This is a genomic window from Streptomyces sp. NPDC050085, assembly GCF_044460595.1.
Taxonomy (GTDB): domain Bacteria; phylum Actinomycetota; class Actinomycetes; order Streptomycetales; family Streptomycetaceae; genus Streptomyces.
The window spans coordinates 414004-470865 of the sequence record NZ_JBITJZ010000005.1 but is presented as its reverse complement, the minus strand read 5'-3'; the positions used below and the strand labels follow the sequence as shown (position 1 = coordinate 470865).

The following is a 56862-nucleotide window of genomic DNA, read 5'->3' as shown; positions in this document are numbered from 1 at the left end:
GACACGGCACGGCTCGTCGCCGACTCCGCGAAGGGCATCCGGCACAACCTCGACGACCTCGTGAAGCTCGCCCCCACCGCGCGCAAGGGTGCCCACGCGGGATCCGACATCCTGGCCGCGATCTACGAGAGGCGCTGCGAGAAGGCGCTCCTCGACGACCCGGCCTGCACGGACCTGAAGAAGGCGGCCACGGCGGCCGCGGACGTCGCCACTGTCTCCGACGACCTGAACACGCTCATCCAGGACGAGCACGGCGACCTGAACCTCATGGACAGCCATCTGAAGACGCTGCAGCAGCAGTCGGAGGCGCTCGCCGAGCGCGCCCCGACGCTCGACAAGGACGTCGAGAACGCGGTCGCGCAGATCAACAAGCTCAACAGGGGCGCGGGCCAGGTCGCGGCGGGCGCCCAGAAGCTGCACACAGGGCTCGGCACGGCGTCGACCGGCTCCACCGAACTCGACTCCGGTGTGGGCAAGTTGAAGACAGGCGCGAACGACCTCAATGGCGGCATGTTCAAGCTGGCCGACGGCTCGGGGAAGCTGGCGGGCGGGCTGCACGACGGCGTCGCCAAGATCCCCGACTACGACAAGAACGACCGCGATCAGCGCACCGAGGTGATGGCGGACCCGGTACGGCTCGCCTCCCAGTCGCTCCACAAGGCGCCCAACTACGGGACGGGCTTCGCCCCGTACTTCATTCCGCTGTCCCTGTGGGTGGGCGCGATGGTCGCCTACATGTTGATCCAGCCGCTGAACCGCCGCGCCCTCGCGGTCGGCGCCTCGTCCTGGCGGGTGGCCCTCGCGGGCTGGCTGCCGGTCGCCGCCCTCGGCCTGCTCCAGGTGGCGGCCCTGATGTCCGTACTGCACTGGGCACTTGGGCTGCAGATGCTGCACGCGGCCGGAACCGTCGGCTTCCTGTGCCTGGTCACGGCGTGCTTCGCGGCCATCGTGCAGTGGCTGAACGCCCGCTTCGGGGCGGCGGGCCGCATCCTCGTGCTCGCCTTCCTGATGCTGCAGCTGACGTCGGCGGGCGGCACGTATCCGGTGCAGACGAGCCCGGGCTTCTTCAACGCGATCCACCCGTACCTGCCGATGAGCTACGTCGTCGAGGCCCTGCGGCGGCTGATCTCCGGCGGCGGTCTCGGTCCCGTGTGGCAGGCGTGCGCGGTGCTCGCGGCGTTCACGGCGGGCGCCCTGGCGCTGACCGCCCTGACGGCCCGGCGCAAGCAGGTGTGGACCCTGGACCGGCTGCACCCCGAGCTGAGCCTGTGAGCGCCCCCGTGAGGCGGCCTGTGAGAATCGGGGGCATGGAAAGCAGCACACGGCGCCAGGCCACCCGGCAGAAGCTCTACGAGGCCGCTGTCACGCTCATCGCGGAGCAGGGCTTCTCCGCGACGACGGTCGACGAGATCGCCGAGCGCGCCGGGGTCGCGAAGGGCACGGTCTACTACAACTTCGCCAGCAAGTCGGTCCTCTTCGAGGAGCTGCTGCGGCACGGCGTCGGGCTTCTCACCGCCTCCCTCCGGGAGGCGGCACAAAAGGCGGACGAGAACGGCGGCAGCAAGGTCGACGCCCTGGACGCGATGATCCGCGCCGGGCTCGTCTTCATCGACCGGTACCCGGCCTTCACGCAGCTCTACGTAGCGGAACTGTGGCGCACCAACCGCGCCTGGCAGTCGACGTTGGCGGTGGTCCGCCAGGAGGCGGTGGCCGTCGTCGAGGGCGTGCTGCGCGGCGCCGTGGACAGCGGTGAGCTGAGCGAGGAGATCGACGTGCCGCTGACGGCCGCGGCGCTGGTGGGCATGGTCCTCGTGGCCGCCCTGGACTGGCAGGCGTTCCAGCCGGAGCGGTCCCTGGACGACGTGCACGGCGCGCTGTCGCTGCTCCTTCAGGGGCGGGTCGGCGGCGGTCAGCCCCTGACCGGCAGGGCCTGACCGGCAAGCCCTCCCCCGGAAAACGGAGCGCCGGTCCGGCAAGGCCTGTGGTCGTACTCAGGCCTCACCGGACCGGCGCATCCCCCGTGTTCCCCCGTGCCTCGCTCTCACCCTGCTGGGTGAGAGGAGCGGCCAAGGGCGCCGCGCAGCCGTTCCGCCGCCCCGTGTCGGCGGTACCGGAGCCGCGCCCCTCTCCGTGGACTCCACTCTTCCGTCTTTGCAGGTCGGGCCCCATCCGCGTACCTACTCATCTCACCATCTAGGTACGGATACTCAGACGTGCGTGCTCATCCCCAGGCACGGAGAGTTCCCTACTGGTTACGATCTTGTCCGTGTCCGTACTTCCCCTGGTGTTCACCAGTGGCTGGGCGAGTGGCATCAACGCGTACGCGGTGGTCCTGCTGCTCGGCGTCTTCGGCGCGACCGGGCTGACCGACGAGGTCCCCGAGTCGCTGCAGCGTCCGGACGTCCTGATCGTGGCCGCCGTGCTCTTCCTGTGCGAGGCCGTCGCCGACAAGATCCCGTACGTGGACTCGGTGTGGGACACGGTGCACACGGTGATCAGGCCGGTGTCGGGTGCCGTCGTCGGGGCCCTGCTCGCGGGACAGAGCGGGTCCATGTCCGATCTGGCGGCCGGCGCGCTCGGCGGTTCCACCGCCCTGGCCAGTCACACCGTGAAGGCCGGAACCCGGATGGCGGTCAACACCTCGCCCGAGCCGGTGTCGAACTTCGTGATGAGCACCGCAGAGGACCTCGGCGTCGGCGGCATCATGGCCTTCGCGATGTACTACCCGAAGGCGGCCGCGATCATCGCCGCGGTGCTGCTCGTCCTCGGCCTGCTGCTGCTGTTCTTCCTGATCCGGCGCATCCGCCGGTTCCTGCGCAGACGGGCCCAGCGACGCGAGGAGAAGCGGCTGGCCCGCGAGGCGCCACCGCCCTCATGACCTGCGAGCGGCGTTGTCAGTGGCGGCCGATACAGTCCCTGGCATGGCACGAATTGCGGTGATCGGCGCGGGGATGGGCGCCATGGCGGCCGCCGCTCGGCTGGCCGTCGCGGGCCACCGACCGGTGGTCTTCGAGCGCGCGTCGGCGTACGGCGGGGCGGTGGGCCGCATCGAGCGCGACGGCTTCGCGTTCGACACGGGCCCGGGCCTGCTCCACCTGCCCGCGGTCTACCGGGACCTGTTCGTCAAGACGGGCAAGGAGTCCCTGGAGGACCTGGTCGGCCTCACCCAGGTCGAGCCCGCCGTGCGGCACGTCTTCGCGGACGGCACGACGACGGACCTGCCGAACGCGCGGCGTGCGGGTGTCGCCGAGGCGCTGGACACGGCCGTCGGCGCGGGCGCGGGCGCGCGCTGGTCGGCGTTCATGGACCGGGCGAGGGAAGCCTGGGACCGCTCCCGCCGTCCCCTCCTCGAAGAGCCTCTGTGGCCGAACTGGCAGGTGCTGGCCGAGCGCGAGCCGTACCCGGCCGTGGCGCACAAGCGCCTGCTGCGCAAGGAGCGCGTGGCGACGACCCTGGCCGAGATCGGCACGCTCGAGCTGGGCGGGGACCCGCGCCTCGTGGCGCTCCTGGAGCAGTACGCGGTGGCGGCCGGGCTCGATCCCCGTACGGCACCGGCGAGCGCGGCCGTGCTGCCGTACATGGAGCAGACCTTCGGGACGTGGGCGGTCGGCGGCGGCCTGCGGGCGCTCGCGGACGCCGTGTACGCGCGCTGCCTGGAGCGGAAGGTCGAGTTCAGGTTCGGTGCGGCCGTGACCCGGATCGTGGAGAAGGACGGCCGTGCGGCGGGCGTCGAGTTGATGGATGGGAGTGTCGAGGACGCCGAGTTCGTGGTGGCGGGAGTCGCGCCGAGCGTGCTCGACGGGCTGCTTGCCGGGCGGGCCGTACGCGGTGAGGTGCCGGCCCAGTCAGAAGCTGCGGTGCCCAGTCGGCTCACCGTGCATCTGGCGCTGCGCGGGGCCAGACCCGAGGGCACGCCGCATCGGACGGTGGTGCACGGGGCGGACCGGGACGCCGAGTTGGCGTGGCTGTTCGGCGACGGCCCGCGGCCCGCGAGACCGACGGCCGCGGTGCTGCGGACCGGCGATCCGTCGCAGGTGCCCGACGCCGACCACGAGGCGGTGACCGTCACGGTGACCGTGCCGCCTCACGCGCGCGTGGCCGAGGCCGACGTCGAGGCGGTGCTCTCGGCGGCCGAGCGTGCCGTCCCCGGCCTCCGTGACCGCCTCCTGTGGCACGAGGTGCGCACGCCCCAGGACATCGCCGAGGCGACCGGGGCCGCGGGCGGAGCCGTGCCCGCGCCCGCGCTGGCCGCCGCGCGGGGAAGACTGCTGCACCCGGCGAACGCGACGGAGCTGCCCGGCCTGTTCGCGGTCGGCGGCTGGTCGCATCCGGGCGGCGGGCTCCCGCACGCGGGCATGTCGGGTGCGCTGGTGGCCGGCCTGATCGTGGAGGGCCCGGAGTTCCGCGGCTCGCAGTGAGCCGCGGAGCGGGGGCGGTTCAGTACCGGTACTGCTGCTCGTTGTAGCCCGTGTCGTACCCGGTGTTCGGGTCGTGCTGCGGATACGCCGGGTAGGCCTGCTCGGGCGGCAGTTCACCGCCGTAGTTCTGCTGGTGCTGCTCGTCGCCGTTGCGCTGCTGCGGCACCCAGACGCCGCCGGGCGGGGTGTCCGTGCCGTAGCCCTCGGCGCCGTTGGCGTACGGGTCGGCGTATTGCTGCTGCTGGCCGGTGGCGTACGGGTCGCCGTACTGGGGCTGCGCCGGGTACGTCTGGGTCCCGATGTACGGGTCCGAGTAGGGCGCGGCGTACGGCTGCTGACCGGTGTCGTAGCCATAGTTCTGCTGGTCGTAGCCGTAGGACCCGGTGGCCCCTGTGTCATAGCCGTAGCCCTGCGCGCCCTGGCCCGCCTGGGCGTACGCCGACTCGCTGTAGATGCCGTACTGGCCGGTGTCGTCGGGCATCGGCTCGGGCGCGTACACCGCGGTGGACTCGGCCGCCGACTCCGGGACCTGCGCGAACTGCTGGGTCCCCTGCTCGTACGCGTCCGGGGACGCCTGTGCGTACTCCAGGTCCGAGACCTCGAGGGTCGGGTCCCGGTGGACCGGCTCCGCCTTCTTGCGCCGCTTGCTGCCTGCGCCGCTGCTGCCTTCGGCGTCCTCGCCGGGGCCGCCCTTGAGCGCCCAGCCCTCCGCGAAGCCACGGCGGAACGACAGCGTGACGTACGTCTGGCCGATCGCGAAGGCGATGGCGCCGAGCCCGATGACGTACACCGAGGGCATCAGGACGCCGAGGACCACGCCCAGGAAGCCGACGAAGGCGAGCAGTCGCCAGCGCAGCCGCGCCTTGTACTGCAGCAGCACCTCACCGAGGAGCCACAGTGCCACCAGTCCGAACGCGACATAGAGGACCGCCCAGCCCATGTACGCCCCTCTCGTACGGCCGTAGCCCCTTGCGGGTACGGCCCATCAGGCCCGCACGTCGTGCAGGCCCAGGTTTTCGTAGATTTCCAGCGTCGCCGTGGAGTTGTTGAGCGTAATGAAGTGCAGACCCGGGACACCTTCGTCAAGCAGCTTCGCGCAGAACTCCGTCGCGAACTCGATGCCAATGGAGCGTACAGCGGCCGGATCGTCTTTGGCTGTGAGGATCCGCTCTTTCAGCGCCGGGGGGAAGTCGGCGTTGCTGAGTTTGGGCAGGCGTTCGAGCATGCGCACACTCGTCACCGGCATGCATTCCGGAAGAATCGGGGTGTCGCAGCCCGCCGCGGCGACCTTGTCGCGCAGTCGCAGGTACTCCTCCGGGTCGAAGAACATCTGCGTGATCGCGTAGTCCGCGCCCGCCCGGCACTTGTCGACGAAGTGCCGTACGTCGGAATCCCAGTCCGCGGACCGCGGGTGCATCGAGGGGAAGGCCGCGACGCCGACGCAGAAGTCGCCCGATTCCTTGATCAGTTCGACGAGTTCGGCCGCGTACGTCAGGCCCTGCGGGTGCGCGATCCAGTCGCCCATCGGGTCGCCGGGCGGGTCACCGCGGACCGCGAGCATGTTCCGGATCCCGGCGTCGGCGTACTGCCCGATGATGTTGCGCAGTTCGGCGACCGAGTGCTCGACGGCGGTGATGTGGGCGACCGGCGTCAGCGTCGTGTCCGCGACGATCTGCTGGGTCTCCTTCACGGTGCCGGCGCGCGTGGAGCCGCCGGCGCCGTACGTCACGGAGACGAAGTCGGGGGCCACCGCCTCGACCCTGCGCAGCGCGTTCCACAGGTTGCGCTCGCCCTTCGGGGTCTTCGGCGCGGAGAACTCGAACGAGTACGTCGTCTTGCCGGTCGCGAGCATGTCGCGCACCGTGCGGGCGCGATCAGTCCTGGTGGAAGCGGTGCCAAGGGCCATACGGGCAGGTTACTGACGGAATCCGGTAGCCCCTAATCCCCGTCCACCTTGCGGACAGACGAGCGAACAGCACGCGCCACAGGGGTCACAGGGACCGCAGGCGCTTGGCGAATTCGGCTGCCGCGGCGGCCGGATCGTCGGCCTCCGTGAGGGCGCGGACGACGACGACACGGCGGGCGCCCGCGTCCAGCACCTCGTCCAGGTTCCCCAGATCGATGCCGCCGATGGCGAACCAGGGGCGGTCGGTGCCGAGGGCCGCGGTGTGGCGCACCAGGTCGAGTCCGGGGGCGTGCCGCCCGGGCTTGGTGGGGGTGGGCCAGCACGGGCCGGTGCAGAAGTAGTCCACGCCCTCCTGGACGGCGGCGGCCGAGGCCTCCGCGTCGGCGTGCGTGGAGCGGCCTATGAGGACGTCCTCGCCGAGGACGGCGCGGGCCGCGGGGACGGGCAGGTCGCCCTGGCCCAGGTGCAGCACGTCGGCGCCGGCCGCGTGGGCGACGTCCGCCCGGTCGTTGACCGCGAAGAGCTTGCCGTGGCGGCGGGCCGCGTCGGCGAACACCGCGAGGTGCTCCAGCTCCTCGCCCGCCTCCATGCCCTTGTCGCGCAGCTGCACGATGTCCACGCCGCCGGCGAGCACGGCGTGGAGGAACTCCGGCAGGTCGCCCTGGCGCTTGCGTGCGTCGGTGCACAGGTAGAGCCGGGCATCGGCGAGCTGCGCGCGCTTCGGGTCGGCCATGGGAATCCCCCCGTTGGTGGTGCGGTGACGTGCGCACCACGGGGTCCGTGGACTCCGTGGTGCGCACACCGGACAGTGTCAGGTCAGACGGCGAGCGCCTGGGCGCGGCGCTTCACCTCCGTGCCGCGATTCTCGCTCAGGGCCTGCGCGGGCGTGCCCGGCAGGGTGGCGTCGGGGGTGAAGAGCCACTCCAGCATCTCTTCGTCGCTGAAGCCGTCGTCCCTCAGGACCGTCAGGAGGCCGACGAGCCCCTTGACGATCTTGTCGCCGTCGATGAAGGCGGCGGGCACGGCCAGTGCCCTGTTCTCACCGCGGCGCACGGCGATCAGCTGGCCTTCCTTCACCAGCTGCCGTACGCGCGTCACCTCGACGTCGAGCATCTCGGCGATGTCGGGGAGGTTCAGCCACTCGGGGACGAGAGCATCGATCTTTGCGTCAATCTCGGTCACACGACAAGCGTGCCATCCCGGACTGACAGTCGGAAGTCGGCCCCTCCTGACCAGGCACTTCATTGACGCGGCTGACGGCACGAGGACTGCTCGTCCACGGTCACCCAGCCGTGGGCCGTGGTGAGGTCGCGGGCGTAGCAGGCTCCGGTGTCGGTGGTGCCACGGTAGGTCTCGTGAGACGTGCCGTCCGCATGCTGGACCGCACCGTCCTTGCGGGCGAGGTCGCCGGTGGCGTCGAGCCGGTCGTCGGTGAAGGCGTCGAGGTGCCAGCGCCCGTAACCGCTGCGGTGGCTGTCCTTGAGGACGCGGCCCTGGGTGACGGCGGCCTGGAGCTCGTAGTTGTTGTAGTCGCCGTACAGCGGGATGCTCATGTCCACGTCGATGGGGTACGACCAGGCGTGCCGCTGCGCGGTTTCGTGGCCCCACGCGCGCGTGGTGACGGTCGTGGTGCCGTGGTCGCGCTGGTGGACGACCTGGTCCTGGCCGGTCTTCGAGACGGTGCCGGTGCTGCTGTAGCCGAAGTCCTGCTCGACCGTGGTGGTCACGCGGCCGTGCGAGGTGTTCACGTAGCCGGAGATCTTCCAGGAGCGGCCCGTCGTCACGGAGACGTCGGTGCCGCCGTCGGTGCGCGCGGTCTGCTTCGTGGTCACGTCCGGGGCGAGACCGAGCGTGTTCGCGGTGACCTCGCCGGTGGTGCGGGCGGCGTGCGCGTCGGTGTCCAGGAAGAGCGAACCGTCCACGATCCAGCCGTCGTTGGCCCCGTACGGGGTGATGCTCACCTGGTGCGGCCTGCCGTCCGAGAGCCGGCCGGCGAAGGGCGTGAGGTCGATGTCGTACGCCTCGGTCCTGAACTGGTCGATCGCCGGGACGGGGCGCCACAGCGTGGGCACGATGCCGCCGGAGTAGACGACCGGGTAAGGCTGTGCGAGGCCCGCGGGGACGCCGTCGACCGCGATCTGGACCTCCCGGTAGGGGCCGCCGCCGCACAGGTAGTCGGGGGCGGTGGCCGCGAGGTCGCTGGGCACGGCGTCGAACCACTGCTCGTCGCAGCCGCCGCCGCGCGCGTACACCTGGAGGCGGGCGTTCGTGATGTTGCGCGGCAGGGTCACTTCGCGGGTGGCGGTGCCGCCCTTGTCGACGTTCAGCCAGGGGGCGCTGCCGGTGCTGTCGCTGCCAAGTGGCACTACTTGGTCGGCGGTCGAGGCGGCGGGGTGCTTCTTGTCGGCCATGTAGTAGGTGACCTGAAGCTTCATCTTGTAGGTGCCGGTGTACGTCTCGTTGACAACGTTGCCCAGCTCGATCTGGAGCTTGTGCGGGTCCTTCAGGAGCGGTGCGAACTCCGTGATGTCCTTGGCGACCGACCACGTGATGCCGTCGTCGTCGGGCTCGGGCGTGGAGGTGCGGAAGATCTCCGCGCCGCCCAGGAAGACGCCCGCGAGACGGTCGTACTGGCGGCCCTTGACGCTGCCCGACCAGTCCAGGACGACCTTGTTCCAGGGGCCACGGCAGTCGGCGGGCGCGGCGAGCGTGGTCTCGTACGGGGGCTGCCCGAGGGTGTTGCCGAAGTCCTGCTGGATCGTGGTGGTGCAGGACTTGGTGTCCGGGCGCGAGACGGGCGGGAGCACGTCGACGGGGTCCTGGTACGAGACGGCCGGGTTCGAGCCGGGCTGCGGCGCGTCCGCCGCCTGGGCGGGGGCGGCGGCGAACAGGCCGCCGACGAGCGCTGCGGCACCGCACAGGGCGGTGCCGAGTCTGCGGGAGTGCACGGATGTCCTCCGGTTGAGCGGTGGGGTGTTGGACGCACTGAAGGGTGCACAGTGCATCCACTACGCCCCGCCCCACAAGAGGAGGTCCGCAATCCGGACCGCGCGATCCGGACCGTGCGATCCGGACTGCGCAGTCCGGACTTCGGTTACGCGACGGCGGACTTCAAGGGCCGGGCGGGGTCGGCCAGTTGGCCCTCGTCCAGTACGGTTCCGGCCTCGATGAGGCGGCGCCCCTGCGCGAGGTCGCGGGGCTTGCCGACCGCGAGGACCGCCACCAGGGCGCCGTCCTTCAGCCAGCACACCGACCAGGACGCACCGGACGGATCACCGCGCCACACCGTCGCGTCGGCGGCGTCGTGGTGGCCGACGTACTGCACGAAACGGCCGAACTGCTCGGACCAGAAGTAGGGCACCGGGTCGTACACCACCGGTGTCTCACCCACGATGTTCGCGGCGACCGCGCGCGGCCCCTGCAGCGCGTTGTCCCAGTGGTGGACCATCAGGCGCTGTCCGTAGCGGGCCGAGGGGAACGACGAGCAGTCGCCCACGGCGTACACGTCGGGCAGGGACGTCCGCAGCCACTCGTCCGCCAGCACTTCGCGGTGGGCGCCCAGTTCGATGCCCGAACCGGCCAGCCAGCCGGTGGCGGGGCGGGCGCCGATGCCCACGACGACGGCTCCTGCGGGCAGCCGCGTGCCGTCGTCCAGGACCACGACGCCCGGCTCGACCCGCTCCACGCGCGCGTGGGTGCGCAGTTGGGCCCCGGCGTCCGCGTACCAGGCGGCCATGGGAGCGGCGATCTCGGCGGGCAGCGCCCCGGCCAGCGGCCGCTCGGCCGCCTCCACGACGGTGACCCGGCAGCCGGCGTCGCGGGCGGCGGTGGTGAACTCGGCGCCGATCCAGCCGGCCCCCACGATCACCACGTCGTGCTGTTCGGCGAGGACGGGCCGCAGCCGCTCGGCGTCGTCGAGAGTGCGCAGCAGATGCACTCCGGGCACGCCCTGGGCGCCCGGCAACTGGATGGGTTCGGCTCCGGTGGCCACGACCAGGACGTCGTACGGGACCGCCCCCGCCGCGGTGTCCAGCTCGTGGTCGCCGGGGCGCAGGCCGGTCACCTCGCGGCCCAGCTCCAGCGTGACGCCGAGTGCCTCGAAGTCGATGTCGAAGGCGGATCCCTCGGCCTTGCCGAGCAGCACGGCCTTGGACAGCGGGGGCCGGTCGTAGGGCTGATGGGGTTCCGCGCCGATCAGCGTGACGGTGCCGGTGAAGCCCTGTTCGCGCAGGGCCACGGCCGTCTGCACGCCGGCCATTCCCGCGCCGACGATGACGACGCGCCGCTGCCCCACTGGTGTCCCGTTCCCGCTCCGCTGCTCGCTCACGGGATCACCATAGGCACCTGATCTTGCGTCAGTCAGCGGTGCGGACCACTCCGGCGCCGTGACGTCCTGCACAGGGAGCGCCGGTTTATCGATCATGACGGTCAAGCGGGCAGGTGATCTCCTCGACCACGCTGGTTCCGCTGCCCGTCTGCGACTCCCACTCCCACGTCTCGTCGAGCCGCACCCGGCCGTCACTCGACTCGGACACGACCGAGACGCAGTGCCCGGACGACGTGGTCCCGTCGGTCTTCAGCTGCACGTAGCGGAAGTCGAGCCGGTCGCCGAAGCGCGTGCCTACTAGGTGCCCCTGTACGACATCGCCGCCTTCATAGGTGGCCCAGATCCTGCCGTTCTCCTCGTGGTAGGCGAATCGGGTACGCGTGCCCACCTGACCGGGAGCCTGGTCGGCGACAGGGGCGAGAACGAGACCGTCGAGCGATCGGGCCACGGGCGGAGGCTCCCTACTGAGGGTCGGGGCGAAGAGCTAGGGTGGCCAACGTAAAGCACTCGCGGGAGCCCGTACGCAGCGGGCTGAGAGGGAGGCTGGAGCGGCCTCCGACCGTACGAACCTGATCCGGGTCATGCCGGCGAAGGGAGGGCCTTGACACCCATGTCCTACGCACAAAAAGGTGAGCCCCGTACCGACGTACTGGTCGTCGGGGGCGGCATCATCGGTCTCGTCACCGCATGGCGTGCCGCGCAGCGCGGTCTGTCCGTGGCGGTCGTGGATCCCGAGCCGGGCGGCGGGGCCGCCCAGGTGGCGGCCGGCATGCTGGCCGCCGTCACCGAACTGCACTACGGCGAGCAGACATTGCTCGGCCTGAACGTCGAGTCCGCGCGCCGCTATCCGCAGTTCGCGGCCGAGCTGACGGAGGCCACAGGCCAGGACCTCGGCTACCGCGCGTGCGGCACGCTGGCGGTCGCGCTCGACGCGGACGACCGGGCGCACCTGCGTGAACTGCACGCGCTGCAAAGGAAGTCGGGCCTCGAGTCCGAGTGGCTGTCGGGCCGTGAGTGCCGCCGCCTGGAGCCGATGCTCGCACCGGGCGTGCGCGGGGGCCTGCGGGTCGACGGTGACCACCAGATCGACCCGAGAAGGCTCGCGAGCGCCCTCGTGACGGCCTGCGAGCGCGCGGGCGTGGTCTTCCGCCGGACGCGGGCCGAGCGGCTCCGTGTCGTACGGGACCGGGCGTGCGGTGTCGTCCTCGCGGGGGGCACCGAACTCGCGGCCGGCCAGGTGGTGCTCGCGGCGGGCAGCCTCAGCGGCCGGCTGGCCGGGGTCCCGGACGAGGTCCTGCCTCCCGTGCGCCCGGTCAAGGGCCAGGTCCTGCGCCTGAGCGTGCCGGAGCGGTACGCGCCGTTCCTCAGCCGCACCGTCCGCGCGGTGGTCCGCGGCAGCCACCTCTACCTGGTGCCGCGCGTCAACGGCGAGCTCGTCGTGGGCGCCACCAGCGAGGAGCTCGGCTGGGACACCACGGTCACGGCGGGCGGCGTCTACGAACTCCTGCGGGACGCGCACGAACTCGTGCCCGGCATCACGGAACTGCCGCTGACCGAGACCCGCGCGGGCCTGCGCCCCGGCTCCCCCGACAACGCCCCGATGCTCGGCCCGACGACCCTGCCCGGCCTCCTCCTGGCCACCGGCCACTACCGCAACGGCGTGCTGCTCACACCGGTCACCGGCGACGTGCTGGCCCACGCGCTGACCACGGGTGAACTGCCGGAAGAGGCACGCCCGTTCACCCCGAAACGATTCTCTGCCGCCTCCTTGGAGCAGCTCGCATGAACGTGTCCCTCAACGGTGAGCCGCGCACGGTGACGTCCGAGACCACACTCGAGTCCCTCGTCACCACGCTCACGACCGCGCACTCCGGCGTCGCCGCCGCCCTCAACGAGACCGTCGTCCCGCGCACCCAGTGGCCGCTCACCGCGCTCTCCGAAGGAGACCGCGTCGAGGTCCTCACCGCAGTACAAGGAGGCTGACTCATCCATGGCTGACGACGCTTTCGTCCTCGGCGGCACCACGTACTCCTCGCGCCTGATCATGGGCACGGGAGGCGCCCCGAGCCTCGACATCCTGGAACGCTCCCTGACCGCCTCCGGCACCGAACTCACCACAGTGGCGATGCGCCGCGTGAACGCGTCGGTACACGGCTCGGTCCTGTCCGTGCTGGAAAAACTGGGCATCCAGGTACTGCCGAACACGGCGGGCTGCTTCACCGCGGGCGAAGCGGTGCTCACCGCCCGTCTCGCGCGCGAGGCGCTCGGCACCGACCTGGTCAAGCTCGAGGTCATCGCGGACGAGCGCACACTGCTGCCCGACCCGATCGAACTCCTGGACGCCGCCGAGACCCTGGTCGACGACGGTTTCACGGTGCTTCCTTATACGAACGACGACCCGGTCCTGGCCCGCAAGCTGGAGGACGTGGGCTGCGCGGCGATCATGCCGCTCGGCTCCCCCATCGGCTCGGGGCTCGGCATCCGCAACCCGCACAACTTCCAGCTGATCGTCGAGCACGCGCGCGTGCCGGTGATCCTGGACGCGGGCGCGGGCACCGCCTCCGACGTGGCGCTCGCGATGGAGCTGGGGTGTGCGGGTGTGATGCTCGCCTCGGCGGTGACCCGGGCGCAGGAGCCGGTGCTCATGGCCGAGGGCATGCGGCACGCGGTGGAGGCCGGCCGGCTCGCGTTCCGCGCGGGCCGCATCCCCAAGCGCCACTTCGCCGAGGCCTCCTCGCCGACGGACGGACGGGCCCACCTCGACCCGGAGCGACCGGCCTTCTGACACGGTCACAGCTCTGCTGCAGTACGGGTCCGGTCCCGCAGCAGGGACCGGGCCTGTCAGTCGCTCCTCGTACACTCGCCTGCGTGGACACGACCCTTCAGGACCCGTTGCTCGGGCACGTGCTCGACGGCCGGTACCGCATCGACGCACGCATCGCGGTCGGCGGGATGGCCACGGTCTACCGGGCCGTGGACACCCGCCTCGACCGCGTGCTCGCGCTCAAGGTGATGCACCCCTCGCTGGCGGCCGACGCCACGTTCGTCGACCGCTTCATCCGCGAGGCCAAGTCGGTCGCCCGCCTCTCGCATCCGAACGTGGTGGCGGTCTACGACCAGGGCGCCGAGGGCGCGTACGTCTATCTGGCGATGGAGTACATCGCCGGCTGCACCCTGCGCGACGTCCTGCGCGACCGGGGTGCGCTGCGGCCGCGCGCGGCACTCGACATCCTGGAGCCGGTGCTCGCCGCGCTCGGCGCCGCGCACCGCGCGGGCTTCGTGCACCGCGACATGAAGCCGGAGAACGTGCTGATAGGGGACGACGGCCGGGTGAAGGTCGCCGACTTCGGTCTCGTCCGCGCGGTGGGCTCCGTCACGAACACCACCGGATCGGTCCTCGGCACGGTCTCGTACCTGGCGCCCGAGCAGGTCGAGGACGGCACGGCGACGCCCGCCGTGGACGTGTACGCGTGCGGTGTCGTGCTCTTCGAGATGCTGACCGGCGGCAAGCCGCACTCCGGCGACACCCCGGCCCAGATCCTCTACAAGCACCTCAACGAGGACGTGCCGCCGCCGTCCGCCGCCGTCCCCGGACTGCCCTTCGAGCTCGACGAGCTGGTCGCGTCGGCGACCGCGCGGACCCCGCAGGTCCGCCCGCACGACGCCGTGGCGCTGCTCGCCCAGACCCGCGAGGCCCGCGCCGCGCTGACCGACGCGCAGTTGGACGCGGTGCCGCCGCAGGCGCGGGACACGGAGCACGCGGGCGCCGACGACCGTACGAGCGTGATCCCGCGCGCGGTGCAGATGCCGCTGCCCACGGACGAGCCGCTCTTCGGCCGCGAGAGCCGGGCGAACCAAGTGAACCAGGCGAACCCCGTGGGTCAGGCGAACCGGGCGGACCAGGAGGACCGGTTCAACCGCACGAGTCGCCTCGAGACCCCGCCGCCGCTCCCGCCCGCACCGCCCCGCACCGGCCCCGGCGGCCGTCCGCGGCGCCGCCTGTTCGTGATCATCGCGGCGATCCTGCTGGTCCTCGGTGTCGGCACGGGCGTCTGGTACATCAACTCGGGCCAGTTCACGAAGGTCCCGTCCCTGCTCAACAAGACGGAGAAGCAGGCCGAGCAGCGCCTCCACGAAGCAGGTCTGCAGGCAGGCAGAACGACGTACAAGTACAGCGACGCCTTCGACCGCGGCACGGTCATGGACAGCGACCCGGAGGCGAACAGCCGCATCCGGGACAACGGCACGGTGAACCTCACGGTGTCCAAGGGCCCCAAGACCGTCAAGGTGCCCGACCTCAAGGGCACTCCCCTGGCCACGGCGAAGAGCAACCTCAAGAACCGCGGGCTCGAACCGGGCATGGTCACCAAGGCGTTCAGCGAGGACATCCCCAAGGACTCGGTGATCAGCACGGACCCGGATCCGGGCACGACCCGCGCCTCCGGTTCCGCGGTCGCGCTCGTCGTCTCCAAGGGCACCCCGATCGACGTTCCGGACGTGACGGGCGAGTCCGAGCAGGACGCCGTCGCCGAGCTCGAGGAGGCGGGCCTCAAGCCGGAGATCGCCACGACGCGGGTCAACTCCGAGGAGGACCAGGGCAATGTCGCCGAGCAGTCCCCCAGCGACGGACAGCTCGCCGAGGGCGACACGGTGACCCTGACGATCTCCAAGGGCCCCGAGATGATCGAGGTCCCGGACGTCACGGGGCTGAAGGTCGACGAGGCGAAGTCCAAGCTGGAGGACGCCGGTTTCGAGGTCGACGAGGACCGGGGCCTGCTGGGCCTGTTCGGCGACACGGTCAAGAGCCAGTCGGTGGACGGCGGCGACACGGCCCCCAAGGGCTCGACGATCAAGATCACCATTCGCTAGCACCTGCCGTCCGGACTGCGGGTACGCCCATGACACCCTGGACCGGGTGAACAGCAGCACGCGCACCCGTACCCGCAACCCGATCGGCGGCCACGTCCCCGTCGCCGGCGGCCTGGCCTCCGTAGGACTCTCCTACGCCGAAGAGCTCCGGGCCGAGACCGTCCAGGTCTTCGTGGCCAACCCCCGCGGCTGGGCGACACCCGTCGGCAACCTCGCGCAGGACGAGGAGTTCCGCGCCCGGTGCGCCGCGGACGGCATCCCGGCCTACGTCCACGCCCCGTACCTGATCAACTTCGGCTCGCACACCGAGGCCACCGTCGAGAAGAGCGTCACGTCCCTGCGGCACTCGCTGCGCCGGGCCCGTGCCATCGGAGCGCTCGGCGTCGTCGTGCACACCGGCTCCGCGACCGGCGGCCGGGAGCGCTCCGTGGCGCTCGCCCAGGTCCGTGAGCACATGCTGCCGCTGCTCGACGAACTGACCCACGACGACGACCCGTTCCTCCTCCTGGAGTCGACCGCGGGGCAGGGCTCCTCGCTGTGCTCGCGCACCTGGGACTTCGGTCCGTACTTCGACGCCCTCGACCGCCATCCCAAGCTGGGCGTCTGTCTCGACACCTGCCACATCTTCGCGGCGGGCCACGACCTCGCGGGCCCCGGCGGCATGAAGCAGACCCTGGACCTCCTCGTGGACACGGTCGGCGAGGGCCGCCTCAAGCTGATCCACGCCAATGACTCCAAGGACGTCGTCGGCGCCCACAAGGACCGCCACGAGAACATCGGCACCGGCCACATCGGCGCGGCCCCGTTCCAGGAGCTGATGGCGCACCCGGCCACCGAGAACGTTCCGCTGATCATCGAGACGCCCGGCGGCAAGGAGGGCCACGCCGCGGACGTGGCCCGGCTCAAGGAGCTCCGCCCCATGATCTGAAAACTGTTGAGGAATACCCCCGGGGGGTATACGGTTCTTGTCAGCGACAGGAACCGCTACTGACGTTGGGGGAAAGCCATGCAGCACGAAGCGCACGAGACGCACGCCGGACACGAGCACCACGCCGAGCCCGTCCAGCACCACGAGCACGACGAGCACCATGGACACCAGGAGCACCACGGCCACCACGAGCACCACGCCGGAGGCCACGGCAAGGTCTCCTGGTCGATGGCCGCCCAAGCCACGCTGCACTGCCTCACCGGCTGCGCCATCGGCGAGATCCTCGGCATGGTGATCGGCACCGCCCTCGGCTGGGGCAACATGCCGACGATGATCCTGGCGATCGTGCTCGCGTTCTTCTTCGGCTACTCGCTCACGCTGCGCGGCGTCCTCAAGGCGGGCGTCGACTTCAAGACGGCGTTCCGGGTCGCACTCGCCGCGGACACCCTGTCCATCGCCGTCATGGAGCTGATCGACAACGGCGTGATCGCCCTGTGGCCGAGCGCCATGGACGCCCACCTCGACGACGTCCTGTTCTGGGGAGCGCTGGCCGTGTCACTCGCGATCGCCTTCGTCGTCACGACGCCGGTGAACCGCTGGATGATCGGCCGCGGCAAGGGCCACGCGGTGGTGCACCAGTACCACCACTGACAGGCCACAGCAGGGGCCGCCAGGACTAGAGCTCGGGGCCTTCCCCGGGCTCTTCCTGGTACGAGTAGCGCTGCTCGCGCCACGGGTCCCCCACGTTGTGGTACCCGCGCTCCTCCCAGAACCCGCGCCGGTCCGCGGTCATGTACTCGACGCCGCGCACCCACTTCGGCCCCTTCCAGGCGTACAGGTGCGGCACGACGAGGCGCAGCGGGAAGCCGTGCTCGGCGGTGAGCAGTTCATCGCCCTTGTGGGTGGCGAGGATCGTGCTGTCGGAGGCGAAGTCCGACAGACGCAGGTTGGAGCTGAAGCCGTACTCGGCCCAGACCATCACGTGCGTGACCGCGGGGTCCGGCGGTGCGAGCTCCAGGATGGTGGAGGCACGCACGCCGCCCCATTCGGCGCCGAGCATGCTGAATTTCGTGACGCAGTGCAGATCGCCCACGACAGTCGCGTACGGAAGGGCCGAGAACTCCTCGTGGTTCCAGGTGTGCTTCTCGCCGTCGGCGGTGGACCCGAAAACCCTGAACTCCCAGCGCTCGGGCCGGAACTTGGGCACCGGACCGTAGTGCGTGACGGGCCAGCCGCGCTGCAGACGCTGCCCCGGGGGAAGCTCCGGCTGCACTGCTCCCCCAGACTCGCGACCCACCGGATGACCCATGCCTCCATCCTGACAGACCGGAAGCAGTGGGCGTGACCACGTACGTCCCGGTCGGCGCCGATTCGGGCAACTCCTACTAAGCGTGCACTTACTGGACGCGTTTCGGCGCCGGTGCAAGGATGCGCGGACCTGCCGAGTCCACCACGTGGAAGGAGCCTCTGCGATGCAGGGCGACCCCGAGGTCATCGAATTCCTCAACGAGCAGCTCACGGGCGAGTTGACGGCCATCAACCAGTACTGGCTCCACTACCGGATCCAGGACAACAATGGCTGGACCAAGCTCGCGAAGTACACCCGTGCCGAGTCCATCGACGAGATGAAGCACGCGGACCGGCTGACGGAGCGGATCCTCTTTCTCGATGCCCTGCCGAACTACCAGCGGCTCTTCCACGTACGCGTCGGGCAGACCGTCACCGAGATGTTCCAGGCCGACCGTCAGGTGGAGGTCGAGGCGATCGACCGCCTCAAGCGCGGCATCGACATCATGCGGGGCAAGGGCGATGTGACGTCGGCCCGGATCTTCGAGGACATCCTGGAGGACGAGGAGCACCACATCGACTATCTCGACACCCAGCTGGAGCTGATCGAGAAGCTCGGTGAGCCGCTGTACCTGGCCCAGCAGATCGAGCAGCCGGACAGTTAAGCGGCCGGACGGTCAGGCGGCTTCGGGAAGTTCCACCTGCGGCGCGAGCGCGATGGCGGCCTCGCCCTGCTCGACCAGTTCCCGGCGGGGGCACGCGCCCCGGCCGAGCAGCGCCTGGATCCGGCGGACGCAGGAACCGCAGTCGGTGCCGGCCTTGCAGGCCGACGCTATCTGGCGGGGGGTGCAGGCACCGTCCTCCGCGTGCTTCTTCACCTGCGCCTCGGTGACTCCGAAGCAGTTGCAGACGTACACGCGGTTCACCTCCCCGGGGAACGAGATCGGAATCGATAGCTGGCGCCGTCCCGATGAATCGGTGAGGCTAACCTAACCTTACCCGGCGGACCTGAAGCACAAAAGTGCCGTGGGGCGCGGATCCCTGTGATCCGCGCCCCACGGCGTTCACGTACAGCGAGCGACGCTCACTGGTCGCGGTACATCTCCGCCACCAGGAACGCCAGGTCGAGCGACTGGCTGCGGTTCAGGCGCGGGTCGCAGGCCGTCTCGTAGCGCTGGTGCAGGTCGTCGACGAAGATCTCGTCGCCGCCGCCCACGCACTCGGTGACGTCGTCACCGGTGAGCTCGACGTGGATGCCGCCCGGGTGCGTGCCGAGCGCCTTGTGGACCTCGAAGAAGCCCTTGACCTCGTCGAGCACGTCGTCGAAGCGGCGCGTCTTGTGGCCCGAGGCCGCCTCGTACGTGTTGCCGTGCATCGGGTCGGTGATCCAGGCGACGGTCGCGCCGGACGCGGTGACCTTCTCGACCAGCTCGGGCAGCTTGTCGCGGACCTTGTCGGCGCCCATGCGGACGATGAAGGTCAGGCGGCCCGGCTCGCGGTCGGGGTCGAGGCGCTCGATGTACTGCAGCGCCTCCTCGGCCGTCGTGGTCGGGCCGAGCTTGATCCCGATCGGGTTGCGGATCTTCGAGGCGAACTCGATGTGCGCGCCGTCCAGCTGACGGGTGCGCTCACCGATCCAGACCATGTGGCCGGAGACGTCGTACAGATTGCCCGTACGCGAGTCGACGCGGGTCAGCGCCGACTCGTAGTCGAGCAGCAGCGCCTCGTGCGAGGCGTAGAACTCGACCGTCTGGAACTCGGCCGGGTCGGTGCCGCAGGCGCGCATGAAGTTCAGCGCGTTGTCGATCTCGCGCGCCAGCTGCTCGTAGCGCTGGCCCGACGGGGACGACTTCACGAAGTCCTGGTTCCAGGCGTGCACCTGGCGCAGGTCCGCGTAACCGCCCGTGGTGAAGGCGCGCACCAGGTTGAGCGTCGAGGCGGACGCGTTGTACATCCGCTTCAGGCGCTCGGGGTCCGGGATGCGGGCGGCCTCGGTGAAGTCGAAGCCGTTGACGGAGTCGCCGCGGTAGGTCGGCAGCGTCACGCCGTCGCGGGTCTCGGTCGGCTTGGAGCGCGGCTTGGAGTACTGGCCGGCGATACGGCCGACCTTCACCACCGGCACCGAGGCGGCGTACGTGAGCACGGCGCCCATCTGGAGCAGGGTCTTCAGCTTGTTCCGGATGTGATCTGCGGAGACGGCGTCGAAGGCCTCGGCGCAGTCGCCCCCCTGGAGGAGGAACGCCTCTCCCTTGGCGACGGCCGCCAGGCGGGTACGCAGCTGATCGCACTCGCCCGCGAAGACGAGCGGCGGATACGACTCGAGGTCCGCGATCACATCGCGCAGAGCCTCGGCATCGGGGTACTCGGGCTGCTGCGCCGCGGGCAGGTTTCGCCAGGTGTTGCCAGCGCTCGCGCTGGTCTTAGCGTTCACGGTCACGCCCTCAACACTACGGGGTCGGGTCAGGTGGTCTTCCCATGGCTCGACAGGTGAGACGCGGTGCCCCTCGTGCATGGACGTCACCCCTGTAACGTCTGGCACTTCCGCAACGCTGGATCACACGTAGCCGAGTCGGCTGTGACCCGGCACAGAACTTCATAACAACCATGGGGTGGGGACTTGAGCGCGGGGCATCGAAGAGACCGCAAGAAGAAGAGGCTGCTCGCCTACAGCATCGCGTCGGTCGTGGCCGTCGCCGCGACGGCGGGCGCCATCGCCCTGGCCGCGCCCGGGGACTCGGGCGGCACGCAGACCGCGGGCTCCCCGGGGGCCCGGCTGCAGAGCGACTTCGCGCAGGCGGCGGACGAGTTCGGCGTCCCGCAGAGCGTGCTGATGGCGGTCTCGTACCGGCAGACCCGGTGGGAGGACCACGACGGGCTGCCGAGCACCACGGGCGCGTACAACGTCATGGGGCTCACCGATGTCGACTCCGGTGACCTCGACGCGTCCGCCGAGCGCGAGGCGCTGCTCGACCACATGAACCTCAGCGGTGAGCCCGCGGTGGAGAAGCACTTCGACCCGGACAAGGCGCTCAAGGGCCTGCGCGTGAAGCAGGTCGACACCAGCGACCCGCGGCTGCACACCCTGGACAAGGCGGCCGGTCTCATCGACGCGTCCGCGCAGTCGGTGCAGAGCGACGCCGCGCAGAGCATCCGGGCGGGCGCCGCGCTCCTCGCGCAGTACCAGAAGGACGCCACGGGATCGCTTTCGGACGACCCGGGCGCCTGGTACCCGGCGGTCGCCCGCGCGAGCGAGGCCACCGACCGCAAGGGCGCGGACCTGTTCGCCAAGCGCGTGTACGAGTCGATCAAGACCGGTGAGAGCCGGGTCACCACGGACGGGCAGAGCGTCACGCTGGCCGCGGACCCGGATGTGCAGCCGCAGAAGTCGTCGGACTTCGAGCTCGCCGCCGCCTCCGCCGCGCCGGCGCCCGAGTGCCCTTCGGGCCTCAACTGCGACTTCCGTCCCGCCGCGTACAAGCTGAACAGCAGCGACCCGACGGACTGGGGCAACTACAACGTCGCGAGCCGCCCCACGACCGGGCACGAGATCCAGTACATCGTGCTGCACGACACCGAGGGCAGCTACGACGGTTCGCTGGCGGTGTTCCAGAACCCCGCCTCGTACGCGAGCGCGCACTACATGGTCCGTGCCTCCGACGGCCTCGTCACGCAGCTCGTCCAGAACAAGGACGAGGCGTGGCACGCGGGCAACAAGAGCCTCAACATGCACTCGATCGGCATCGAGCACGAGGGCTACGCGATCAAGGACGGCTCCTGGTACACCGAGCCGCAGTACGAGTCCTCGGCCGCGCTCGTGAAGTTCCTGGCGGCCAAGTACGGCATCCCGCTGGACCGCGAGCACATCATCGGCCACGACGAGGTGCCAGGACCGCTGGACGCCAACGTCAAGACCCAGCACTGGGACCCGGGCCCCTTCTGGGACTGGAACCACTACATGCAGCTCCTCGGCGCCCCGACCGGGGCCGGCGGTGCGGGCGGCATCTACAAGGCCGGGCAGCTGATCCGCGTCACCCCGCCGTTCACCTCGGCGAACCAGCCGGCGCTCACGTACGGCGGCGCCGCGGTCAAGGCCCAGCCCGCCAACTTCACGTACCTGTACTCGTCGCCGTCGACGAGCTCGGCCGCGCTGACCGACGCCTACCTCGGCACCCAGACCGCCACCGAGGGCCCGAACTGGGCGAACAAGGTCGTCGCGGGCGGCGAGTACGTCGTCGCCGAGACCAGCGGCGACTGGACCGCCATCTGGTACGGCGGCAAGAAGGCCTGGTTCCTCAACAAGGGCGGCCAGTTCGCCAGCGCCGTCGGCACGCAGGACCTGGTCACGCCCAAGGCGGGCGTCGCCTCGATCCCGGTGTACGGGCGCACGTACCCGGAGGACGCGGCGTACACCGGCACCGACGTCCCGGTGCAGGCCTCGAACTCGGCGGCGCTGACCAAGTACACGCTGCCCAGCGGCCAGAAGTACACGCTGGCCGGGCCCGCGGTGAAGGGCTCGTACTTCAACAGCGGCACCTTCGACGGCACCGGCGCGGGCAGCCGCAAGGTGGTCGTCGGCACCGACACCTTCTACCCGATCCGCTACAACCACCGGATCGCCTGGGTGAACACCGCCGACGTCGACGTGGTCAAGAGCACGGCGCCGGACGCGGGCACCGACCGGCACAACGTCCTCGGCCGGGACTCCTCCGGCGGGCTTTGGCAGTACCAGGGCAGCGGCAGCGCCTCCGCGCCGCTCCTGGCCCGCTACCGCGTCGGCACCGGCTGGGGCATCTACAACGCGGTCACGCCGCTGACGACGCTCGGCGCGGACGCGACCGGCGACATGGTGGCCCGCGACAGCAGCGGGGTGCTCTGGTACTACCAGGCCAGCGGCAAGCCGTCGGCGCCGTTCAAGCCGCGCGTCAAGATCGGCAGCGGCTGGGGCCAGTTCAACCTGATCACCGGCGTCCGCGGCGATGTCTCGGGCGACGGCAAGGCGGACCTGATCGCGCGCGACGCGGCCGGGGTGCTCTACCTCTACGAGGGCACCGGCACCACGACGGCACCGTTCAAGCCGCGCGTGAAGATAGGCACCGGCTGGGGCCAGTTCACCTCCGTGACGGGCACCGGCGACCTCACCGGTGACGGCAAGGCCGACCTGCTCACCCGCGACAAGAACGGCGTGCTCTCCCTGTACCAGGGCACCGGCTCGGCGACCGCCCCGTTCAAGCCCCGCGTCCAGATCGGCACCGGCTGGGGCGGCTACGACGCCCTGGTCGGCCCCGGCGACCTGGACCGCGACGGCAAGGCGGACCTGATCGCCCGCGCCTCCGACGGCACGCTGTACTTCTACAAGGGCACCGGCAGCGCCACCGCCCCGTACGCGGCCCGCACCAAGATCGGCACCGGCTGGAACACGTACAACATGATCCTCTGACGCCGATGATCCCGTGACATGAGAGGCACCCTGACGCACGCGCGTGCGCTAGGGTGCGTCTCATGTACGCACCGATGCACCAGACCTGGTGGTGGACCGCTCATCCGGCGGCCCGCTGACTGCGCGTACGAAAAACTTCGCGAAGGCCGCCCGAGGGGCGGCCTTCGGTGTTTCCGGGCCCGTTCCTCCTTCATGGCACACGACTCATGACAAGGAACCGGACCCATGCAGCTGCTCCAACTCCTCGACGATCCCCGCCCGTTCGCGCTGCTGCGCCGCCGCACGCCCGGCCGCGACCACGACACGGTCGAGGTCCTGCTCGGCCCGGTCGCGGCGTACGAGCGGCTGGCCGACATCCCCGAGGGCCTGGCCCTCGTCCCGTTCCGGCAGATCAGGGAGCGCGGCTTCGACGTCCGTGACGACGGCACGCCGCTGACCGTGCTGACGCCCGAGGAGTCCTACGAGCTCCCGCTCGCCGAGGCACTCGAGCAACTGCCGCTCCACGACGTGCGGGTCCGCGACGGCGGTTTCGACGTCGACGACGAGACGTACGCCGGGATCGTCGGCCGGGTCCTCGACGAGGAGATCGGGCAGGGCGAGGGCGCAAACTTCGTGATCCGCCGTACGTACGAGGGGGAGATCCCGGGGTTCTCACGGGCGGACGCCCTCGCCCTCTTCCGGCGGCTGCTCGACGGTGAGCGGGGCGCGTACTGGACGTTCGTCGTGCACACCGGAGACAGGACGCTGGTCGGCGCCAGCCCCGAGGTCCACGTCCGGATGTCCGGCGGCACCGTCGTCATGAACCCCATCAGCGGCACGTACCGCTACCCCGCCGCCGGGCCCACCCCCGACGACCTGTTGCGCTTCCTCTCCGACGCCAAGGAGATCGAGGAGCTGTCGATGGTCGTCGACGAGGAGCTGAAGATGATGTGCACCGTCGGCGACAGGGGCGGTGTCGTCATCGGGCCGCGGCTGAAGGAGATGGCCCATCTCGCGCACACGGAATACGAGTTGAGAGGGAAGTCGACCCTCGATGTGCGCGAGGTCCTGAAGGAGACGATGTTCGCGGCGACCGTCACCGGCTCCCCCGTGCAGAACGCCTGCCGGGTCATCGAGCGCCACGAGGTCGGCGGCCGCGGCTACTACGCCGGTGCCCTCGCGCTCATCGGGCGGGACACGGGCGGCGCGCAGACCCTGGACTCCCCGATCCTCATCCGCACCGCCGACATCGACGCGGCCGGGCGCCTGCGGGTGCCGGTCGGCGCGACGCTGGTGCGCGGCTCGGACCCGGCGGGCGAGGTCGCCGAGACGCATGCGAAGGCCGCCGGTGTGCTTGCCGCGCTCGGCGTACGTCCGTCACGTCCGCGCGCGGAGAGCACGCGGCCCGCGCTCGCCGACGACCCGCGGGTGCGGGCGGCGCTCGACGGGCGCCGCGCCTGTCTCGCCCCGTTCTGGCTGCGGATGCAGGAGCGCGGCGCCGAACTGTCCGGGCACGCGCTGGTGGTCGACGGCGAGGACACGTTCACCGCGATGCTGGCGCACGTCCTGCGCTCGTCCGGCCTCGACGTGACGGTGCGGCGCTACGACGAGGAGGGCCTGCGCGATGCGGTGCTCGCACACGAGGGCCCGATCGTGCTCGGCCCGGGGCCCGGCGACCCGTCCGACCTCACCGACCCGAAGATGCGGTTCCTGCGCGCGCTCGCGGCGGACGTGGTCCGCGGCCACCGGCACGGCGTGCTCGGCGTCTGCCTCGGGCACGAGCTGATCGCGGCGGAGCTGGGCCTGGAGATCGTACGGAAGCAGGTGCCGTACCAGGGGGCGCAGGTCGGCATCGAGCTGTTCGGGCGGACCGAGACCGTCGGGTTCTACAACAGCTTCGTGGCGCGCTGCGACGACGAGGCGGCCGTCGAGCTGGCCGCTCACGGCGTCGACGTCAGCCGGGACACGGCGAACGGCGAGGTGCACGCGGTGCGCGGGCCCGGCTTCGCCGGGGTGCAGTTCCACCCCGAGTCGGTGCTGTCGCTGCGCGGCGCCGGGATCGTCCGGGAGCTGCTCGGTCAGCTGGTGGGCTCGGCCGGGACCAGGACGTTCTCGGAGCGGCGGCCCGCCCGGTAGTCCAGGACGTTCTGCACCGTGGTGTCGATGATCTGGCCGACGGCGTCCACGGTGTAGTACGCCTGGTGCGAGGTGACCAGCACGTTCGGGAAGGTGACGAGGCGGGCCAGAGTGTCGTCCTCGACCACGTCGAGGGACTTGTCGAGGAAGAACAGGCCCGCCTCGGCCTCGTACACGTCGAGGCCGACGCCGGAGAAGCGGCCCTCGCGCAACTCCGCGACCAGCGCCTTGGTGTCGACGAGGGCGCCGCGGCTGGAGTTCACGAGGATCGCGTCGTCCTTCATCGTGCGCAGCGCGGCGGCGTCGACGATGTGCTCGGTGGAGGGCAGTAGCGGGACGTGCAGGCTGATCAGGTCGGCCTCGGCGAAGAGCTGCTCCTTGTCGACGTACTTCATGCCGAGCTCGACGCAGTTCGGGTTCTCGGCGACGTCCCAGCCCAGCAGGTTCATGCCGAAGCCGTGGGCGATGCGGGTGAACGCCTCGCCGATCTTGCCGGTGCCGAGGACGCCGACGGTGCGGCCGCGCATGTCGCGGCCCATCAGTCCGTCGAGGCGGAAGTCGAAGTCGCGGGTGCGGGTGCTGGCCCTGACGATGCGGCGGTTGACGGCCATCGCCAGGGTCCAGGCGAACTCGGCGACCGAGTACGGCGAGTAGTACGAGACCCGGGCCACGGTCAGGCCGAGGCGCTCGGCGACCTCCAGGTCGATGTTGTTGAAGCCCGTGGAGCGCTGGGCGATCATCTGCGTGCCGCCGGCCGCGAGGGTCTGCAGCACGCGGTTGTTCAGGGTCGCGTTGACACTGGTGGAGATGATCTCGTAGCCGGCCGCGATCGGGGCGGTGTCCTCGTTCAGGAACACGTCCAGGCAGCGGACGTCGTGGTGGCCCGCGAAGGCCTTCTCGATCAGGGGCTTCTCGTCGGACTGCACGCCGAACGCGAGGATCTCCATGGCTGGAGTCTATGTACGCCCGGCCCGCACGGCACCCGCAGCAGTGTCGGCCGCGGTCAGCCGAAGAAGACTCCCACCTCCCGGTACAGCGCGGCGTCCACCGTCTTCAGGCGGGCGGTCGCCTCCGCGATGGGGACGCGGACGATGTTCGTCCCCTGGAGCGCCACCATCTTCCCGAAGTCCCCGTCCCGCACCGCCTCGATCGCGTGCAGCCCGAACCGGGTGGCCAGCCAGCGGTCGAAGGCCGAGGGGGTGCCGCCGCGCTGGATGTGGCCGAGGACGGTGGTGCGGGCCTCCTTCCCGGTCCGCTTCTCGATCTGCTTCGCGAGCCATTCGCCGACGCCGGACAGGCGCACGTGCCCGAAGGAGTCCAGGGACTCGTCCTTGAGGACCATGTCGCCGTCGCGGGGCATCGCGCCCTCGGCGACCACGACGATCGGGGCGTACGACGCCTTGAAGCGGGAGGTGACCCAGGCGCAGACCTGCTCGAGGTCGAAGCGCTGCTCGGGGATGAGGATCACGTTGGCCCCGCCGGCCAGGCCCGAGTGGAGGGCGATCCAGCCCGCGTGGCGGCCCATGACCTCGACGACGAGGACCCGCATGTGGGACTCGGCGGTGGTGTGCAGCCGGTCGATGGCCTCGGTGGCGATGCCGACGGCGGTGTCGAAGCCGAAGGTGTAGTCGGTGGCGGACAGGTCGTTGTCGATGGTCTTCGGTACGCCGACGACGTTGATCCCGTACTCGTCGGAGAGCCGTGTCGCGACGCCGAGGGTGTCCTCGCCGCCGATCACGATGAGGGCCTCGACCTCCTGCTTGGCGAGGTTCTCCTTGACGCGGCGGATGCCGTCCTCCGCCTCCAGGGGGTTGGTGCGCGAGGAGCCGAGGATCGTGCCGCCGCGGGGCAGGATGCCGCGCACGGCGGGGATGTCGAGCCGCACGGTGTCGTTCTCCAGGGGGCCCCGCCAGCCGTCCCGGAAGCCGACGAAGCCGTAGTCGTACTCCTGGACGCCCTTGCGTACGATGCCCCGGATGACGGCGTTGAGCCCGGGGCAGTCACCGCCTCCGGTCAGTACTCCGACCTTCATCGCGTAACTCCCTTGTCACGGTGGGCAGTTCAGGCAACTGTCCCGCGCGGGGTCACTCGTCGTCCAGACCCCGTTCGATCGCGTACCGCACGAGCTCCACGCGGTTGTGCAGCTGGAGCTTGCCGAGGGTGTTCTGTACGTGGTTCTGCACGGTGCGGTGCGAGATGACGAGGCGCTCGGCGATCTGCCGGTAGCTCAGGCCCTTGGCGACCAGGCGCAGGACCTCCGTCTCGCGGTCGGTGAGCTGCGGGGCCTTCGGCTCGTCGGTGCCGGCGGCCTGCGCGGGCTCGGAGGCCAGGCGGCGGTACTCGCCGAGCACGAGACCGGCGAGTCCCGGCGTGAACACGGGGTCGCCGACGGCCGTGCGGCGCACCGCGTCGATCAGCTCGTCCGTGGACGCGGACTTCAGCAGATAGCCGGTGGCGCCGGACTTGACCGCCTCCAGGACGTCGGCGTGCTCGCCGCTCGCGGAGAGGACCAGGACGCGCAGCGCCGGGTTGGCGCCGACGAGCTCCTTGCAGACCTGGACGCCGGGCTTGGCCGGCAGGTTCAGGTCGAGGACGAGGACGTCGGGGCCCGCCGCCTGGGCGCGGCGCACGGCCTGCTCGCCGTCGCCCGCGGTGGCGACGACGTCGAAGCCCGCCGCGGCCAGGTCGCGGGCGACGGCGTCGCGCCACATCGGGTGGTCGTCGACGACCATGACCTTGATCGGCGCGCTCGCATCGCCGGGCGTGCTCGGGTCGCGTGGTGCGTTCATCGGTCCTGTCCTGCCTTCCCCCGTGCCGTGCATGACGGTCACTTCTTCGGTACGTGCAATTCGACCTCGGTGCCCTGTCCGGGGACCGAGACCAGCTCCGCGGTGCCGCCGATGTCGCGCAGCCTGCCCCGGATCGACTGGGCGACGCCGAGCCGGCCCTCGCCCTCGGCCTGGGCGAGACGGCCCTGCGGGATGCCGGGCCCGTCGTCCCGCACGGTCACGATCACCGCGTCCGGCTCGTCCTCGACCAGGATCCAGGCGTGCGCGCTCTCGCCCGCGTGCCGCCACACATTGTCCAGGGCGGCACTGACAGCGGCGGCCAGTTCGCGGGCGGCGGCACCCGGCATCAGGACCGGGGTGCCCGGCTCGGAGAAGGTGACCTGGGCGCCCGCGTGGCCGGCCAGCAGGGGGCGCAGGTCGCGGGGTGCACCGGTGTCACCGGCGTCGCGGGGCTCGTCGACGGCGCGGACGACGGCTCCCTGCGCGGCGTCCTCGGAGGCCCTGGACGCGGGCATCAGGCCCCCGGCGACCAGAGTGCGCAGCGCGATCTCCTGCTCCCCCGCCATCCGGCCGAGCTCGGCGGCCTCGCCGCCCAGGGCGGTGCCGCGGCGCTGCACCATGGCGAGGACCTGCAGCACGCTGTCGTGGATGTCGCGGGCCAGGCGCTCGCGCTCCCGCGTCGTGGCCTCGATCTCCAGGGCGCGGGCGAGGGTGCGCTCGGAGGCGCGGGCCACCTCGACGACGTAGCCGATGGCGATGGAGGCGATGCAGACCAGCAGCACGTTGTGGAGGGTGCCGCGGCTGATGGCGCCGCGCTGGACCACGTTGGCCACGCCGATCAGCAGGGACGCGCCGGCCGCCCAGCGCCAGCCGCCCTTGAGCGCCCAGGCGAGGACGGCGCCCGCGGTCCATATCGACGGCAGGGTGGAGCCACCGGTGACGGCCCGCTCGTGGCCCGCGACCGGCGACAGGAGGATGCCGGCGACGGCGACCGCCAGGTCGGCGGTGAGGAACCGCTTGGTGCAGCGCCGGGCGCCCGAGACCTGGGGCAGGGTCGCCGCGGTCCATCCGATCACCACGGCGAGGTAGCCGATGCCGACCCAGGGGCGCTCGTAGACCTCGTACGCGGAGGCGAAGAGCCCGACGGCGTACAGCGCGGTGAGCACGCGGTATGCCATCAGGGCACGCCACAGCGGCTGCTCGACCGACATCCTGACGACGCGCTCGCGCCGGACCGTGTTCCCCATGTCCCCCACCTGTCCCGATCCGCCCCGATCCGCCCCGACGCCCGACCCCCCGGGCAGCGGCTAGGCGGCGCCCTGCTCCTTGTCGAGCGCCTTCTGCGCTTCCTTCTCGGCCTTGGCCAGGGCGTCCTTCTCGGCCTTCGCCGCCTTCTCCGCCTCGGCGATCTGTCGCTTCGCGGCCGTCGCGTACATGTCGACGTACTCCTGGCCGGAGAGCTTCATGATTTCGTACATGACCTCGTCGGTCACGGCCCGCAGCACGAACCGGTCGCTCTCCATGCCTTGGTAGCGGCTGAAGTCGAGCGGCTTGCCGATGCGGATGCCGGGGCGCATCAGCTTCGGCACCACCTTGCCGGGCGGCTGGATCTTCTCCGTGTCGATCATGGCGACGGGGATGACCGGCGCACCGGTGGCGAGCGCCACGCGCGCGAGGCCGCCGGGCTTGCCCCGGTAGAGACGCCCGTCGGGAGAGCGCGTCCCCTCCGGGTAGATGCCGAACAGCTCGCCGCGCTCCAGGACCTCGATGCCGCTCTTGATGGCGGCCTCACCGGCGCCGCGCGAGCCGGAGCGGTCCACGGGCAGCTGGCCGACGCCCTTGAAGAAGGCGGCCGTCAGCTTCCCCTTCACACCGGGCGTGGTGAAGTACTCGGCCTTCGCGATGAAGGTGACCTTGCGGTCGAGCACGGCCGGCAGGAAGAAGGAGTCGGAGAACGACAGGTGGTTGCTGGCCAGGATCGCGGGGCCCTCGGCGGGGATGTTCTCCATGCCTTCCACCCACGGCCGGAACCCGAGCTTCAGCGGCCCTCCGATGGCCACCTTCATTGCGCCGTAGATCAACCCACTGCCTTCCCTGCTCGCTCGGCGGTACGTGGACCCCGTACACGGACTCGTACGCGGATCGATCCGAGGATCAGACCTTAACCCGCGGGGCCGCCCGGGGGCCCGACGACCCTGGTCGGTGTCAGTCCGGTCGCGTACGGTGAAGTTCTCGTCCCGCTCCCCGTCATCCCTATGAACAGGAGACCGAAGGTGCCGGTCCTTCCTGGAGCCGAGCCGTACCGCCATGAAGGCGGCGAGGTCGGCGTCCTCCTCTGTCACGGCTTCACCGGATCCCCCCAGTCGCTGCGGCCCTGGGCGGAGCATCTGGCCGAGCGCGGCCTGACGGTCTCGCTGCCGCTGCTGCCCGGGCACGGCACCCGGTGGGAGGACCTGTCGGTCACGGCCTGGCAGGACTGGTACGCGGAGGTGGACCGCGCCCTGCGCGAGCTGACCGAGCGCTGCACGCAGGTGTTCGTGTTCGGCCTGTCGATGGGCGGCGCGCTCGCGCTGCGCCTCGCGGCCCGGCACGGCGACAAGGTGACGGGCCTGGTCCTGGTGAACCCGGGGAACAAGGTGCACGGGCTGGCCGCGCACGCCCTTCCCGTCGCCCGGCACTTCGTGCGCACGGTCCCGGGGATCGCCAGCGACATCGCCAAGGAGGGCTCGGAAGAGGTCGGGTACGACCGGGTGCCGCTGCACGCCGCGCACCAGCTGCGCCGTTTCTTCCGGGTCGTGGACCGTGAACTGCCGCAGGTGACACAGCCGTTGGTGGTGCTGCACAGCACGCAGGACCACGTGGTGCCGCCGGTCGACTCGGCCCGTGTGCTCAGCCGCGTCTCCTCCACGGACGTCACGGAGATCCTGCTGGAACAGAGCTACCACGTCGCGACGTTGGACCATGACGCGGACCGGATCTTCGACGAGAGCTACGCGTTCATCGGCCGGCTCGCACCCAGTGTCGGCAAGATCCCCAGCGAGGGCGTGACGAGCCCCGGCGAGGGCGCGGAAGGGACGGCCAGCGGTGGCTGAGCAGGACCGGCGGGAGCCCGAGAGCCCCGACAGCCCGGACGACGGCGGGCAGCCGCAGCAGGAGGAGCAGCGCGCCGCGCCCGATCCTCAGCTGCCGGTGGACGAGGACGCGGCGTGGGCGCAGATCGTCGCCGGGTACGGGGCGGAGCCGCCGGACCCGCCGGGCGTGAAGCCCTTCAAGTCGGTGGAGGACCTGGCCCGCCTGGAGTCGCAGACGAACGAGAAGCCGCGCACGGCCAGGGACGCCGAGGGCGGCACGGCCGACGGGGCCGACGGGGCCGACGGGGCCGACGGGGACACGGAGTCCGGGGACGGCGCCAAGGGCGCGCTCGGCTCCTCGATCTCCTTCGCCCCGGGCGTCGCGGCGAGCCCGGGACCGCGTGACTTCAGCCCGGCCGAGCCCTCCGACAGCGACTTCGACGGCGACGAGGAGGGCCACTTCGTCCCGCCGGAGCCGCCGCCGCTCCCGGAGGCGGACGTCACGGCCAAGTTCGCCTGGCTCGCGGTGATCGGCGGCCCGGTCCTGCTCCTCGTCTCGGTGCTGCTCGGCTGGGACATGACGTGGTGGCTGGCGACGGTCTGCGTCGGCGGCTTCCTCGGCGGCTTCGCCACGCTGGTCGCGCGGATGCACCCGGGGGACGACGACGAGGACGACCCGGGCCGCGGCGCCGTCGTCTAGGAGCTAGGCAGGAATTCTGAGGGCGGCCAGGACCGGCAGATGGTCCGTGGCCGCCTTCAGTTCGTCCGGGTCGAGGCCGTCGGGGACGCCGCAGCCGAGCACCTCGATGCCCTTCGTCGCGAAGATCGCGTCGATGCGCTGATGGGGATCGTCCGGGGTGGAGGTGTACTCGCCGCCCCAGGGGCGGGTGGCCCAGGCGTCGTTCAGGGCGGTGGCGAGACGGCGGAAGGTGGGACCGTCGGGCCGCTCGTTGAGGTCGCCGCCCGCGACGGCGTGCGGGACGCCCATCGCCTCGATGCGGTCGAGGAGCATCCCGCCCTGGGCGTACCGCTCGTCCTTCTGCAGGCTCAGGTGGCAGCTGACGACACCGAGCCTGACACCCCCGAACCGTACGACGGCGGTGGCGAAGCCGCGCCGGTGCAGCCCCGGCGTGAGCGGAAGCAGCACGTCCTCGGTCCGCTCGACGGTGGCCCGCAGCGAGCAGAGCAGCGCCGGGCCGGCGGCCGAGCCGCCGCCGGACAGGATCACGAGGTCGGCGGCGCGGGCGAGCCGGGCGAGCTGCTTGCGCCAGCGGAAGAACCGCGGCGCCTCCTGGATCAGGACCAGGTCGGGGGCGCAGGCCTTCATGACGCGGGCGAGGGCGACGACGTCGTCCCGCATGGAGCGGATGTTGTAACTGAGGACGCGGATGACGGCCGAACCGTCGGATTCCGTAAGGGAGTTGGGCAGTTCGGAGCGTGCGGGGAGCGTACCGGAGTCCATGCCGATCAAGATACGCCGATGCCCGCCGCTCCCCGGGGGAACGACGGGCACCGTGCCGTGGTGAAAGGGCGTCACATGACGGGGTCGGGCTCCCGCGCCAGGTCGGCGGCGCCGACCATGCCCGCCTTGTTGCCCAGCTGGGCGGCGATGACGTCGGCGACCGGCCGCCAGTTCCCCCCGACCAGCCAGCGCTTGTACGACTTGCGGATCGGGTCGAGCACCAGCTCGCCCTCGTCCGAGAGGCCGCCGCCGACGATGAACGCCGAGGGGTCGAAGAGCGAGGCGAGGTCGGCCAGACCGGCGCCGGCCCAGCGGGCCAGCTCGCGGTAGGAGTCGACGGCCACCAGATCGCCCTGCCGGGCGGCCATGGAGATGTGCTTGCCCTCGATGCCCTCGGGGGTGCCGTCACCCAGCGACAGCAGGTACTCCGCGTTCTCCGGCGTCGCGTTGGCGCGCTGCTTGGCGTACCGCACGAGCGCACGCCCGGAGGCGTACTGCTCCCAGCAGCCCTGCGAACCGCAGCCGCACAGCAGACCGTCCGGCACCATGCGGATGTGGCCGAACTCGGCGGCGACGCCGAAGTGACCGCGGCGCAGCTTGTTGCCGATGATGATGCCGCCGCCGAGGCCGGTGCCCAGCGTGATGACGATGACGTTGCGATGGCCCTTGCCCGCGCCGAACTTGTACTCGCCCCAGGCCGCGGCGTTGGCGTCGTTCTCGATGACGACCGGCAGTCCGACGCGCTGCTCGACCTTCTCCTTCAGCGGTTCCTGACGCCAGTCGATGTTCGGCGCGAAGTACACGGTGGAGCGCTGCCGGTTGACGTAACCGGCGGCACCGATCCCGACACCGACGATCTCGTGCCCGGCCCTGGCGCCTTCCACGGCCGAGGCGATCGCGTCCACGATCCCGTCAGGCGTGGAAGGAGTCGGCACCTTGAACGTCGAGAGGATGTTGCCTTCCTCGTCGACCACGCCGGCCGCGATCTTCGTGCCGCCGATATCGACGCCGATGGTGAGTCCCATGAATCCCTCAGTTCGGTCGAGCCCCGCTATGGCCCACCGTACCCGAGCACGCTTCAGTCCAGGTCGATGCGCTCTCCACCGGGGCCTTCGTCCTCGGGGCCGTGGGGCCCGGCGGAGTCCTGGGAGCGCTGGGTCCAGCGGCGCTCCTGGTTCTCCACGGCGGAGCGGTAGGCGGCGAACAGCTCGGAGCCGGCGGCGGCCAGGTGGTCGAAGACGTCCGCGTTGCGCTCGATGACGGGCTCGACGACATTGCGGACCTGTCGGACGACCTGCTTGGCGGCCTGCTCGGCGGTGCCCTGCGCGACCGCGCCCAGGAACGGGGATCCCGGTCCCGAAAGACCGGAGAGCTTGTCGGCGACCGCGTCGACGAGCTTCTTCAGCTCCTCGGCGGCCGATCCGGGCGGTGCCCCGTGCTCGGCCCGGCGGCGGGCCTTCTCCGCCGCCAGGTCCTCGGCGCACGCCGTCTCCCACGCGTCGGCGTCTACGGGCTTCTCGGTGGCGTCGCTCATGGCGGCTGACTCCTGCGGAGAGCTGAAGAGGTGCTGAAGAGGTGCTGAAGAAACAACGACTTCGACGTTACCCGAACGGGTGCAGAACGTTCAGCGGGTCTGCGGCCACAGATCCGGGTCCGGTGTGAACCGCACCCGCAGTTCGCCGTCGACGAGACCGGCCCCCGCCACGGTGCAGCGCCGGGGCGCGGAGGGCAGCGGGACGATGCGGCGCAGCGCCCCCGCGCCGAGGACGATCTCGTCACCACGCCTGATCAGCGTGAGTTCCTCGCGCACGGCGCCGGGCAGCGGGATCCGCCAGACCAGGACGCCGTCCTGCGCGAGCCGGTCCTCGACGGGCCACTCGGCGCGGGGCCCCGGGACGCCGGGCAGCGGCACGTCGAGGTCCTCGGGCCGTGCGTCGTGGCCGAGGTGGGATATCTCGTACGCACCCGGCCACTCGGTGACGACCTTGCGCTGGCGGCCCGCGGCGTCGGCCAGCCACGGGTCGGTGGAGCCCTCGGGCAGCACCCGGTTGGCGATGACGGCCTCGGTGCGCAGGCCGTGCAGGGCGAGCCCGGTGCCGATGGTGCGCAGCAGGTCGGCGGCGGCCCGGGTGGGCTCGGCGACGAGGCGTACCAGGGTGGTGTCGGCGTCGATCACGGCCTGCGCGGCGGCGAGTTCGGCGTCCCAGCGGGCGGCGGCCTCGTACAGCCACTCGGCGGGCATCGGCACCCCGGCGAGCCTGCCCAGTACGGGTCGCAGGGCGCGGGCCGCCTGGCGCTCGGCGGGGAGCAACCGGCGCAGGTAGCGGCGCAGCTGCTCGGGCAGGGCGAGCAGGGCGACGGCCTGCCGGGCGGGCGGCAGGTCGACGACGACCAGGTCGTAAGAGCCGTCGGCACTGTTCCGCAGAGCGCGCAGCAGGGCGAGTTCCTCGGCTCCCGGCAGCGGGGTCAGCTCGTCGCCGTCGAGCCGGGCGGCCCCCAGCAGATCCAGTGCGGAACCGGCCCGCTCCTGCAGGGCGAGCAGGTCGTCGCGGAAGTCGTCGGCGGGCGCGAGCCGGTCGACGGTGACCCCGGGCAGGCGATCGGTGGCGTCCCGGGTGATCAGCAGGACGCGCAGCCCTTCGTGGGCGGCCTTCAGGGCGGTGGCCGAGGCGACCGTGGTCTTGCCGGAGCCACCGGGGCCGGTGACGAGAAGGGTGCGCATGAATCTTGAGGCTACCTGGGGCGCGGCCTCGCGATCCCCGGGGTCGTGAGCGGCGCTACTTGCCCGCCTCGACCCGCTTCTTCAGGCCCGCGAGCGCGCGGTCGATGATGACCTTCTCGGCCTTGCGCTTGATCATCCCGAGCATCGGGATCTTCACGTCGACGGTCAGCGAGTACGTGACCTCCGTGCCCGAACCGGCGGGCTTGAGCACGTACGACCCGTCGAGCGAGCGCAGCATCTGCGACTTCACGAGGGTCCACGCCACCTCGTTCTCACCGGTCCACGTGTACTTCAGCGTCTGGTCGTCCTTGATCGCACCGGCGTCCATGACGAGGCGGACCTGCTCGGCGCGGCCGGCGTCGTCGGTGCCGAGCACCTCTGCCTCCTTCACCTCGCCCGTCCAGTCCGGGTAGCGGGCGAAGTCGGCGATCACGCCCATGACATCGGCCGGTGCCGCCTCGATCGTGATGCTCGAGCTGGTGTGTTCCGCCATCGCCGTGGCTCCTCCGGATAACGGACGGGGATCCGCCATGGATACGTGTGTGTCGCGTGCAGGCTATCGCGCGCGGACCGGCACGCCGTCACCACTCCAGGGCCCACGGCCTGCCCGCGCTCGCGAAGTGGCCGACGTTCACGCACTCGGTGGCGCCGATCCGCATGCGCCGGGCGAGCGGCTGGTGGACATGGCCGAAGAGCGAATAGCGCGGCCGGGTACGGCGGATCGCCTCCAGGAGGGCCCGGCTGCCGCGCTCGAAGCGGCGCGCGACGGTGTCGTAGACGAGGTCGGGCACCTCTGGCGGGATATGGGTGCACAGCACGTCCACCTCGCCCACGGCCTCGATCTTGGCGGCGTACTCCTCGTCGTCGATCTCGTACGGGGTCCGCATCGGCGTGCGCAGGCCGCCGCCGACGAAGCCGAAGACCCAGCCGCCGATCTCGACGCGCTCCCCGTCGAGCACCCGGGTGCCCGGTCCCGCGTACTCACTCCACAGCTGCGGCATGTCGACGTTGCCGTAGGTGGCGTACGTAGGAGAGGGGAAGGCGGCGAACAGCTCCGCGTACTGCTTGCGCACCGCCTTTTCGATGGCCGGTACGCGGTCGATGCCCGCCCAGAGCTCCGCTCCGAGGGCGCGGGCCTCGTCGAAGCGGCGGGCGGTGCGCAGCTCGACGAGGCGCGTGGCGTTCCCGGCTCCGAACAAGTCGGGGAAAATGCCGCGCGAGTGGTCGGCGTAATCCAGGAAGAGGACCAGGTCACCGAGGCAGACGACGGCGTCGGCGCCGTCGCCCGCTCGTGCGAGGTCGGTGGAGTTTCCGTGCACATCGCTGACCACATGTACGCGCATGTCGATCACCCTAGGACGATGGACCGAAGAGGGGTAGAGGCCGCTCCACCTGCGGTTACTTCCGAGTCGGGAAGCACGTGGACTACTGTGCGCAGAGCACCGCCGTGACGTGTGACGCAGCGAACATCTGGCCTGGACCCCCTACCGAAAAAGCAGTACTGGTGGGTAACGTCCGGGCAGTCCAGTCGTGCTCAGTTCAACCGGATCGACCAGTTCAGGCACTGAGCACCTGCCCGATCTTGGACCGCACCGACGCAGCACACAGAGTCGTGGCGCCGGCGCCTTATGAGGAGCAGCAGTCTTGCGCGAGTTCAGCCTTCCGGCTTTGTACGAGGTCCCTGCGGACGGGAATCTGACCGACATCGTCCGCAGAAACGCCGCGCAGCATCCCGACGTCGCCGTCATCGGCCGCAAGATCGACGGCACGTGGCGCGACGTCACGTCCGTCCAGTTCCTCGCCGAGGTGCACGCCGCGGCCAAGGGACTCATCGCCTCCGGCGTGAACCCGGGCGACCGCGTCGGCCTCATGTCCCGTACGCGCTACGAGTGGACGCTGCTCGACTTCGCGATCTGGAGCGCGGGCGCGGTCACCGTCCCCGTGTACGAGACGAGTTCGGCCGAGCAGATCCAGTGGATCCTCGGCGACTCGGGCGCCGTCGCGATCCTCGTCGAGTCGGACGCGCACTCCGCGGCCGTCGCCTCCGTGCGCGACGCGCTGCCCGAGCTGCGGCACATCTGGCAGATCGACGCGGGCGGCGTCCAGGAGCTGAACCGCGTCGGCGCCGACGTGCCCGACGCGACGGTGGACGAGCGCAGCGGGGCGGCGAAGGCCGACGACCCGGCGACGATCGTCTACACGTCCGGCACCACCGGCCGCCCCAAGGGCTGCGTGCTCACCCACCGCAGCTTCTTCGCGGAGTGCGGCAACGTGGTGGAGCGGCTCAAGCCCCTCTTCCGTACGGGCGAGTGCTCGGTGCTCCTCTTCCTGCCCGTCGCGCACGTCTTCGGCCGCCTGGTGGAAGTGGCGTCCCTGATGGCGCCCATCAAGCTGGGCCACGCCCCCGACATCAAGCACCTCACCGATGAACTCGCCGCGTTCAGGCCCACGTTGATCCTCGGCGTCCCGCGCGTCTTCGAGAAGGTCTACAACTCGGCGCGGGCCAAGGCGCAGGCCGACGGCAAGGGCAAGATCTTCGACAAGGCCGCGGACACGGCGATCGAGTACAGCCGCGCGCTCGACACCCCCAAGGGCCCCTCGCTGGCCCTGAAGCTCAAGTACAAGACGTTCGACAAGATCGTCTACAGCAAGCTGCGTGCCGTCCTCGGCGGCCGCGGCGAGTACGCGATCTCGGGCGGCGCCCCGCTGGGCGAGCGCCTCGGCCACTTCTTCCGCGGCATCGGCTTCACGGTCCTCGAGGGGTACGGCCTGACCGAGTCGTGCGCGGCCACGGCCTTCAACCCGTGGGACCGGCAGAAGATCGGCACGGTCGGCCAGCCGCTGCCCGGCTCGGTCGTCCGCATCGCCGACGACGGCGAGGTCCTGCTGCACGGCGAGCACCTCTTCACCGGCTACTGGAACAACGAGTCCGCGACGGCCGAGGCGCTGGCCGACGGCTGGTTCCACACGGGCGACATCGGCACGCTCGACGAGGACGGCTACCTCCGGATCACCGGCCGCAAGAAGGAGATCATCGTGACGGCGGGCGGCAAGAACGTCGCCCCGGCCGTCATCGAGGACCGCATCCGTGCCCACGCGCTCGTCGCCGAGTGCATGGTCGTCGGCGACGGCCGCCCCTTCGTCGGCGCGCTCGTCACCATCGACGAGGAGTTCCTCGGCAAGTGGGCCTCGGACCACGACAAACCGGCGGACTCCACGGTGGCGTCCCTGCGCGAGGACCCCGATCTGCTGGCGGCGATCCAGTCGGCGGTGGACGACGGCAACGCGGCGGTGTCGAAGGCGGAGTCGGTCCGCAAGTTCCGGATCCTGGGGGCGCAGTTCACCGAGGACTCCGGTCACCTGACCCCGTCGCTGAAGCTGAAGCGGAACGTCGTGGCCAAGGACTACGCCGACGAGATCGAAGCGATCTACCGGGGCTGACGCGCCTTCTCGCCGTAACTCCGGTCGCTTGTCACGCGGGTGCGGGCCGGTGGTCCTGCTTCGCGCAGTTCCCACCGGCCCGCAGCCGCGAACGAATCCGAAACCCGGCAGACGAGCCGGCGCTACAACAACCCCCTCAGCCGCTCGGCCAAGAGGTCCCAGCGCCACCGGTCCTCCACGAACGCCCGGCCGCGCTCCCCCATCCGCCGCCTCAACTCCGCGTCCTGCAACAGCGCCACGACACGATCCGCCGCGTCCTCGGCGGAGCCGCCCCGCACGACCCACCCGGTCTCCCCGTCGAGCACCGCGTCCGGCGCCCCGCCGGAGTCCCCCGCGACCACGGGCAGGCCCGTCGCGGACGCCTCCAGGTAGACGATGCCGAGCCCCTCGACGTCCAGGCCCCCGCGGCGCGTCCGGCACGGCATGGCGAACACGTCACCGGCCCCGTAGTGCGCGGGCAGTTCGGCCCAGGGAACGGCCCCGGTGAAACGGACCGAGTCGGCGACCCCGGTGTCCACCGCCAGCTTGCGCAGCTCCTTCTCGTACGGCCCGCCGCCCACGATCAGCAGCACCGCGTCCGGCACGTCCGCCAGGATCCGCGGCATCGCGAGGATCAGCGTGTCCTGCCCCTTGCGCGGGACGAGGCGCGAGACGCACACCACCACCGGCCGCTGCGACAGGCCGAGCCGGGCCCGCACCGCGTCGCCGCCCGAGTCCGGGTGGAACGTCTTCTCGTCGACCCCGGGCGGGAGTTGGACCATGCGCCCGGCCGCCTCGGGCGTGAGCGCCGCCGCGATGCGTGAGCGCGTGTACTCGCCGAGGTAGGTGATCGTGTCCGTCGACTCGCCGATCCGGCGCAACAGCTGCCGGGACGCCGGGAGTTGGGCCCAGCCAGCCTCATGACCGTGGGTCGTCGCGACCAGGCGCTGCGCACCCGCCCTGCGCAGCGCGGAGCCCATCAGGCCGAGCGGCGCGGCCGCCCCGAACCACACCGACGTACAGCCGTGCTCCTGCAGCAGGCCCACCGCACGCCGGGTCACGCGCGGCGTCGGCAGCAGCATCGTCGTACGGTCGCGCACGACGGTGAACGGCTGCTCCGCGTCGAAGGCCGCGGTCGCCTCGACGCCCTCCTTGCTGCGCTTCCACGTCGACGCGTAGACGACGATCTGCTCGGGGTCCAGACGCAGCGCCATGTTGTGCAGGAACGCCTGGATGCCGCCGGGCCGCGGCGGGAAGTCATTGGTAACGATCAGGGTCTTGTGCATCGCCGCAGACAGTACCGAACCGGTCCGAAGGACGCGCCACGCCGCCCGCTCCATGGCCACCGCACAGGCCTCCCGGGCATGATGGTTCGAATGAAGACGCGAACCCCCGCAGGTGCCCTGATCACCTGGGCCCTGACCAGGACCGTGCTGCTGCTGTGCGTCTTCAAGGTCGTCGTCGTGCCGGGACCCGACGTCACGAGCGACGTGTCGGTGATCTACCACGGCTGGTTCGACGTCCTGCGGACCGGGACGTTCCCGCTGGACGACGTCACCTGGCAGTACCCGCCGGCCGCCGCGGTCGCGATCCTCTCCCCCGCGCTGCTGCCGTTCCTGGAGTACGCCTCGGCCTTCTTCGTCCTCGCGTTCCTCGCCGACGCGGCCGTCTTCCTGATGCTCCTGTACGTCGCCGAGCGGCAGGGCAAGTCGCGGCGCGGCGTGTGGGTGTGGGTGGCGGGCCTGCCGCTGCTCGGGCAGACGGTGTACGCGCGCTACGACGTGATGGTCACCGCCGTCGCGGTCGCGGCGCTGCTCGCGATGGCCCGGCACCCGAAGGCCGCGGGCGTGCTGGCCGCGATCGCCGCGATGCTCAAGGTGTGGCCGGTACTGCTCCTGCTGGGCACCCGGCGCGGGCGCGCGACGCGTGAGGCGTGGGGGTCCGCGGCCATGACCGCGGGCGGGCTCGCGCTCGCGTTCGTCATCGCGATGCCGGGCTCGTTCGCGTTCCTGACCTTCCAGAAGGACCGGGGCACGGAGGTCGAGTCGCTGGGCTCGCTCGTCTTCCACGTGGCGCGGCAGTTCGGCTGGTCGGGCACGGTGCAGCTGAACTACGGATCGGTCGAGTTCCTCGGTCCGGGCGTCGCTGTCGTCAGCGCCCTCGCGCAGGGACTGACGGTGCTCGCGCTCGGCTGGCTGGTGCTGTGGCGGTTCAAGGCGCGCGCGTGGAGCTCCGCCACGCTCGCGGACGCGGCCCTGACGGCGGTGCTGCTCTTCACGACGACGAGCCGGGTGATCAGCCCCCAGTACATGCTGTGGCTGGTCGGTCTCGCGGCCGTCTGCCTGCTCTTCCGCGACAGCCGGATGACGCTGCCCGTGTGGCTGGTGCTGGCGGCGACGCTCGTGACGTTCCTCGAGTTCCCGATCTGGTTCTCGCACGTGGTGGCCAGCGACACCCTCGGCCTGACGCTGCTGCTGGTGCGCAACGGCCTCCTCGTCGTCGCCACCCTCAGCGCCTGCCACCGCCTGTGGCGGGCCACGGTGACCGAGCCGCGCCTGGCCGGGGCGACCCCGGTGCCCGCTCAGGCCGCCCGCGACCACTCGGTGCCGGCCTCCTCCTGAACCGCGGCCCGCCGCGCCATGGCCACCAGGCATCCGCACTGCACCGCCATGGCCGCACCCATCGCCGCGCACACCCCGGCAAGGCCCCACAGCCCCGACAGCCAGTAGGCGCACGGCAGTTGGAGCACCGTGCCCAGCAGGGTCACCCGCGCCGCCCGCGGCGCTCCCCCGCTGCCCTCGAAGACCCCGCCGAGCGCGATGAAGCCCGCCAGCAGGATCAGATACGGGCCCACGCCCCGCAGGAACAGCACGCCCTCCGCGGCCACCTCGGGCGGCGCCCCGAAGGCCCGCATCAGCCAGGGCGCGAGAGCCAGGAAGAGCAGGGCGGCGACCAGGCCCACCGACCCGGCGACCAGCATCGACTGCCGCCCGATGGCCCGCCGCTCGTCGTGGCCCGCGCCCCTGCGCTGTGCGGTGTGGATGGCGGCCGCCTGCCGGACCGCGTAGAACGCCATCGTCGCGACGTAGAGCACCTTGTACGCGACGGCGTACGCGGCGACGGCCGTCACCCCGAGCCGCGCCACGACGGCGACGAGGGCGAGCGCGCCCGTCTGCCGCACGGTGAAGTCGACGGCCATGGGCAGCCCGGTGCGCAGGGTGCGTCGCACGGCGGCCACAGTGCCGCACGACGGCTCGACTCCCCTGCCCAGTACGGGATTTCGCCGCACCACCCACAGGCTCACGCCGAGCGCGACCGAGCGGGCCGTCACCGTCGCGACGGCGGCGCCCACCACTCCGTACGCATGGATGAGCAGCGGGTCGAGGACGAGGATCAGTCCGTTCGCGAGCAGGGCGAGGCGCATCGGGGTGCGGGTGTCGCCCGCGCCCTTGAGGATTCCGTCGACCAGCTGCTGCACGAAGAAGACGGACAGGCCGGGCATCGAGACGCCGAAGTACGCGACGGCGAGCCGCAGCGCCCCCGCGTCGCCGCCCCCGAGCACGAGCCGCGCGACGCCTTCCCGCGCCAGCCACCCGCCCACCGCGACCACGGGCACGACGAGCGCGCACAGTCCCCACCCGCCGCGCACCGCCGCCCGCACGGCGGCCGGGTCCTCGGCGCCCCGCGCGTGCGCGACCAGGACGGTGGTGCCGGAGCCGAAGACGAGGGCGACGCCGAGCAGCACGTTCTCGACGTTCGTGGCGACGGCCACGGCGGCGACGGCGTCGCCCCCGAGCCGGGCCACCCAGACCGTGTTGATGATCCCGGCCGCCACGGAGGCGAGCAGCGAGAAGTAGACGGGCCGCGCGAGCCCGACGAGTGTCCTGCGATGGTCCCTGCCGTCCACGGCGACCCCTTCCCCCTACCTCTTTTCGAGGTATCCAGTACCTCGAAAAGAGGTACCATGACGGAAGTCGGCCCGCAACCGCCCGCCATCCGCCCCCAGGAGCCCGCATGCTGGAGCTGCCGATCCTCGGCTTCCTCTACGAACAGCCGCTGCACGGCTATGAGTTGAAGGAGCGCATCAAGGCGCTCAGCGGCCACGTCCGCCCGGTCAGCGACGGCGCGCTCTACCCGGCGATCAACCGCCTCGTCGCGGCAGGCCGGCTCGACGAGCGCTCGGCGGCCGGGACCGCGGCGGCCCGGCGCCGGGTCCTGTCCCTCACGAACAGCGGCCGCGCGGCCCTCCTCGACCGCCTCCGGGCGCCGAAGGACATCGAGATCACCGACGGCACGCGGTTCAACACGCTGCTGGCGTTCCTGCGCCACCTCCCCGACCCCGCCGAGCAGGCCGCGGTGCTCCGCCGCCGCCTGGACTTCCTGGAGACGCCCGCGAGCTTCTTCTACGACGCGGAAGGCAGGCCGGTGCGCGCCGAGGAACCCGAGGACCTGTTCCGCCGGGGCATGCTGCGGGTGGCGCGGGCGACGGGCCGGGCGGAGAAGCAGTGGCTACGCGAGTCACTGGCCGAACTGACGCCCTGATCAACCCAGTTGGGCCGGGTTCGGCTCAGCCCAGTTCGGCGCGTACGTACGCCCGCCAGCGCGCCACGAAGTCCTGCTCGTCGATCCCGAGCACGCTCAGCAGCGCACCCTCGACCGCCCCCGACCGCTGCTTGTGCCCGCCGACCGCGACGTAGAACGAGTTGAGCTTCGCCTCGCTCCACTGCTCGGCGATCATCCGGCACGCCAGCCAGCCGCTCTCGTACGCCCGCGCGAGCTTGGATGCGTCGCCGCTGAAGCCGAAGTCCGCGTCCTCGGGCAGCGTGGCGGGCGCGCTGCCGTCCTGCACCGAGCGCTGCAGCTCGGGGGCCGCCTGGGCGGGCGTGCGGCCCGCGTTCCGGTACCCGGTCCAGTCCGCGTACCCCTCCGACAGCCACAGCGGCGTCGCCGCCGACGTCACCGCCCGGGTGGCCACGTGCGCCGTCTCATGGGTGAGCACGACCTGCTTGCCGAAGGCGCCGAGCACGCCGTACGCCTCGGGGTTGAGGATCACGCGGTCCGCGGGCGCCGCGCCCGAGCCGCCCGCCTCGCCGGTCGTGACGGCCGCGATCCCCTGGTAGCCGGAGGCGGGAGCCCCCAGCAACTGCCCCATTCCGTCGAGGGACTTGGGCACCAGGACGACGACCTTGCGCGCCCAGTCCTTGCCCCAGGCGTCCTCCACCGCGGGCACCGCGTCGTCGGCGATGTCGGCGTATCCCCGCAGCACGTTGCGCTGCTGTCCGACGCCGAGCACCAGGCTGTGCGCGCCCTTCACCGCGGTGATCCTCCCCTGCTCCCACAGCTGCCGCCCGGACTTCTTCGCGGGCTCGTCGGCGATCACCTGCCAGCGCCCGTCCTCGCGCCGCAGCGTCAGGGTCCGCGCGGCGACCACGGGCGCCTGGTCGTACCCGTCGACGCGGTAGCGCAGCTCGACGTCGGCGCTCACCCGCGAGCCGGACCCGTCGAGGCGGGTCAGCCGGTACGCCCAGGAGTCCAGCGGGACCTCGGCGAGATCGAGCAGGAGATAGGGGTCGGCCCCGCCGGTCGCCTCGTACGCGGCACTGTCGTGGCCGAGGACGGCGGCCGCCCGGCGGTCCAGGACCTGCTGCACGGCGGCCGACCGGGAGTCGGGGGGCGGCGCCTGCCCGCCGGATCCGCACCCGGACACGACGGCGAGCAGGGCGCCAAGTGCCACGAAGCACCCGCCCCTGTTCCTGTTGCTCACACGCCGTCGACCAGCCATCTTTCCGATCGTACGACGTCGGGCACGGCCCGTCGCAGGAGTCAGACGCGGGTGACCGAGGAGACCGGCATCATGCCGACCGGGTCGTAGCGGACCGGGGCGCCGGGGTAGGGCGCGTGGATCACCTGGCCGTTGCCCGCGTAGATGCCGATGTGATGGGCGTCGGAGCCGTACGCGACCAGGTCGCCGGGCTGCGCGGCGGAGAGCGGCACCTGCTGGCCCGCGTACCGCTGGGCCTGCGAGGTGCGCGGCAGGCCGACCCCGGCCTGCGCGTACGACCACTGCATCAGGCCCGAACAGTCGAACCCCGAGGGGCCGTTGGCGCCCCAGATGTACGGCCTGCCGAGCGCCGACTGGGCGGCGGCGAGGGCGGTCGCGGCACGGGCCGAGGAGGCGGCGCCCGCGCCGGACAGGTCGGGGCGGCTGCTGGAGCGCGAGGCCCGCTCGAACGCCGCGCGCTCGGTGGCCGGCAGCGAGTTGAGCAGCTGCCGCGCCTTCGCCAGCTTCGACTCGACGCTGCGCTTGTGCCGGGCGACGGCCTTGCGGCTGCGCTCCAGCTCGGCGAGCTTGCGCTGCGCCTCGGCCCGCACCTGCGCCAAGTCCCGCTGGGCGCTCTGCAGTTCGGCGAGGTCACCGGCCTGCCGGGCGCCGATCCGGTCGAGCGCGCTGGCCTTGTCGAGATAGGCGTCCGGGTCGGAGGAGAACATCAGGGCGAGCGAGGGGTCCATGCCGCCCGAGCGGTACTGGGCGCCGGCCACCATGCCGAGCGCCTGGCGCATCCTGTTGATCCGCTCCTGCCCGCGGGCCACCTGGTCCTGCGACGCGGACAGCTCCTTGCGGAGCTTGTCGGCCCGCTCGTCGGCCTGGTTGAACGACTCGGTGGCCTTCTCCGCCTGCTCGTAGAGGCGGTCGACCTCGGCCTTGGTGTCCGCGGGCCTGTCGTGCGGCGCGGCGCCCGCAGGGGCGGCGCCGAGGGCTGCCGCCGCGCCCGCTGCAGCCACGGTCAGGACGGTCACGCGCGTGCTGCGGTCCAGCCCCGGGTGCGCGGTACGACGATGGGATCCCACGGGTGTTGCTGCTCCTTCCGCGTCGGCCCGCCCTGCGGAATGCGCGCCGACCTGGACGCCCGCCCGGCATCACCGGGCTCCGGCCTGCCGTCCCGCTGCGCGGGTCGGCTTCCGGCGGGTTCCTGCTTCACGGGCCCCGCCGGAACCGGAACTCCGGTCCTGCGTCGGGCCTCCACAGGCGTCACTTTCCGCCCGTCCGGCGGTAGGTCCACGGCCGGTCGACCACGGACAGCGCGGAAGCTATCACGCGGTGCAGCCGTCGCCGGGGTGCCACGGAAGCCGCACGCCCCGGCATCGACGCAGGTCGATGCCGGGGCGTGAAGTCAGCGGGAAGTGCCGGAATTCGCCCGAACGGGCGCGTTTCCAGAGGCCGTCAGTCCTTTGGTACGAGGATCGGACGCGGGACCGGACGCAGCGCCGGATCAGGCGACGCGGACGCCGTACATGAACGATCCGATCGTGCTCATCGACTCGTAGCGGACGCTGGCGCCGGGGTGCGGGGCGTGCAGCACCTGGCCGTTGCCCGCGTACAGGCCCACGTGCGCAAGGCTGTTGAAGAAGACGAGGTCACCGGGCTGGAGCTGGCTCATGCCGATGTGGGTGCCGTCGCCCTGCTGCGTGTACGTGGTCCGGGTTATGGAGACACCGGCCTGTCCGTACGCCCACTGGGTCAGGCCCGAGCAGTCGTAGGAGTTGGGGCCCGTGCCGCCGGAGACGTACGGCTTGCCTATCTGGGTGGCGGCGGCGCTCAGGGCCGCTCCCGCGCGCCCGGAGCCCTTGATGTTGCCGAGGTCGACACGGCCGGCGGAGGAGCGGCTGGCGCGCGCGTCGGCGTCGGCCATCTTCTGCCGCTCGGCGGCGGTCAGCGTGTTGAGCAGCTTCTGCGCCTCGCCGAGCTTGCTCTGGACTTCCTTCTTCTTCTTGCCGAGCTGGGTGCGGGTCTCGGCGAGGTCCTTGAGCTTGTCGGAGGCCTCGGCGCGCTCCTGGGCGAGCGTGCGCTGCTTCTCCTGGACCTTCTTGAGCGACTCGAGCTGCTGCGCGGAGAGCGAGTCGAGCGTGGACGCCTTGTCGAGGTAGTCGTCCGGGTCTGAGGAGAGGAAGAGCTGGACGGAGGGGTCGATGCCGCCGGAGCGGTACTGCTGGCTGGCGAGCGAACCGAGGCCCGTACGCAGCTCGTTGAGGTCCTCCTGGCCGCGGGCGACCTTGTCCTGGAGCTCGCCGATCTCCTTCTCGAGCTTCTTCTGCTTCTCCTTGGCCCCGTTGTAGAGGTCGGTGGCCTTCTCCGCCTCTTCGTAGAGCTTGTCGACCTTGGACTTGACCTCGCTCTTGGTCGGCTTGGGGGCCGCGTTCGCGGCCTGCGAGGTGAGTGCCACGGCAGCGGCGGCGGTCGCGGTGAGCACGGTCACACGCGTGCGGCTCGGCTGCTTGGGTCGACGGTGGGACGCCACGAAGGCGAGCTCCTTCTTCCTCCAGCCGCCCACAGAACGCCGTTGGGCGGTGCCCCTCCACCGTCACTCACCTCATGTGAGTGATCACCCGAGCGGAGGTTCGAGGCCCGACCCTAGTGACCTTCTTGTGATCAGTTCAAATCCTGACGAGAAAAATCTCGGTCACCGAGTGCATTCTTTGCACTCAACTCACGTGCAGTGATGCTCGTTTGACACTACGTTGCGTGAAGGTTTCGCCAATTCGGGCAAACGGAACGGAACTTCCGGAGCGTCCCTCAACGGATCTCAACCCCGCGAAAGCCGCTTCAGCAACATGACGGACGCAACCGGACGCGCCCCCGCCTTCGCGACACCGTCGGCCACTTCCCGGTCGGTCGAGACCACGATCACCGGCCGGCCCGGCGGCTCGGCCCGCACCAGCTGGCGAATCAATTCGTCAGCGGTGACGCCCGCCTTGGAGAACAGGACCCTGACCCCGCGCGGCGGCGCGAGCAGCACCGGCGCGGCCAGCTCGGCCCCGTCGAAGACACAGGTCACCTCGGCCCCGGTCTGCGCGGCGAGCTGCGAGAGCGACCCCAGCAGCCTGAGCCGCTGCTTCTCCAGCGGCATCGTCGGATACCCGGTCTTCGTCACGTTGTAGCCGTCGACGACGAGATGGGCCTGCGGCAGCGCGAGCAACTGGTCGAGGATCGCCGGGTCGTGCTCGTGCAGGGCGCGCGCCGCGATGTCCTTGGGCGTCATCCGGCCCGGCTCGACGGCGTCCACGGAGTCCGCGGGCCGCTGCGACACCGGCGGCAACGCCAGCTCCCTGCGCAGCCCCTGGGCCGCGTCCAGGACGGTGTCGAGCAGCAGCCGCACGCGCATGTCCTCGACGCTGCGCCCTTCGCGGGCCGCCCGGCGCGACGCCTCGAGGGCCGCCTCGACCTCGCCGAGCCGCGCTTTCAGCCGCCGCGACTCGCTCTCGGCGGCTGACACCTGGATCTGCTGCTCACTGCGTACGGTCTCGGTCTCGGCCTGCGCCTTGCGCACGGCGGCCTCGCCGCGCTTCACGTCACTGAGGGCGGCCCGCAGCTTGCGGTGCACGGACTCGGCCTCGCGCTTGGCGGCGTCCAGTTCGGCCCGCAACCGCTCCGTCTCGGCCTTGGCCTGGGCCCGCGCCTCGGCCAGCCGGTCGCGCAGCGACTCCAGCTCGGCCCGGGTCTCCTCGTCGGCCCGCTCGGCGTCGGCCCGCTGGGCCTCCTCACCGGCGGCGGCGACCAGCTTCACCCAGCCGACGGGCCGCAGCACGTACGCGGCGGCGGCCACGTCCAGCGGATCGGCGGCGGGCGGCGGCGACCCGGCGTCAAGCGCGGCGGCCAACTCCGGCTGCGCCTCCCGGAACCGCTCGGCGATCCGCTGCCGGAACAGCGTCTCGCTCTCCACGGCGGCGGCCATGGCGTTCCCGGCGAACTTCACGCGCCGAGTCGGAGTAAAGCGCGCATATTGCCGCAATTGGGGCGGCAGTTCACCGACGGTCAGACCGCCGAAGCCGTCCGACACGATCTGCACGACCCGCCGCCGTACGCCTTCGGGCAACGGCCGGTCGAGCACCTCGGCGGCGGCGGCCTCATCGGCTTTCCCGGCCTCCCCGCCCGTGCTCTCCACCATCCGTCACCCCAAAGTCGCTGTGGGGCCCGCTCCCTCAGGAGTCGGTGCCCGGCCTGTCCACCAGTTCCACCTGGTCCACCGCGTTGCACCAGCGGCAGCGGACCGACTCGATGGTCTCACTGACCACGTTGCGTTCCTCGACGTTCGGCTCACCGGCCAGGTCGAGGTGGACGTACTCGACGACCTTCGAGGAGCGCGTCACGTCGAACCGCGTCAGATTGCCGCACAGGGTGCAGCGCCAGCGGGTGGTGGCGGTCGGCAGGGGAACCGTCATCGAACTGCGCCTCTTCCATAGCTTGCTGTATTGCCCGTAACCCTACGGCCTGCCGTGCGCCGCCCGCTCCCCGCCTTGCGTCATGCTCTCTGCCATGATCGGCAACGGGCGCGACGCGACCGGAAAACTCGGAAAAGTGACCGCTTTCCTCAGGGGCCACCCGGCCCCGGTCACGTACGGAATCATCGCCGTCTGCTGCGTGGTCTTCGTGCTCTCCCCCGCCTCCGGTCTGAACCCGACGTACGGCACGGGCGACCGGCTGCTCGCCGCCCAGAGCGCCTACTTCCAGCGCTGGGGCGTGGTCCCCACCGAACTCTTCACCGGATCCCCCCGCGCCGCGCTCGCCCCGCTCACGGCCCTGTTCGTGCACGGCAGCTGGATCCACCTGCTGGGCAACATGCTCTTCCTGTACGTGTTCGGGGCGATGGTCGAGGAGCGCATGGGTCACCTCCCGTACGCGGTCTTCTACCTCGTCACCGGCTACCTGGCGCTCTTCGGCTACGCGCTCGCGCACACCGGCTCGGACCAGTCGCTGGTCGGCGCCTCGGGTGCGATCTCGGCGGTCCTCGGCGCCTTCCTCTACCTGTTCCCCGATGCCCGCGTGACGAGCGTCTTCCCCTTCCTCTTCTTCCTGCCGCTGCGCTTCCCCGCGTGGGTCGTGCTCCCGTTCTGGGTGGCCCTGCAGTGGGCCGCGGCGGGCCAGGACAGCCAGGGCCCCGGCGTCGCCTACCTCGCCCACCTGGTCGGCTTCTCGCTCGGCTTCCTCTACGCGTGGGTGAGGTACAAGGGGCGGGCTAAGGTTGAGCCAGCCCCAGCCACGGCCACCGAGGGAGACAGCCAGCCGTGATCACCGCGATCGTGCTCATCAAGACCAGCGTGGACCGGATCCCCGAGATCGCCGAGTCGATCGCGGCCCTGGACAGCGTCAGCGAGGTCTTCTCCGTCACCGGCACGTACGACTTGATCGCCATGGTCCGCGTCGCGCGGCACGACGATCTGGCGGACGTCATCCCGGGCAAGATCAGCAAGATCCCGGGCGTCGAGGCGACGGACACGCACGTGGCCTTCCGTACGTACTCCCAGCACGACCTGGAGGCGGCGTTCGCGATCGGCCTGGACGGCTAGGGCGTGTCACGGAAAAGCCGCGGCCGCGAGTGCTCAGAACCGAGCAGACGCGACCGCGGCATTTCTATGAGCGCACCTTACGAAGCCGGAACACAACGCCCGTCCTCAGTGCGGTAGTTCCAGGCGGCGCCATCGCGCACCAGTTCCTTCACCGCGGCCACGAAACGCTCCACGTGCTCATCGGGCGTACCGGCCCCGAAGCTGACCCGGATCGCGTTCAGCGACTTCTCCCCCGGTGCCGCCTCCGGCGCCCCGCACTCGCCCTGCGTCTGCGGGTCCGAGCCGAGCAGGGTGCGCACGAGCGGGTGGGCGCAGAACAGGCCGTCCCGCACGCCGATCCCGTACTCGGCGGAGAGCGCGGCGGCGAAGTGCGAGGAGTTCCACCCCTCGACCACGAACGAGATGACGCCGACGCGCGGGGAGTCGTCCCCGAACAGCGAGAGCACCTTCACCTCGGGCACCTCGGCGAGCCCGTCCCGCACCTTCCGGATCAGGAACCGCTCGCGCGCGACGAGGTTGTCGAACCCGGCCTCGGTCAGCGCCTTGCAGGCGGAGGCGATGGAGTAGACGCCGATGACGTTCGGCGAACCGGCCTCGTGGCGGGCGGCGGTGTCGTGCCACTCGACGTCCACGCCACCGTCGCCGCGGCGGGCGACCTTGCGGGACGCGCCACCGCCGGCGAGGTACGGCTCGGCCTCGGTCAGCCAGTCGGAGCGCCCGGCGAGCACGCCGGATCCGAACGGGGCGTACAGCTTGTGCCCGGAGAACGCGACCCAGTCGACGTCCAACTCCTGGACGGAGACGGGGTGGTGGGGCGCGAGCTGAGCGGCGTCGAGCACGATGCGGGCACCGTGCGCGTGAGCGGCCGCCGCCAGCTCGCGCACCGGCCAGAGCTCACCGGTGACGTTGGAGGCACCGGTGACGCAGACGAGCGCGGGGCCGTAGGGGTCGCGGTCGGCGAGGGCCCGCTCCAGGGTCTGGACCGCCTCGTCGGGGGTGCGCGGCGCGTTGAGGTAGGTCACGCGGGCGTCCCGCCACGGCAGCAGCGACGCGTGGTGCTCGGTCTCGAAGACGAAGACCTGGCAGTCGGCGGGGAGCACGGCGGCGAGCAGGTTCAGCGAGTCCGTGGTCGACCGGGTGAAGATCACCTGGTCGTCCTCGCGGCAGTCGAGGAACTCGGCGACGGCGACACGGGAGTTCTCGAACAGATCGGTGGACAGCTGGGAGAGGTACCCGGCGCCGCGGTGCACGCTGCCGTAGTACGGGGCGTAGGCGGCGACGTCGTCCCACACGCGCTGCAGGGCCGGCGCACTGGCGGCGTAGTCGAGGGCCGCGTACGTCACTTCCCCACCGGTGACGAGCGGCACGGAGACGTCCCGGCCGAGCACGGCCAGCGGGGCGATCTCGGAAGGGGTCTCGATACAGGCAGCGGCGTCGACGGAGACAGACATGGGTGAACTCCCTGGTGAGTCAAGAGAATTGACCATGCCGAAGCCACGACTGAGCCTACGGAACAGGGCTCGACGGCATGGAAAGAAAAGAGGAAACGGGTACGCAGAGGCGGGGCCGAAACGCCCTATCGCATTCGCTTGCTCACGAGACTGCTCCCTTGAGGACCAGGACCCCAGGGTTGCAAGGGGTCCGCGCTTGCCATGAGCCTTGCTGCTCACGGCCTGGTCTTCACCCAGGGCACCCCGCCACGGACGGAGGGTTGCCGGACAGCGGGCTGGGGCCTCGATCGCTGTCACTCATGACCTTGAAGAGCATCCTGCCACACGTCTCGGATACGGCAAGGGCGCAGTCCAGTTCTTGAGACGTTCCGGACTGCGCCCTGCGTCACACTCAGCGGTTGCTGGCGACGACCCAGCGTTCGAGCGTGGCCTTGGCCGCCCCGGAGTCGATCGACTCGGCGGCCCGGTCCATGCCGGCCCTGATCTGCTCGGCGAGCGTCCCGCTGCCCGGCCGCACGGCGACGAGCGCGGCGGCGGAGTTGAGCAGCACGGCATCGCGCACGGGCCCGCGCTCCCCGTCGAGCAGCCGCCGGGCGACCTCGGCGTTGAACGACGGGTCCCCGCCCCGCAGCGCCTCGATGGACACCGGCTCGATGCCGACGTCCCGCGGGTCGAAGACCTCCTCGCGCACGGACCCGTCGCGCACGACCCACACCCGGGACGTCCCGGTGATGGTCAGCTCGTCGAGCCCGTCGTCGCCACGGAACACGAGCGAGGAATTGCCGCGCTCGGCGAAGACCCCGGCCACCACCGGCGCCATCCGGGCATCGGCGACCCCGACCGCCTGCGCCCGCACCCGGGCCGGATTGGTCAGCGGGCCGAGCAGGTTGAACACGGTCCGGATGCCGATCTGCCCGCGCGCCGCGCCCGCGTACCGCAGGGCGGGGTGGAACTTCACGGCGAAGCAGAAGGTGATGCCCGCCTCGTCCGCGACCTGGGGGACGCGGGCCGGCGTCAGATCGAGATTGACGCCCAGCTTCTCCAGTACGTCCGACGAGCCGGATGCGGAGGACGCGGCCCGGTTGCCGTGCTTGACCACCTTCACGCCGGCTCCCGCGATGACGATCGCGGACATGGTGGAGATGTTGACGGTCTTCGCGCCGTCGCCGCCGGTCCCGACGATGTCGACGGTCTCGCCGGGCACCTCGATCACATTGGCGTGCTCGTACATCGCACGTACGAGACCGGTGATCTCCTCCACGGTCTCGCCCTTGGCCCGCAGCGCCACCACGAAGGCGGCGATCTGCGCGTCGGTGGCCTCGCCGCGCATGATGCGGTCCATCGCCCACGCGGTGTCGTCGGCGCTCTGGTCACGGCCTTCCAGCAGGCCGTTGAGGACGGAGGGCCAGGAACGGCCCGCCGCGGTGTTGCCTCCTGCGGGGGTCAAAGCGCTCATGGCCGCTCCTGAAGTTGTCCGTAAGGATGGAACGGACCCACCTTATCCAGCGGTGGGGACGGCAAAGAGCCCCCGTCCAGTGCCTGGACGAGGGCTCCTGCCGTGGCGGACAGCTGACGGATCAGCCGATCAGGGATCAGTGGTGGCCGTGGCCGCTGGTGATCTCCTTGTACTCCTCGGCGGTGGGCTTGGGGATCTGGTTGTTCTCCCCGTAGTAGCCCTTCGAGAGCTTGGCGCGTGCCTTCTGCAGGCGCGACACCTTGCGCTCCACACCGTTCTCGTCGACCTCGGGGCCGAGCTCGAGCGGCTCGTACTGCTCGTGCGCCGTGAGGGTGTGCAGGGCCTCCTGGTTCAGCGGCTCGTGCACCTCGATGAACTCACCGTGCGGCAGGCGCTTGATGATGCCGGACTCGCGTCCGTGCAGCACCTTGTCCTTGTCGCGGCGCTGGAGGCCGAGGCAGATCCGCTTGGTGACGATGAAGACCACGACCGGCATCACGAAGAAGCTGATCCGGACGAACCAGGTGATCGCGTTGATCGACAGGTGGAAGTGCGTGGCCCACAGGTCGTTGCCACCACCGACCATGCACACGAAGTACCAGGAGATCCACGCGGCACCGAAGGCCGTACGCGTCGGGGCGTTGCGCGGGCGGTCCAGGATGTGGTGCTCGCGCTTGTCGCCGGTGACCCAGGCCTCGAGGAACGGGTAGACCGCGATGACGACCAGGACCAGCGGGAAGACCACGATCAGCGGGATGGCCACGCCCAGGGCGAGCGTGTGACCCCAGAAGTTGATCTCCCAGCCTGGCATCACACGGATCAGGCCCTCGGAGAAGCCCATGTACCAGTCGGGCTGGGCGCCGGTGGACACCTGGTCCGGACGGTACGGACCGATGGCCCAGATCGGGTTGATCGAGGCGATGGCCGCGATGACCGCGATGACACCGAAGACCAGGAAGAAGAAGCCTCCGGCCTTGGCCATGTAGACCGGCAGCAGCGGCATGCCGACGACGTTCTTCTCGGTCTTTCCGGCACCCGCGAACTGCGTGTGCTTGTGGTAGAAGACCAGGATCAGGTGCGCCGCCATCAGGCCGAGCATGATCCCCGGCAGCAGCAGGATGTGCACCGAGTAGAAGCGGGCCACGAAGTCGCCGCCCGGGAACTCGCCGCCGAACAGGAAGAACGACAGGTACGTTCCGACGATCGGCGTGGCCAGGACCGCGCCCTCCATGAAGCGGACACCGGTTCCGGAGAGCAGGTCGTCCGGGAGCGAGTAACCGGTGAAGCCGGTGAACATGCCGAGGACGAACAGCAGGAAGCCGAAGACCCAGTTGACCTCACGCGGCTTGCGGAACGCACCCGTGAAGAACACGCGCATCATGTGCACGAACATGCCGGCGAGGAAGATCAGCGCGGCCCAGTGGTGGATCTGCCGGATCAGCAGACCACCGCGCACATCGAAGGAGATGTGCATGGTCGAGTTGAACGCCTCGGACATCAGCTGTCCCTGCAGCGGGACGTAGCTGCCGTGGTACTCCACCTCGTTCATCGACGGGTGGAAGAACAGCGTCAGGTACACACCCGTGAGGATGATGATGATGAAGCTGTACATGCAGATCTCGCCGAGCATGAAGGACCAGTGGTCCGGAAAGATCTTGCGCATGTTGGACTTGGCCAGGGAGTAGATCCCCAGGCGTCCGTCCGCCCAGTCGGCGACGCGCTCGCCGGCCGGTGCCTTCTCGCGGGAAGGCGCTTCGTTGGTGGTCGTAGTACTCATCCGCGCTCCCAGAAGGCAGGACCGACGGGCTCAGCGAAGTCGCCCTGCGCCACGAGGAAGCCCTCGTCATCGACATCGATGTGCAGCTGCGGCAGTGCGTGACCGGCGGGACCGAAGATCACCCGCGCACCGTCGGAGAGGTCGAAGGTGGACTGGTGACAGGGGCAGAGCACGTGGTGCGTCTGCTGCTCGTACAGGGAGATCGGGCAACCGACGTGGGTGCAGATCTTCGAGTACGCGACCACACCCTCGTGCGACCACTCGAGTTCCTTCTTGTCCTTGATGTTGTCCGGCTGGATGCGGACGAGCATCAGGGCCGCCTTGGCCATGACCGTCTGGAAGTCCTCGTCGTGCTCCTCCAGGCCCTCGGGCTTGGCGAAGGTGAGCGAACCGACCGCGATGTCCGATGCACGCAGCGGCTCGTTCGTGTTCATGTTGACGAGCTTGAGGCCCTTCTTCCACGCCGTGTGGCGCAGCTTCGTGCCCGGCAGCGGGCCGAGGTCACGGAGAAGGACGACGCCGGACAGGGGCACCAGGGCGAGGGCGCCGAACATCGTGTTGCGGATCAGCTTGCGCCGACCGAACTGCGACTCGCGCGCACCGTCCGCGAAGTCGGCCAGAACCTTGGCCTTGACCTCGGGCTCGGCCTCGATCGGGTGGCGCTCCTGGGTGACCTCGACGTCGGACATCAGGGTGCGGGCCCAGTGGACCGCGCCCGCGCCGATGCAGAACAGGGCCACGCCGAGGGTCATGCCCAGCGCGAAGTTCAGCGCGCTGATGTGACCGAGCGGGAAGACGTAGATGCTCTTGTCGACGTCGAGCGTGACGTACGAGGCGATGAAGCCGACGGTGGCCAGCATCGAGATCGTGAAGAGCATCGCCACGACGCGCTCGGACCGCTTGGCGGCCCGCTCGTCGATGTCCTGGATCCGGTGCTCGTGCGGGGGCAGGCCCGGGTCGGCGAAGGGGTTGTCCTTCGCCGGTTCGACGGAACCGTGTCCGTCGCCCTGCTCGGCCGGCAGGTTCTCTTCTGGAATGTCTTGGCTACTCATGACTTCTTGGCCTTTGCGGTCCGAGCGGCGACCCAGATGGCGACGGCGACGAGGGCGCCGAGACCGAAGATCCAGGCGAACAGACCCTCGCTGACCGGGCCGAGCCCGCCCAGCTTGAGACCGCCAGGACTCTGCGTCTTGTCGCCGTTGACCGCGTCGAGGTACGCGATGATGTCCTTCTTGTTCTGCTTGGTCATCGTCGTGTCCGGGAAGGACGGCATGTTCTGCGGGCCGGTCTGCATGGCCTCGTAGATGTGCTTCGGGGCGACACCCTCGAGGCTCGGTGCGAACTTGCCGTGCGTCAGCGCGCCGCCTTCACCGGTGAAGTTGTGGCACTGCGCGCAGTTGGTGCGGAACAGCTCGCCACCCTTGGCGATGTCCGCGCCTTCCGGGCTGTAGTCCTCGGAGGTCGGCGCGACCGGACCGGCACCCAGCGAGGCGATGTACGCCGCGAGCTGGTCGATCTCGGTCTGCGTGTAGATGACCTTCTTGCGCGGGACCTGAGCGCCGGGCTGCTGGGCAGGCATGCGGCCGGTGCCGACCTGGAAGTCGACGGCGGCGGAGCCGACGCCCACGAGGCTCGGCCCGTCGGAGGTGCCCTGACCGCCGGTTCCGTGGCAGCTGGCGCAGCCTACGGCGAAGAGCTTCTTGCCCTCGTCAATAGCGAGGGACTGGGATGTTTCATCGGCCTGCGCCTTGCTCGCGGGCGCGAACGCGGCGTACAGCCCCCCGGTGGCCGCCAGCGCGAGGAGTAGGACGACGACCGCCGCCAGCGGATGGCGTCGTCGTGCGGAGAGCTTTTTCACGGATTACCCCGGTGTCAGGATCTTCTGCGTCGGTGCTGCGGGAATGTGTCGGGTTCTTCGCCCGGTGCTGCGCTCTTGCGAACTACTTGATCAGGTAGATCGTGGCGAAGAGGCCGATCCAGACGACGTCGACGAAGTGCCAGTAATAGGACACGACGATGGCGGCGGTCGCCTGCTCGTGGGTGAACTTCCGGGCTGCGTACGTCCTGCCGAGGACGAACAGGAA

The 56862-nt window shown here is 70.8% G+C and carries 55 protein-coding genes and 2 riboswitches (2 of these 57 cut by a window edge); of the genes, 21 read left to right on the top strand and 34 right to left on the bottom strand.

Annotated features, from left to right (window positions below; translation table 11 throughout):
* From ACIBUY_RS21795 to ACIBUY_RS21780, 4 genes are all read left to right on the top strand, one after another.
* Positions 1-1272 carry the 3' portion of a YhgE/Pip family protein gene (locus ACIBUY_RS21795; RefSeq protein ID WP_399153379.1) on the top strand. Its footprint begins 813 nt before the window's first position, so only the last 1272 of its 2085 coding nucleotides appear in the window; its start codon lies beyond the left edge, outside the window; it ends in the stop codon at positions 1270-1272.
* 35 nt (positions 1273-1307) lie between these two features.
* A complete protein-coding gene (locus ACIBUY_RS21790) occupies positions 1308-1934 on the top strand; it encodes a TetR/AcrR family transcriptional regulator (RefSeq protein WP_365564437.1) in 627 nt (208 codons plus the stop codon).
* Positions 1935-2266: 332 nt separating this feature from the next.
* Entirely contained in the window at positions 2267-2878 is a 612-nt protein-coding gene (locus tag ACIBUY_RS21785) for a DUF4126 domain-containing protein (RefSeq protein WP_399153378.1), read from the top strand.
* A 43-nt stretch (positions 2879-2921) separates the two neighbouring features.
* Positions 2922-4418: a phytoene desaturase family protein gene (locus tag ACIBUY_RS21780; RefSeq protein ID WP_399153377.1), complete on the top strand. Its 1497-nt coding sequence runs from the start codon at positions 2922-2924 to the stop codon at positions 4416-4418.
* A 19-nt stretch (positions 4419-4437) separates the two neighbouring features.
* Here ACIBUY_RS21780 and ACIBUY_RS21775 read toward each other — a convergent pair whose 3' ends face one another.
* The 7 genes from ACIBUY_RS21775 to ACIBUY_RS21745 form a co-directional block, all read right to left on the bottom strand.
* Positions 4438-5358: a hypothetical protein gene (locus tag ACIBUY_RS21775; RefSeq protein ID WP_365564444.1), complete on the bottom strand. Its 921-nt coding sequence runs from the start codon at positions 5356-5358 to the stop codon at positions 4438-4440.
* A gap of 45 nt (positions 5359-5403) precedes the next feature.
* Positions 5404-6324 (bottom strand): methylenetetrahydrofolate reductase [NAD(P)H], encoded by a 921-nt coding sequence (metF, locus tag ACIBUY_RS21770; protein ID WP_365564446.1) that lies wholly within the window; start codon positions 6322-6324, stop codon positions 5404-5406.
* An 85-nt stretch (positions 6325-6409) separates the two neighbouring features.
* On the bottom strand, positions 6410-7057 hold the full coding sequence (thiE, locus tag ACIBUY_RS21765) for a thiamine phosphate synthase (protein WP_399153376.1): 648 nt from the start codon (positions 7055-7057) through the stop codon (positions 6410-6412).
* 83 nt (positions 7058-7140) lie between these two features.
* Positions 7141-7506, bottom strand: coding sequence for an Rv2175c family DNA-binding protein (locus ACIBUY_RS21760; RefSeq protein WP_365564449.1), 366 nt, complete (start codon positions 7504-7506; stop codon positions 7141-7143).
* 59 nt (positions 7507-7565) lie between these two features.
* Positions 7566-9272, bottom strand: coding sequence for a peptide-N4-asparagine amidase (locus ACIBUY_RS21755; protein ID WP_399153375.1), 1707 nt, complete (start codon positions 9270-9272; stop codon positions 7566-7568).
* A gap of 146 nt (positions 9273-9418) precedes the next feature.
* Positions 9419-10651 carry an NAD(P)/FAD-dependent oxidoreductase gene (locus ACIBUY_RS21750; protein WP_399153374.1) on the bottom strand — a complete coding sequence of 411 codons (1233 nt, stop codon included), beginning with the start codon at positions 10649-10651 and terminating at the stop codon, positions 9419-9421.
* Positions 10652-10736: 85 nt separating this feature from the next.
* Entirely contained in the window at positions 10737-11099 is a 363-nt protein-coding gene (locus ACIBUY_RS21745) for a hypothetical protein (protein ID WP_399153373.1), read from the bottom strand.
* Between the two features lie 51 nt (positions 11100-11150).
* Positions 11151-11264: riboswitch (TPP riboswitch) on the top strand.
* On the opposite strand from ACIBUY_RS21745, the gene thiO reads away from it, so the two are divergent.
* The 6 genes from thiO (at position 11262) to ACIBUY_RS21715 (ending at position 17099) form a co-directional block, all read left to right on the top strand.
* Positions 11262-12437: a glycine oxidase ThiO gene (thiO, locus tag ACIBUY_RS21740; protein ID WP_365564456.1), complete on the top strand. Its 1176-nt coding sequence runs from the start codon at positions 11262-11264 to the stop codon at positions 12435-12437. Its footprint overlaps the riboswitch before it by 3 nt.
* Positions 12434-12634, top strand: coding sequence for a sulfur carrier protein ThiS (thiS, locus tag ACIBUY_RS21735; RefSeq protein WP_365564458.1), 201 nt, complete (start codon positions 12434-12436; stop codon positions 12632-12634). The genes thiO and thiS overlap by 4 nt, the downstream gene beginning before the upstream one ends.
* A gap of 7 nt (positions 12635-12641) precedes the next feature.
* Positions 12642-13436: a thiazole synthase gene (locus ACIBUY_RS21730; RefSeq protein ID WP_365564460.1), complete on the top strand. Its 795-nt coding sequence runs from the start codon at positions 12642-12644 to the stop codon at positions 13434-13436.
* A gap of 83 nt (positions 13437-13519) precedes the next feature.
* Positions 13520-15520, top strand: a complete 2001-nt coding sequence (gene pknB / locus ACIBUY_RS21725) for a Stk1 family PASTA domain-containing Ser/Thr kinase (RefSeq protein WP_399153372.1) — start codon at positions 13520-13522, stop codon at positions 15518-15520.
* Positions 15521-15566: 46 nt separating this feature from the next.
* Positions 15567-16448: a deoxyribonuclease IV gene (locus ACIBUY_RS21720; RefSeq protein ID WP_399153371.1), complete on the top strand. Its 882-nt coding sequence runs from the start codon at positions 15567-15569 to the stop codon at positions 16446-16448.
* A 78-nt stretch (positions 16449-16526) separates the two neighbouring features.
* Entirely contained in the window at positions 16527-17099 is a 573-nt protein-coding gene (locus ACIBUY_RS21715; RefSeq protein WP_399153370.1) for a DUF4396 domain-containing protein, read from the top strand.
* 25 nt (positions 17100-17124) lie between these two features.
* Here ACIBUY_RS21715 and ACIBUY_RS21710 read toward each other — a convergent pair whose 3' ends face one another.
* Positions 17125-17757: a sulfite oxidase-like oxidoreductase gene (locus ACIBUY_RS21710; protein WP_365564465.1), complete on the bottom strand. Its 633-nt coding sequence runs from the start codon at positions 17755-17757 to the stop codon at positions 17125-17127.
* Between the two features lie 163 nt (positions 17758-17920).
* Between ACIBUY_RS21710 and bfr the strand changes: the two genes are divergently transcribed.
* On the top strand, positions 17921-18400 hold the full coding sequence (gene bfr, locus ACIBUY_RS21705; RefSeq protein WP_399153369.1) for a bacterioferritin: 480 nt from the start codon (positions 17921-17923) through the stop codon (positions 18398-18400).
* A gap of 12 nt (positions 18401-18412) precedes the next feature.
* Here the strand turns inward: bfr and ACIBUY_RS21700 are convergent, their stop codons facing one another.
* A complete protein-coding gene (locus tag ACIBUY_RS21700) occupies positions 18413-18661 on the bottom strand; it encodes a (2Fe-2S)-binding protein (RefSeq protein WP_365564469.1) in 249 nt (82 codons plus the stop codon).
* A 158-nt stretch (positions 18662-18819) separates the two neighbouring features.
* Complete coding sequence (locus ACIBUY_RS21695; RefSeq protein WP_365564472.1) at positions 18820-20172, bottom strand: class II 3-deoxy-7-phosphoheptulonate synthase; 1353 nt, start codon at positions 20170-20172, stop codon at positions 18820-18822.
* Positions 20173-20352: 180 nt separating this feature from the next.
* Here ACIBUY_RS21695 and ACIBUY_RS21690 point away from each other — a divergent pair, with 180 nt between their 5' ends.
* The 3 genes from ACIBUY_RS21690 (at position 20353) to ACIBUY_RS21680 (ending at position 25287) form a co-directional block, all read left to right on the top strand.
* The gene (locus ACIBUY_RS21690) at positions 20353-23172 is read left to right on the top strand and encodes an N-acetylmuramoyl-L-alanine amidase (protein WP_399153368.1); all 2820 of its coding nucleotides are present in this window, start codon (positions 20353-20355) and stop codon (positions 23170-23172) included.
* Between the two features lie 62 nt (positions 23173-23234).
* Entirely contained in the window at positions 23235-23291 is a 57-nt protein-coding gene (locus ACIBUY_RS21685; RefSeq protein ID WP_365564625.1) for a trp operon leader peptide, read from the top strand.
* A 106-nt stretch (positions 23292-23397) separates the two neighbouring features.
* Positions 23398-25287 (top strand): anthranilate synthase family protein, encoded by a 1890-nt coding sequence (locus ACIBUY_RS21680; RefSeq protein ID WP_399153367.1) that lies wholly within the window; start codon positions 23398-23400, stop codon positions 25285-25287.
* Here ACIBUY_RS21680 and ACIBUY_RS21675 read toward each other — a convergent pair.
* From ACIBUY_RS21675 to ACIBUY_RS21655, 5 genes are read right to left on the bottom strand one after another with little or no spacing between them, the layout of a single operon-like run.
* Positions 25230-26234, bottom strand: coding sequence for a 2-hydroxyacid dehydrogenase (locus tag ACIBUY_RS21675; RefSeq protein WP_365564481.1), 1005 nt, complete (start codon positions 26232-26234; stop codon positions 25230-25232). The two genes, ACIBUY_RS21680 and ACIBUY_RS21675, sit on opposite strands and share 58 nt — an antisense overlap.
* 56 nt (positions 26235-26290) lie before the next feature.
* A complete protein-coding gene (locus ACIBUY_RS21670; RefSeq protein ID WP_365564483.1) occupies positions 26291-27319 on the bottom strand; it encodes a 6-phosphofructokinase in 1029 nt (342 codons plus the stop codon).
* A gap of 52 nt (positions 27320-27371) precedes the next feature.
* Positions 27372-28076, bottom strand: a complete 705-nt coding sequence (locus ACIBUY_RS21665; protein ID WP_365564486.1) for a response regulator transcription factor — start codon at positions 28074-28076, stop codon at positions 27372-27374.
* 38 nt (positions 28077-28114) lie between these two features.
* Complete coding sequence (gene macS, locus ACIBUY_RS21660) at positions 28115-29323, bottom strand: MacS family sensor histidine kinase (protein ID WP_365564488.1); 1209 nt, start codon at positions 29321-29323, stop codon at positions 28115-28117.
* Between the two features lie 60 nt (positions 29324-29383).
* Positions 29384-30154, bottom strand: coding sequence for a lysophospholipid acyltransferase family protein (locus tag ACIBUY_RS21655; RefSeq protein WP_365564627.1), 771 nt, complete (start codon positions 30152-30154; stop codon positions 29384-29386).
* A 195-nt stretch (positions 30155-30349) separates the two neighbouring features.
* Here ACIBUY_RS21655 and ACIBUY_RS21650 point away from each other — a divergent pair, with 195 nt between their 5' ends.
* Positions 30350-31168: an alpha/beta fold hydrolase gene (locus tag ACIBUY_RS21650; protein WP_365564491.1), complete on the top strand. Its 819-nt coding sequence runs from the start codon at positions 30350-30352 to the stop codon at positions 31166-31168.
* Positions 31161-31847, top strand: a complete 687-nt coding sequence (locus ACIBUY_RS21645) for a hypothetical protein (protein WP_399153366.1) — start codon at positions 31161-31163, stop codon at positions 31845-31847. Before ACIBUY_RS21650 ends, ACIBUY_RS21645 begins: the two co-directional genes overlap by 8 nt.
* Before the next feature lie 3 nt (positions 31848-31850).
* On the opposite strand, the gene ACIBUY_RS21640 is transcribed toward ACIBUY_RS21645, so the two are convergent.
* From ACIBUY_RS21640 to ACIBUY_RS21615, 6 genes are all read right to left on the bottom strand, one after another.
* Positions 31851-32609, bottom strand: coding sequence for an endonuclease/exonuclease/phosphatase family protein (locus ACIBUY_RS21640; RefSeq protein ID WP_365564493.1), 759 nt, complete (start codon positions 32607-32609; stop codon positions 31851-31853).
* 71 nt (positions 32610-32680) lie between these two features.
* A complete protein-coding gene (locus ACIBUY_RS21635; RefSeq protein WP_365564495.1) occupies positions 32681-33634 on the bottom strand; it encodes an ROK family glucokinase in 954 nt (317 codons plus the stop codon).
* 53 nt (positions 33635-33687) lie between these two features.
* The gene (locus ACIBUY_RS21630) at positions 33688-34143 is read right to left on the bottom strand and encodes a DUF5304 domain-containing protein (RefSeq protein WP_365564498.1); all 456 of its coding nucleotides are present in this window, start codon (positions 34141-34143) and stop codon (positions 33688-33690) included.
* 90 nt (positions 34144-34233) lie between these two features.
* Positions 34234-35331, bottom strand: coding sequence for an ArsA family ATPase (locus tag ACIBUY_RS21625; RefSeq protein ID WP_399153365.1), 1098 nt, complete (start codon positions 35329-35331; stop codon positions 34234-34236).
* 55 nt (positions 35332-35386) lie between these two features.
* Positions 35387-35824 (bottom strand): SRPBCC family protein, encoded by a 438-nt coding sequence (locus ACIBUY_RS21620; RefSeq protein WP_365564504.1) that lies wholly within the window; start codon positions 35822-35824, stop codon positions 35387-35389.
* 88 nt (positions 35825-35912) lie between these two features.
* On the bottom strand, positions 35913-36674 hold the full coding sequence (locus tag ACIBUY_RS21615) for a metallophosphoesterase (RefSeq protein WP_365564506.1): 762 nt from the start codon (positions 36672-36674) through the stop codon (positions 35913-35915).
* Between the two features lie 301 nt (positions 36675-36975).
* Here ACIBUY_RS21615 and ACIBUY_RS21610 point away from each other — a divergent pair, with 301 nt between their 5' ends.
* Positions 36976-38772 (top strand): AMP-dependent synthetase/ligase, encoded by a 1797-nt coding sequence (locus ACIBUY_RS21610; RefSeq protein WP_399153364.1) that lies wholly within the window; start codon positions 36976-36978, stop codon positions 38770-38772.
* A gap of 122 nt (positions 38773-38894) precedes the next feature.
* Here the strand turns inward: ACIBUY_RS21610 and ACIBUY_RS21605 are convergent, their stop codons facing one another.
* Positions 38895-40037 carry a glycosyltransferase family 4 protein gene (locus ACIBUY_RS21605; RefSeq protein ID WP_399153363.1) on the bottom strand — a complete coding sequence of 381 codons (1143 nt, stop codon included), beginning with the start codon at positions 40035-40037 and terminating at the stop codon, positions 38895-38897.
* Positions 40038-40127: 90 nt separating this feature from the next.
* Between ACIBUY_RS21605 and ACIBUY_RS21600 the strand changes: the two genes are divergently transcribed.
* Positions 40128-41372 carry a glycosyltransferase 87 family protein gene (locus tag ACIBUY_RS21600; protein WP_399153362.1) on the top strand — a complete coding sequence of 415 codons (1245 nt, stop codon included), beginning with the start codon at positions 40128-40130 and terminating at the stop codon, positions 41370-41372.
* Here the strand turns inward: ACIBUY_RS21600 and ACIBUY_RS21595 are convergent.
* The gene (locus ACIBUY_RS21595; RefSeq protein WP_399153361.1) at positions 41333-42658 is read right to left on the bottom strand and encodes an MATE family efflux transporter; all 1326 of its coding nucleotides are present in this window, start codon (positions 42656-42658) and stop codon (positions 41333-41335) included. The two genes, ACIBUY_RS21600 and ACIBUY_RS21595, sit on opposite strands and share 40 nt — an antisense overlap.
* Positions 42659-42765: 107 nt before the next feature.
* Between ACIBUY_RS21595 and ACIBUY_RS21590 the strand changes: the two genes are divergently transcribed.
* Positions 42766-43293: a PadR family transcriptional regulator gene (locus ACIBUY_RS21590; protein WP_399153360.1), complete on the top strand. Its 528-nt coding sequence runs from the start codon at positions 42766-42768 to the stop codon at positions 43291-43293.
* 25 nt (positions 43294-43318) lie between these two features.
* On the opposite strand, the gene ACIBUY_RS21585 is transcribed toward ACIBUY_RS21590, so the two are convergent.
* From ACIBUY_RS21585 to ACIBUY_RS21565, 5 genes are all read right to left on the bottom strand, one after another.
* Positions 43319-44533, bottom strand: a complete 1215-nt coding sequence (locus ACIBUY_RS21585; protein ID WP_399153359.1) for a hypothetical protein — start codon at positions 44531-44533, stop codon at positions 43319-43321.
* 41 nt (positions 44534-44574) lie between these two features.
* Positions 44575-45600, bottom strand: coding sequence for an NlpC/P60 family protein (locus ACIBUY_RS21580; protein ID WP_365564525.1), 1026 nt, complete (start codon positions 45598-45600; stop codon positions 44575-44577).
* A 422-nt stretch (positions 45601-46022) separates the two neighbouring features.
* Entirely contained in the window at positions 46023-47048 is a 1026-nt protein-coding gene (locus ACIBUY_RS21575; protein ID WP_365564528.1) for an NlpC/P60 family protein, read from the bottom strand.
* Positions 47049-47333: 285 nt separating this feature from the next.
* Positions 47334-48695: an NYN domain-containing protein gene (locus tag ACIBUY_RS21570; RefSeq protein WP_365564530.1), complete on the bottom strand. Its 1362-nt coding sequence runs from the start codon at positions 48693-48695 to the stop codon at positions 47334-47336.
* Positions 48696-48729: 34 nt separating this feature from the next.
* A complete protein-coding gene (locus ACIBUY_RS21565) occupies positions 48730-48969 on the bottom strand; it encodes a hypothetical protein (protein WP_365564533.1) in 240 nt (79 codons plus the stop codon).
* Positions 48970-49063: 94 nt separating this feature from the next.
* Here ACIBUY_RS21565 and ACIBUY_RS21560 point away from each other — a divergent pair, with 94 nt between their 5' ends.
* Together ACIBUY_RS21560 and ACIBUY_RS21555 are read left to right on the top strand one after the other, a co-directional pair.
* Positions 49064-49816 (top strand): rhomboid family intramembrane serine protease, encoded by a 753-nt coding sequence (locus tag ACIBUY_RS21560; RefSeq protein WP_365564535.1) that lies wholly within the window; start codon positions 49064-49066, stop codon positions 49814-49816.
* Positions 49813-50094 (top strand): Lrp/AsnC ligand binding domain-containing protein, encoded by a 282-nt coding sequence (locus ACIBUY_RS21555; RefSeq protein WP_365564538.1) that lies wholly within the window; start codon positions 49813-49815, stop codon positions 50092-50094. The genes ACIBUY_RS21560 and ACIBUY_RS21555 overlap by 4 nt, the downstream gene beginning before the upstream one ends.
* Positions 50095-50171: 77 nt before the next feature.
* Here ACIBUY_RS21555 and ACIBUY_RS21550 read toward each other — a convergent pair whose 3' ends face one another.
* The 6 genes from ACIBUY_RS21550 to ACIBUY_RS21525 all read right to left on the bottom strand — a co-directional run.
* Positions 50172-51545 (bottom strand): aminotransferase class V-fold PLP-dependent enzyme, encoded by a 1374-nt coding sequence (locus ACIBUY_RS21550; protein ID WP_399153358.1) that lies wholly within the window; start codon positions 51543-51545, stop codon positions 50172-50174.
* Positions 51546-51732: 187 nt separating this feature from the next.
* Positions 51733-51850: riboswitch (SAM riboswitch) on the bottom strand.
* Positions 51851-51936: 86 nt separating this feature from the next.
* A complete protein-coding gene (gene trpD / locus ACIBUY_RS21545) occupies positions 51937-53001 on the bottom strand; it encodes an anthranilate phosphoribosyltransferase (protein ID WP_399153357.1) in 1065 nt (354 codons plus the stop codon).
* Between the two features lie 136 nt (positions 53002-53137).
* On the bottom strand, positions 53138-54778 hold the full coding sequence (locus ACIBUY_RS21540; RefSeq protein ID WP_365564547.1) for a cytochrome bc complex cytochrome b subunit: 1641 nt from the start codon (positions 54776-54778) through the stop codon (positions 53138-53140).
* Positions 54775-55830, bottom strand: a complete 1056-nt coding sequence (locus ACIBUY_RS21535; protein WP_365564550.1) for a Rieske 2Fe-2S domain-containing protein — start codon at positions 55828-55830, stop codon at positions 54775-54777. The genes ACIBUY_RS21540 and ACIBUY_RS21535 overlap by 4 nt, the downstream gene beginning before the upstream one ends.
* Positions 55827-56636 (bottom strand): c-type cytochrome, encoded by an 810-nt coding sequence (locus ACIBUY_RS21530; RefSeq protein WP_365564553.1) that lies wholly within the window; start codon positions 56634-56636, stop codon positions 55827-55829. Before ACIBUY_RS21530 ends, ACIBUY_RS21535 begins: the two co-directional genes overlap by 4 nt.
* A gap of 82 nt (positions 56637-56718) precedes the next feature.
* On the bottom strand, positions 56719-56862 hold the 3' end of the coding sequence (locus tag ACIBUY_RS21525) for a heme-copper oxidase subunit III (protein WP_365564556.1). The gene runs 477 nt beyond the window's last position; the window shows 144 of its 621 coding nt (coding positions 478-621); its start codon lies off the right edge, out of view; the stop codon is at positions 56719-56721.

Bases quoted from the DNA above. Each gene is read 5' to 3' on its own strand.
- ACIBUY_RS21790 (WP_365564437.1), top strand. From the start codon at position 1,308: ATGGAAAGCAGCACACGGCGCCAGGCCACCCGGCAGAAGCTCTACGAG.
- ACIBUY_RS21780 (WP_399153377.1), top strand. From the start codon at position 2,922: ATGGCACGAATTGCGGTGATCGGCGCGGGGATGGGCGCCATGGCGGCC.
- ACIBUY_RS21775 (WP_365564444.1), bottom strand. From the start codon at position 5,358: ATGGGCTGGGCGGTCCTCTATGTCGCGTTCGGACTGGTGGCACTGTGG.
- metF (WP_365564446.1), bottom strand. From the start codon at position 6,324: ATGGCCCTTGGCACCGCTTCCACCAGGACTGATCGCGCCCGCACGGTG.
- thiE (WP_399153376.1), bottom strand. From the start codon at position 7,057: ATGGCCGACCCGAAGCGCGCGCAGCTCGCCGATGCCCGGCTCTACCTG.
- thiO (WP_365564456.1), top strand. From the start codon at position 11,262: ATGTCCTACGCACAAAAAGGTGAGCCCCGTACCGACGTACTGGTCGTC.
- thiS (WP_365564458.1), top strand. From the start codon at position 12,434: ATGAACGTGTCCCTCAACGGTGAGCCGCGCACGGTGACGTCCGAGACC.
- ACIBUY_RS21730 (WP_365564460.1), top strand. From the start codon at position 12,642: ATGGCTGACGACGCTTTCGTCCTCGGCGGCACCACGTACTCCTCGCGC.
- ACIBUY_RS21715 (WP_399153370.1), top strand. From the start codon at position 16,527: ATGCAGCACGAAGCGCACGAGACGCACGCCGGACACGAGCACCACGCC.
- ACIBUY_RS21710 (WP_365564465.1), bottom strand. From the start codon at position 17,757: ATGGGTCATCCGGTGGGTCGCGAGTCTGGGGGAGCAGTGCAGCCGGAG.
- bfr (WP_399153369.1), top strand. From the start codon at position 17,921: ATGCAGGGCGACCCCGAGGTCATCGAATTCCTCAACGAGCAGCTCACG.
- ACIBUY_RS21680 (WP_399153367.1), top strand. From the start codon at position 23,398: ATGCAGCTGCTCCAACTCCTCGACGATCCCCGCCCGTTCGCGCTGCTG.
- ACIBUY_RS21675 (WP_365564481.1), bottom strand. From the start codon at position 26,234: ATGGAGATCCTCGCGTTCGGCGTGCAGTCCGACGAGAAGCCCCTGATC.
- ACIBUY_RS21670 (WP_365564483.1), bottom strand. From the start codon at position 27,319: ATGAAGGTCGGAGTACTGACCGGAGGCGGTGACTGCCCCGGGCTCAAC.
- ACIBUY_RS21665 (WP_365564486.1), bottom strand. From the start codon at position 28,076: ATGAACGCACCACGCGACCCGAGCACGCCCGGCGATGCGAGCGCGCCG.
- macS (WP_365564488.1), bottom strand. From the start codon at position 29,323: ATGGGGAACACGGTCCGGCGCGAGCGCGTCGTCAGGATGTCGGTCGAG.
- ACIBUY_RS21640 (WP_365564493.1), bottom strand. From the start codon at position 32,609: ATGGACTCCGGTACGCTCCCCGCACGCTCCGAACTGCCCAACTCCCTT.
- ACIBUY_RS21635 (WP_365564495.1), bottom strand. From the start codon at position 33,634: ATGGGACTCACCATCGGCGTCGATATCGGCGGCACGAAGATCGCGGCC.
- ACIBUY_RS21630 (WP_365564498.1), bottom strand. From the start codon at position 34,143: ATGAGCGACGCCACCGAGAAGCCCGTAGACGCCGACGCGTGGGAGACG.
- ACIBUY_RS21625 (WP_399153365.1), bottom strand. From the start codon at position 35,331: ATGCGCACCCTTCTCGTCACCGGCCCCGGTGGCTCCGGCAAGACCACG.
- ACIBUY_RS21620 (WP_365564504.1), bottom strand. From the start codon at position 35,824: ATGGCGGAACACACCAGCTCGAGCATCACGATCGAGGCGGCACCGGCC.
- ACIBUY_RS21615 (WP_365564506.1), bottom strand. From the start codon at position 36,674: ATGCGCGTACATGTGGTCAGCGATGTGCACGGAAACTCCACCGACCTC.
- ACIBUY_RS21605 (WP_399153363.1), bottom strand. From the start codon at position 40,037: ATGCACAAGACCCTGATCGTTACCAATGACTTCCCGCCGCGGCCCGGC.
- ACIBUY_RS21600 (WP_399153362.1), top strand. From the start codon at position 40,128: ATGAAGACGCGAACCCCCGCAGGTGCCCTGATCACCTGGGCCCTGACC.
- ACIBUY_RS21590 (WP_399153360.1), top strand. From the start codon at position 42,766: ATGCTGGAGCTGCCGATCCTCGGCTTCCTCTACGAACAGCCGCTGCAC.
- ACIBUY_RS21585 (WP_399153359.1), bottom strand. From the start codon at position 44,533: ATGGCTGGTCGACGGCGTGTGAGCAACAGGAACAGGGGCGGGTGCTTC.
- ACIBUY_RS21570 (WP_365564530.1), bottom strand. From the start codon at position 48,695: ATGGTGGAGAGCACGGGCGGGGAGGCCGGGAAAGCCGATGAGGCCGCC.
- ACIBUY_RS21565 (WP_365564533.1), bottom strand. From the start codon at position 48,969: ATGACGGTTCCCCTGCCGACCGCCACCACCCGCTGGCGCTGCACCCTG.
- ACIBUY_RS21560 (WP_365564535.1), top strand. From the start codon at position 49,064: ATGATCGGCAACGGGCGCGACGCGACCGGAAAACTCGGAAAAGTGACC.
- ACIBUY_RS21550 (WP_399153358.1), bottom strand. From the start codon at position 51,545: ATGTCTGTCTCCGTCGACGCCGCTGCCTGTATCGAGACCCCTTCCGAG.
- trpD (WP_399153357.1), bottom strand. From the start codon at position 53,001: ATGAGCGCTTTGACCCCCGCAGGAGGCAACACCGCGGCGGGCCGTTCC.
- ACIBUY_RS21540 (WP_365564547.1), bottom strand. From the start codon at position 54,778: ATGAGTACTACGACCACCAACGAAGCGCCTTCCCGCGAGAAGGCACCG.
- ACIBUY_RS21535 (WP_365564550.1), bottom strand. From the start codon at position 55,830: ATGAGTAGCCAAGACATTCCAGAAGAGAACCTGCCGGCCGAGCAGGGC.